This window comes from Soonwooa sp., from assembly GCF_032062245.1.
Classification (GTDB): domain Bacteria; phylum Bacteroidota; class Bacteroidia; order Flavobacteriales; family Weeksellaceae; genus Soonwooa.
The window spans coordinates 1-57,671 of record NZ_DAMBQF010000012.1 but is presented as its reverse complement, the minus strand read 5'-3'; the positions used below and the strand labels follow the sequence as shown (position 1 = coordinate 57,671).

The 57,671-nt window shown below is 35.8% G+C and carries 57 protein-coding genes and 1 riboswitch (1 of these 58 running past the window's edge); of the genes, 19 read left to right on the top strand and 38 right to left on the bottom strand.

Annotated elements, in window-relative coordinates; translation table 11 throughout:
• The 9 genes in view from pdeM to RT037_RS07990 are tightly spaced (at most 60 nt apart) and all read right to left on the bottom strand, a layout consistent with a single transcriptional unit that may run on beyond the window.
• A protein-coding gene (gene pdeM, locus RT037_RS08030) for a ligase-associated DNA damage response endonuclease PdeM (RefSeq protein ID WP_312323228.1) crosses the window boundary here: on the bottom strand, positions 1 to 516 show its 5' portion. Its footprint begins 132 nt before the window's first position; only the first 516 of its 648 coding nucleotides appear in the window; it begins with the start codon at positions 514 to 516; the stop codon falls past the left edge of the window.
• Entirely contained in the window at positions 513 to 2,975 is a 2,463-nt protein-coding gene (locus RT037_RS08025; RefSeq protein WP_313029774.1) for a ligase-associated DNA damage response DEXH box helicase, read from the bottom strand. Before RT037_RS08025 ends, pdeM begins: the two co-directional genes overlap by 4 nt.
• Positions 2,972 to 4,552, bottom strand: coding sequence for an ATP-dependent DNA ligase (locus RT037_RS08020; protein ID WP_313029773.1), 1,581 nt, complete (start codon positions 4,550 to 4,552; stop codon positions 2,972 to 2,974). The genes RT037_RS08025 and RT037_RS08020 overlap by 4 nt, the downstream gene beginning before the upstream one ends.
• Positions 4,553 to 4,569: 17 nt before the next feature.
• Complete coding sequence (locus RT037_RS08015; RefSeq protein WP_313029772.1) at positions 4,570 to 5,580, bottom strand: ligase-associated DNA damage response exonuclease; 1,011 nt, start codon at positions 5,578 to 5,580, stop codon at positions 4,570 to 4,572.
• 1 nt (position 5,581) lies between these two features.
• Positions 5,582 to 6,583, bottom strand: a complete 1,002-nt coding sequence (locus tag RT037_RS08010) for an SDR family NAD(P)-dependent oxidoreductase (RefSeq protein WP_313029771.1) — start codon at positions 6,581 to 6,583, stop codon at positions 5,582 to 5,584.
• A gap of 4 nt (positions 6,584 to 6,587) precedes the next feature.
• Complete coding sequence (locus tag RT037_RS08005; RefSeq protein ID WP_313029770.1) at positions 6,588 to 7,577, bottom strand: catalase; 990 nt, start codon at positions 7,575 to 7,577, stop codon at positions 6,588 to 6,590.
• Positions 7,577 to 8,092 (bottom strand): pyridoxamine 5'-phosphate oxidase family protein, encoded by a 516-nt coding sequence (locus RT037_RS08000; RefSeq protein WP_312323537.1) that lies wholly within the window; start codon positions 8,090 to 8,092, stop codon positions 7,577 to 7,579. The genes RT037_RS08005 and RT037_RS08000 overlap by 1 nt, the downstream gene beginning before the upstream one ends.
• Before the next feature lie 60 nt (positions 8,093 to 8,152).
• Positions 8,153 to 8,347, bottom strand: a complete 195-nt coding sequence (locus RT037_RS07995) for a hypothetical protein (protein WP_313029769.1) — start codon at positions 8,345 to 8,347, stop codon at positions 8,153 to 8,155.
• Between the two features lie 39 nt (positions 8,348 to 8,386).
• Entirely contained in the window at positions 8,387 to 10,510 is a 2,124-nt protein-coding gene (locus RT037_RS07990) for a catalase (RefSeq protein ID WP_313029768.1), read from the bottom strand.
• Positions 10,511 to 10,822: 312 nt separating this feature from the next.
• Here RT037_RS07990 and RT037_RS07985 point away from each other — a divergent pair, with 312 nt between their 5' ends.
• On the top strand, positions 10,823 to 12,079 hold the full coding sequence (locus RT037_RS07985; RefSeq protein ID WP_313029767.1) for a putative DNA modification/repair radical SAM protein: 1,257 nt from the start codon (positions 10,823 to 10,825) through the stop codon (positions 12,077 to 12,079).
• 58 nt (positions 12,080 to 12,137) lie between these two features.
• On the opposite strand, the gene RT037_RS07980 is transcribed toward RT037_RS07985, so the two are convergent.
• A complete protein-coding gene (locus RT037_RS07980) occupies positions 12,138 to 12,314 on the bottom strand; it encodes a phosphatidate cytidylyltransferase (protein WP_313029766.1) in 177 nt (58 codons plus the stop codon).
• A 126-nt stretch (positions 12,315 to 12,440) separates the two neighbouring features.
• Here RT037_RS07980 and RT037_RS07975 point away from each other — a divergent pair, with 126 nt between their 5' ends.
• Together RT037_RS07975 and RT037_RS07970 are read left to right on the top strand one after the other, a co-directional pair.
• Positions 12,441 to 12,989: a lipocalin family protein gene (locus tag RT037_RS07975; protein ID WP_313029765.1), complete on the top strand. Its 549-nt coding sequence runs from the start codon at positions 12,441 to 12,443 to the stop codon at positions 12,987 to 12,989.
• Complete coding sequence (locus RT037_RS07970) at positions 12,971 to 13,756, top strand: TIGR03915 family putative DNA repair protein (RefSeq protein WP_312323847.1); 786 nt, start codon at positions 12,971 to 12,973, stop codon at positions 13,754 to 13,756. The genes RT037_RS07975 and RT037_RS07970 overlap by 19 nt, the downstream gene beginning before the upstream one ends.
• 50 nt (positions 13,757 to 13,806) lie before the next feature.
• Here RT037_RS07970 and mnmE read toward each other — a convergent pair whose 3' ends face one another.
• On the bottom strand, positions 13,807 to 15,237 hold the full coding sequence (gene mnmE, locus RT037_RS07965) for a tRNA uridine-5-carboxymethylaminomethyl(34) synthesis GTPase MnmE (protein ID WP_313029764.1): 1,431 nt from the start codon (positions 15,235 to 15,237) through the stop codon (positions 13,807 to 13,809).
• Between the two features lie 292 nt (positions 15,238 to 15,529).
• On the opposite strand from mnmE, the gene RT037_RS07960 reads away from it, so the two are divergent.
• Together RT037_RS07960 and RT037_RS07955 are read left to right on the top strand one after the other, a co-directional pair.
• Positions 15,530 to 16,384, top strand: coding sequence for a GLPGLI family protein (locus tag RT037_RS07960; protein WP_313029763.1), 855 nt, complete (start codon positions 15,530 to 15,532; stop codon positions 16,382 to 16,384).
• A 259-nt stretch (positions 16,385 to 16,643) separates the two neighbouring features.
• Complete coding sequence (locus RT037_RS07955) at positions 16,644 to 17,864, top strand: S-adenosylmethionine:tRNA ribosyltransferase-isomerase (protein WP_313029762.1); 1,221 nt, start codon at positions 16,644 to 16,646, stop codon at positions 17,862 to 17,864.
• Positions 17,865 to 17,958: 94 nt separating this feature from the next.
• Here RT037_RS07955 and RT037_RS07950 read toward each other — a convergent pair whose 3' ends face one another.
• The 4 genes from RT037_RS07950 to proS all read right to left on the bottom strand — a co-directional run bounded on the left by RT037_RS07950 (position 17,959) and on the right by proS (position 24,137).
• Positions 17,959 to 19,728: an aminopeptidase P family protein gene (locus RT037_RS07950; RefSeq protein WP_313029761.1), complete on the bottom strand. Its 1,770-nt coding sequence runs from the start codon at positions 19,726 to 19,728 to the stop codon at positions 17,959 to 17,961.
• A 105-nt stretch (positions 19,729 to 19,833) separates the two neighbouring features.
• Positions 19,834 to 21,168 carry an Nramp family divalent metal transporter gene (locus tag RT037_RS07945; protein WP_313029760.1) on the bottom strand — a complete coding sequence of 445 codons (1,335 nt, stop codon included), beginning with the start codon at positions 21,166 to 21,168 and terminating at the stop codon, positions 19,834 to 19,836.
• A gap of 105 nt (positions 21,169 to 21,273) precedes the next feature.
• Positions 21,274 to 22,581, bottom strand: coding sequence for an OmpA family protein (locus RT037_RS07940; RefSeq protein ID WP_313029759.1), 1,308 nt, complete (start codon positions 22,579 to 22,581; stop codon positions 21,274 to 21,276).
• Between the two features lie 80 nt (positions 22,582 to 22,661).
• The gene (gene proS, locus RT037_RS07935) at positions 22,662 to 24,137 is read right to left on the bottom strand and encodes a proline--tRNA ligase (protein ID WP_313029758.1); all 1,476 of its coding nucleotides are present in this window, start codon (positions 24,135 to 24,137) and stop codon (positions 22,662 to 22,664) included.
• 146 nt (positions 24,138 to 24,283) lie between these two features.
• Between proS and RT037_RS07930 the strand changes: the two genes are divergently transcribed.
• Both RT037_RS07930 and RT037_RS07925 read left to right on the top strand, forming a co-directional pair.
• The gene (locus RT037_RS07930) at positions 24,284 to 25,312 is read left to right on the top strand and encodes a prolyl-tRNA synthetase (RefSeq protein WP_313029757.1); all 1,029 of its coding nucleotides are present in this window, start codon (positions 24,284 to 24,286) and stop codon (positions 25,310 to 25,312) included.
• Between the two features lie 59 nt (positions 25,313 to 25,371).
• Positions 25,372 to 26,802, top strand: coding sequence for a hemin receptor (locus RT037_RS07925; RefSeq protein ID WP_313029756.1), 1,431 nt, complete (start codon positions 25,372 to 25,374; stop codon positions 26,800 to 26,802).
• Positions 26,803 to 26,859: 57 nt separating this feature from the next.
• Here the strand turns inward: RT037_RS07925 and RT037_RS07920 are convergent, their stop codons facing one another.
• The 15 genes from RT037_RS07920 to RT037_RS07850 form a co-directional block, all read right to left on the bottom strand.
• A complete protein-coding gene (locus RT037_RS07920; RefSeq protein ID WP_313029754.1) occupies positions 26,860 to 26,982 on the bottom strand; it encodes a hypothetical protein in 123 nt (40 codons plus the stop codon).
• Between the two features lie 55 nt (positions 26,983 to 27,037).
• A complete protein-coding gene (locus RT037_RS07915; RefSeq protein WP_313029751.1) occupies positions 27,038 to 27,373 on the bottom strand; it encodes a HopJ type III effector protein in 336 nt (111 codons plus the stop codon).
• Between the two features lie 95 nt (positions 27,374 to 27,468).
• Positions 27,469 to 28,860, bottom strand: a complete 1,392-nt coding sequence (locus tag RT037_RS07910; RefSeq protein WP_313029747.1) for a nucleoside permease — start codon at positions 28,858 to 28,860, stop codon at positions 27,469 to 27,471.
• Positions 28,861 to 28,884: 24 nt separating this feature from the next.
• Positions 28,885 to 29,496: a bifunctional nuclease family protein gene (locus RT037_RS07905; protein WP_313029745.1), complete on the bottom strand. Its 612-nt coding sequence runs from the start codon at positions 29,494 to 29,496 to the stop codon at positions 28,885 to 28,887.
• Between the two features lie 273 nt (positions 29,497 to 29,769).
• Complete coding sequence (locus RT037_RS07900; protein ID WP_312321715.1) at positions 29,770 to 30,717, bottom strand: electron transfer flavoprotein subunit alpha/FixB family protein; 948 nt, start codon at positions 30,715 to 30,717, stop codon at positions 29,770 to 29,772.
• A 93-nt stretch (positions 30,718 to 30,810) separates the two neighbouring features.
• Positions 30,811 to 31,557 carry an electron transfer flavoprotein subunit beta/FixA family protein gene (locus tag RT037_RS07895; RefSeq protein ID WP_313029743.1) on the bottom strand — a complete coding sequence of 249 codons (747 nt, stop codon included), beginning with the start codon at positions 31,555 to 31,557 and terminating at the stop codon, positions 30,811 to 30,813.
• A gap of 225 nt (positions 31,558 to 31,782) precedes the next feature.
• Positions 31,783 to 32,490, bottom strand: a complete 708-nt coding sequence (locus tag RT037_RS07890; protein WP_313029739.1) for an SDR family oxidoreductase — start codon at positions 32,488 to 32,490, stop codon at positions 31,783 to 31,785.
• Between the two features lie 64 nt (positions 32,491 to 32,554).
• Positions 32,555 to 33,937: a dipeptidase gene (locus RT037_RS07885; protein ID WP_313029736.1), complete on the bottom strand. Its 1,383-nt coding sequence runs from the start codon at positions 33,935 to 33,937 to the stop codon at positions 32,555 to 32,557.
• 78 nt (positions 33,938 to 34,015) lie between these two features.
• Entirely contained in the window at positions 34,016 to 34,252 is a 237-nt protein-coding gene (locus tag RT037_RS07880) for a hypothetical protein (protein WP_313029734.1), read from the bottom strand.
• Between the two features lie 89 nt (positions 34,253 to 34,341).
• Complete coding sequence (locus tag RT037_RS07875; RefSeq protein WP_313029733.1) at positions 34,342 to 35,493, bottom strand: class I SAM-dependent methyltransferase; 1,152 nt, start codon at positions 35,491 to 35,493, stop codon at positions 34,342 to 34,344.
• A gap of 126 nt (positions 35,494 to 35,619) precedes the next feature.
• Complete coding sequence (locus RT037_RS07870) at positions 35,620 to 36,777, bottom strand: methylmalonyl-CoA mutase family protein (RefSeq protein WP_313029731.1); 1,158 nt, start codon at positions 36,775 to 36,777, stop codon at positions 35,620 to 35,622.
• A 2-nt stretch (positions 36,778 to 36,779) separates the two neighbouring features.
• Positions 36,780 to 37,130, bottom strand: coding sequence for a septum formation initiator family protein (locus tag RT037_RS07865; protein WP_313029730.1), 351 nt, complete (start codon positions 37,128 to 37,130; stop codon positions 36,780 to 36,782).
• Positions 37,130 to 37,741, bottom strand: coding sequence for a uridine kinase (gene udk, locus RT037_RS07860; RefSeq protein ID WP_313029725.1), 612 nt, complete (start codon positions 37,739 to 37,741; stop codon positions 37,130 to 37,132). Before udk ends, RT037_RS07865 begins: the two co-directional genes overlap by 1 nt.
• Before the next feature lie 135 nt (positions 37,742 to 37,876).
• A complete protein-coding gene (locus RT037_RS07855) occupies positions 37,877 to 38,437 on the bottom strand; it encodes an ElyC/SanA/YdcF family protein (RefSeq protein WP_185116707.1) in 561 nt (186 codons plus the stop codon).
• A 139-nt stretch (positions 38,438 to 38,576) separates the two neighbouring features.
• On the bottom strand, positions 38,577 to 39,710 hold the full coding sequence (locus RT037_RS07850) for a 2Fe-2S iron-sulfur cluster-binding protein (RefSeq protein WP_313029720.1): 1,134 nt from the start codon (positions 39,708 to 39,710) through the stop codon (positions 38,577 to 38,579).
• Between the two features lie 80 nt (positions 39,711 to 39,790).
• Between RT037_RS07850 and RT037_RS07845 the strand changes: the two genes are divergently transcribed.
• The 11 genes from RT037_RS07845 (at position 39,791) to RT037_RS07795 (ending at position 50,362) form a co-directional block, all read left to right on the top strand.
• Positions 39,791 to 40,426, top strand: a complete 636-nt coding sequence (locus RT037_RS07845; RefSeq protein ID WP_313029716.1) for a TlpA disulfide reductase family protein — start codon at positions 39,791 to 39,793, stop codon at positions 40,424 to 40,426.
• A 70-nt stretch (positions 40,427 to 40,496) separates the two neighbouring features.
• A complete protein-coding gene (locus RT037_RS07840; RefSeq protein WP_313029713.1) occupies positions 40,497 to 41,474 on the top strand; it encodes an iron ABC transporter permease in 978 nt (325 codons plus the stop codon).
• 2 nt (positions 41,475 to 41,476) lie between these two features.
• Complete coding sequence (locus RT037_RS07835) at positions 41,477 to 42,418, top strand: ABC transporter ATP-binding protein (RefSeq protein WP_313029710.1); 942 nt, start codon at positions 41,477 to 41,479, stop codon at positions 42,416 to 42,418.
• A 139-nt stretch (positions 42,419 to 42,557) separates the two neighbouring features.
• Positions 42,558 to 43,010, top strand: coding sequence for a MarR family winged helix-turn-helix transcriptional regulator (locus RT037_RS07830; protein ID WP_312321701.1), 453 nt, complete (start codon positions 42,558 to 42,560; stop codon positions 43,008 to 43,010).
• Between the two features lie 55 nt (positions 43,011 to 43,065).
• The gene (locus tag RT037_RS07825) at positions 43,066 to 45,471 is read left to right on the top strand and encodes a 3-hydroxyacyl-CoA dehydrogenase/enoyl-CoA hydratase family protein (RefSeq protein ID WP_313029706.1); all 2,406 of its coding nucleotides are present in this window, start codon (positions 43,066 to 43,068) and stop codon (positions 45,469 to 45,471) included.
• A gap of 26 nt (positions 45,472 to 45,497) precedes the next feature.
• A complete protein-coding gene (locus tag RT037_RS07820; protein ID WP_312321698.1) occupies positions 45,498 to 46,679 on the top strand; it encodes an acetyl-CoA C-acyltransferase in 1,182 nt (393 codons plus the stop codon).
• 42 nt (positions 46,680 to 46,721) lie between these two features.
• Positions 46,722 to 47,081 carry a four helix bundle protein gene (locus tag RT037_RS07815; RefSeq protein ID WP_313029704.1) on the top strand — a complete coding sequence of 120 codons (360 nt, stop codon included), beginning with the start codon at positions 46,722 to 46,724 and terminating at the stop codon, positions 47,079 to 47,081.
• A 59-nt stretch (positions 47,082 to 47,140) separates the two neighbouring features.
• Positions 47,141 to 48,916: an acyl-CoA dehydrogenase family protein gene (locus tag RT037_RS07810; protein WP_312321696.1), complete on the top strand. Its 1,776-nt coding sequence runs from the start codon at positions 47,141 to 47,143 to the stop codon at positions 48,914 to 48,916.
• 180 nt (positions 48,917 to 49,096) lie between these two features.
• Positions 49,097 to 49,567: a potassium channel family protein gene (locus tag RT037_RS07805; protein WP_313029700.1), complete on the top strand. Its 471-nt coding sequence runs from the start codon at positions 49,097 to 49,099 to the stop codon at positions 49,565 to 49,567.
• Positions 49,551 to 49,790 (top strand): hypothetical protein, encoded by a 240-nt coding sequence (locus RT037_RS07800; RefSeq protein WP_313029698.1) that lies wholly within the window; start codon positions 49,551 to 49,553, stop codon positions 49,788 to 49,790. The genes RT037_RS07805 and RT037_RS07800 overlap by 17 nt, the downstream gene beginning before the upstream one ends.
• 83 nt (positions 49,791 to 49,873) lie before the next feature.
• On the top strand, positions 49,874 to 50,362 hold the full coding sequence (locus RT037_RS07795; protein ID WP_313029779.1) for a TonB-dependent receptor domain-containing protein: 489 nt from the start codon (positions 49,874 to 49,876) through the stop codon (positions 50,360 to 50,362).
• A gap of 77 nt (positions 50,363 to 50,439) precedes the next feature.
• On the opposite strand, the gene RT037_RS07790 is transcribed toward RT037_RS07795, so the two are convergent.
• From RT037_RS07790 to thiS, 8 genes are read right to left on the bottom strand one after another with little or no spacing between them, the layout of a single operon-like run.
• Entirely contained in the window at positions 50,440 to 51,141 is a 702-nt protein-coding gene (locus RT037_RS07790; protein ID WP_313029697.1) for a HesA/MoeB/ThiF family protein, read from the bottom strand.
• Positions 51,142 to 52,251 (bottom strand): 2-iminoacetate synthase ThiH, encoded by a 1,110-nt coding sequence (gene thiH / locus RT037_RS07785; protein WP_313029695.1) that lies wholly within the window; start codon positions 52,249 to 52,251, stop codon positions 51,142 to 51,144.
• A 9-nt stretch (positions 52,252 to 52,260) separates the two neighbouring features.
• The gene (locus RT037_RS07780) at positions 52,261 to 53,034 is read right to left on the bottom strand and encodes a thiazole synthase (protein ID WP_313029692.1); all 774 of its coding nucleotides are present in this window, start codon (positions 53,032 to 53,034) and stop codon (positions 52,261 to 52,263) included.
• The gene (locus tag RT037_RS07775; RefSeq protein ID WP_313029690.1) at positions 53,031 to 53,636 is read right to left on the bottom strand and encodes a thiamine phosphate synthase; all 606 of its coding nucleotides are present in this window, start codon (positions 53,634 to 53,636) and stop codon (positions 53,031 to 53,033) included. Before RT037_RS07775 ends, RT037_RS07780 begins: the two co-directional genes overlap by 4 nt.
• A 4-nt stretch (positions 53,637 to 53,640) precedes the next feature.
• Positions 53,641 to 54,387 (bottom strand): hydroxymethylpyrimidine/phosphomethylpyrimidine kinase, encoded by a 747-nt coding sequence (locus RT037_RS07770; RefSeq protein ID WP_313029689.1) that lies wholly within the window; start codon positions 54,385 to 54,387, stop codon positions 53,641 to 53,643.
• Entirely contained in the window at positions 54,360 to 54,947 is a 588-nt protein-coding gene (locus RT037_RS07765; RefSeq protein WP_312323683.1) for a thiamine phosphate synthase, read from the bottom strand. The genes RT037_RS07770 and RT037_RS07765 overlap by 28 nt, the downstream gene beginning before the upstream one ends.
• On the bottom strand, positions 54,944 to 56,758 hold the full coding sequence (gene thiC / locus RT037_RS07760; protein WP_313029686.1) for a phosphomethylpyrimidine synthase ThiC: 1,815 nt from the start codon (positions 56,756 to 56,758) through the stop codon (positions 54,944 to 54,946). Before thiC ends, RT037_RS07765 begins: the two co-directional genes overlap by 4 nt.
• Before the next feature lie 26 nt (positions 56,759 to 56,784).
• Positions 56,785 to 56,991 carry a sulfur carrier protein ThiS gene (thiS, locus tag RT037_RS07755; protein ID WP_312323680.1) on the bottom strand — a complete coding sequence of 69 codons (207 nt, stop codon included), beginning with the start codon at positions 56,989 to 56,991 and terminating at the stop codon, positions 56,785 to 56,787.
• A gap of 63 nt (positions 56,992 to 57,054) precedes the next feature.
• Positions 57,055 to 57,151, bottom strand: a riboswitch (TPP riboswitch).
• Between the two features lie 311 nt (positions 57,152 to 57,462).
• Here thiS and RT037_RS07750 point away from each other — a divergent pair.
• Entirely contained in the window at positions 57,463 to 57,621 is a 159-nt protein-coding gene (locus RT037_RS07750) for a hypothetical protein (RefSeq protein ID WP_312323679.1), read from the top strand.
• Positions 57,622 to 57,671 lie beyond the last annotated feature (50 nt).

Below are 57,671 nucleotides of genomic sequence, written 5' to 3'. Positions count from 1 at the left end.
AAATTTAACATATCTTCCTACGGGTGTTTTCATTTGAATTCCAGGGTGAATGTGGCCAGAGATAGTAAATTTTTCTTTCGATTCAACTTCTTCATGGGAGAAAATAAAATGAGCTTCGGCATGAAATTCACAAATTTCCGTAACGCCTATTTCATACAATTTATCTTTTGATATTCGGTCGTGATTGCCTTTTACCAAAATAATTTTTAAATCTGGAAACTGGGATTTCCATTCAGAAAATAAATTGAATTCCGAGTTTTTTCCAGCATGAATAAAATCACCGACAATGATCAGTTTCTGAGGTTGAAAATGAAGTGTTAAATCCGACAAACGTTGCAAGTCCTTCTCAATGATTTCGGAGGGTAAAGCGATGCCATTTTTTCTGAAATGAGCCGTTTTTCCTAAATGCAAATCCGATAAAACCAAAGATTTTGCTTCTTTCCAAAACAGCGCACGCTGATTGGTCAAAACAAAAGTGTGTTGCCGTAAGACAATCGTTTTCTCTGCTAAGATCATTTTCGTTTGGTTTTTTTCTTCATATTGGCTTCCTGCATTTTTCTAATTCTTGTGCCCAAATCCTCGCTGGAAAGCGATTGTCGCAAACTGTCCACTTTTATCGGGAAACTTAAGGGCGTAAAGCGATCCGAATTTACGTAAATGATTTTACTTTTAGCAATGCGGTCAAAAGCAGCAGTTAGTCTTTGTTCTTCCAATTGCTGGTTAAAAACTTCGGTGTAGGCTTGTCTCAATAGTAAATTTTGAGGATCATAATCTTCCAAAACCGAAAAAATAATGCCCGATGAAGCCTGCAAAGATTTATTGTTAACTTGTCTTCCAGGCATAGTTTGCACCACCATTCCCGAAATCACGGCAATATCTCTAAATTTTCTGCGAGCCATTTCCGTCGCATTCACGCTGGCAACAACATCTTGCATCAAGTTATCTTTCGATAAAATGTGGTGTAATTCTTCTTCTGTCAATTTAATTTCTTTATCCGAAAAAAGTTCGAAACCATAATCGTTCATCGCCATCGAAAAACTGATAGGATATAATTTTGAAATTCGAAATGCCAGTAATGCCGCCATCACTTCATGCACCAAACGCCCTTCGAAAGGGTAAAAAAACAAATGATAACCTTCTCGTGTTTTGATGCGTTCCACCAAAAATTCATCTTCTTTAGGGATGTGTGAATTTTCATTTTGATTTGCTAAAAGTGGATGTAAAAATTTCAGTTCTTTTTCACGAGAATTTGGAGATAATGATTCTGCCAATTTTTTCCTCAAAAAGAAACTTAAATTGGAGGACAAAGGCAATCTTCCGCCAAGCCAACTGGGGGTAATAGCTTTTCCACTGGAGGATTTTACGTAGACCGTCATATCTTTTAGCATCGTATATTCTAACACGCGTCCTGCTAAAACAAATTTGTCACCTTTATGCAATTTGGAGATAAAATATTCTTCAATCATGCCGATGTAGCCGCCCGACAAAAATTTTACCCTCAACATAGAATCGCTAACTATTGCTCCAATGTTCATACGGTGAAGCATGCCTATTTTACGTTTTTCAACAACTAATTTTCCGTCTTCTTGCTTCACCACTTTGTGAAATTCTTCGTAATTTTTCCCAGTTTTTCCGCCCTGTGTGATGAAGTAAATGCACCATTGCCATTCCTCGTCTGTAATTTCAGAATAAGCATAGGTATTTTTAATAACAGGATAAATTTCGTCTGGATAAAAACCGCCGCCCAAAGCCAAAGTTACCAGAAATTGCACCAAAACATCGTACGCCAATACGAAAGGTTCTCTGCTTTCTATCACCTTATTTTTCACGGCTTCTTTTAAAGCCGAAGCTTCTATCAGTTCCAAGGAATGCGTGGGTACAAAATAGATTTTGGAAGTTTCAAACGGTGAATGTCCGCTTCGTCCTGCTCTTTGCATAAAACGTGCAACGCCTTTGCTGGAACCAATTTGGATGACGGTGTCTACAGGTTTAAAATCGACACCCAAATCCAATGATGAGGTAGAAACCACTGCTTTTAACAAACCAGAACTTAAGTTTTCTTCTACCCACTGACGTAAATTCGCATCGATAGAACTGTGATGCAACGCAATTTGTCCCGCAAAATCAGGATAGGCTTCCAGCAATAACTGGTACCACATTTCGCTTTGACTTCGCGTATTGGTAAAAATTAATGTTGACTTACTTTTTAAAATGATAGGAACGACTTCCTGAACTAATTTTCCGCCCAAATGTCCTGCCCAAGGCAAAATCTCTACTTCTGGAGGATACACTGAAAGAATTTCTATTTTTTTCTGTTCTTTGGCGACAACTTTTGTTCTTTTTTTAGCATCCGGAATTAAAACCTCCAAAGCTTGATCCAAATTTCCGATGGTGGCTGTAATTCCCCAAATTTTTACTTTTGGTTGTTGATATTTCAGAACCGCCAAAGCCAACTCTGTCATCACGCCACGTTTGGTGCTCAACAATTCATGCCATTCGTCTACAACAACAGATTGCAGATTTTTGAAAAATCTTTCGTGGTTTTTCTGAGCCAAAAGCAGATGCAAACTTTCGGGAGTTACCAAAAGTACATCGGGCATATTTTTGGTTTGTCGAGTTTTGTGTTTTGCATCCGTATCGCCGTTGCGAACTTCTACCACCCAATCCAAGCCAATCTCATCAACTGCTTGTTGCATGGCTCTCGCCAAATCTTTTGCAAGGGAACGCAAAGGCGTAATCCAAAGTAATTTTAAACCATTTTTGTATTTCTCGGGATGATTAAAAAAATCAATAATTACAGCTAAAAATAGAGAATAGGTTTTCCCAAAACCCGTTGGTGCAATCACCATTCCAGAATAACCGTTGGAAAAACGTTGCCAAACTTCATTCTGAAAAGAAAAAGCTTTCATACCTTTATCGTTCATCCATTTTTGAACGATTTGGTAACCTTCGGAGTTTTCGAATGTATCGGTCAAACAATTAATTTTTTAATATCTTCAATATCGTCTATTTCATCCACTTTTTTGTCTTTTCGCCAGCGCAAAATTCTTGGAAAACGCAATGCTACACCAGATTTGTGTCTGCTGCTAAAACCAATTCCTTCAAAAGCCAGTTCAAAAACCAATTCAGGTTTTACCGTTCTTACGGGACCGAATTTTTCAACTACATTTTTAGATATAAATTTGCTTACTTCTTGGATTTCTTTATCTGTTAAACCAGAATAGGCTTTGGCGATAGTTACTAATTTACCTTCTTTTTTTACTGCAAAAGTATAATCTGTATAATATCCACTTCGTCGTCCACTACCTTTTTGAGCATAAATCAATACCGCATCCAGCGTTAATGGATCAATTTTCCATTTCCACCAATCGCCTTTTTTGCGACCAGTGTGGTACGGAGAATGGTAATTTTTCAGCATCAAACCTTCGCTGTTGATTTCGCGCGCGTTTTCACGAATGTCAGGAAGTTGATTCCAGTTTTCAAAAACAATTTCTTCGGAAATTTTAATCTTTTCTGAAGGATTCATTTCCAATACTTTTTGAAGTTGAAAACGCCTCTCTTTCATTGAGTGATCTCGAAAATCTTCATTTTCAAATTCTAATAAATCATAAGTAAAAACCACGATTGGAATTTCGTCCAGCATTTTTTTGCTTAAATTTTTGCGATTCAATCTTTTTTGAAGTTCATTGAAATTTAGAACTCGATGGTCTTTAAACGCTAAAATTTCGCCATCAATCACAAAATTCCCTTTCCATTGAAGTAATTCGTCTCTAATTTCAGGAAAATGATCGGTGACCAATTCCTCGCCACGAGACCAAATAAAAACTTCGCCATCTCGTTTAATAAATTGTCCACGAATGCCGTCCCACTTGTATTCTACCAACCAATCTTCGGTAGCGCCCAAATCTTGAAGTTCTTTTTCTAAGGCATACGCCAAACAAAACGGATAAGGTTTGGACAAATTAGTGTCTGTATATTCACCCTTTATCAGACTTTCAAAATCAACTTCTTCGGGTTTCCAATGTCCCATAATGCTGTGTGCAACGGCACTGGGATCCATCTTGTAAAATTTCGCTAAGGTATTAATCAATGCTTTCGAAGAAACCCCAATGCGAAAACTTCCGCCCAATAATTTATTGAAAATAAAACGCTCCACATTATCCAAACTATCCCAAGCGTTAAGCACAAATTCTTTCTTTTCTTCGTCGGTTTTGTCTTTTAAATCAATAATTTTTTGCATCCAATCGGATAAAGAAATTTCGATACTTTTTTTAGGAGGTGGAAGTATTAAAGAAATGGTTTCTCCCAAATCGCCAACGCTAGAATAGCTTTCTACGAAGAGCCATTCGGGAATCTGAGCTACTTCCATTGCCCAAATTTTCATAAAACTAGAATTGATATTTCGTTTAGGTTTTTTGCCTGTAAATAAGGCTAAAAACCACATTTTATCTCTTGAAGACGCCACTTTTAGAAACTCGATAATCGCTTCTTGTTTCAAAGAAGTTTTGTTGGTGCTGTCGAGTGCATTGATTAATGTGGCGAAATCTTTCATTTACTATTTAAAAACAATTACAGTGCTTCATCGATTTCCGTTTTTTCTTCATCATCGCCGTATTCGGTTTTTACCTCTTCGGAGTAGATACCTATTTCATTTAAATATTTAGAAAAAACAGCGGTCTGACCGTGAGTTACGTACACTTTTTGGGCTTCAGTCGCTTTTATTGCTGTTAATAAGCCTTGCCAATCTGCATGATCGCTAATCGCAAAACCTGCATCTGCACTGCGCCATCTTCGAGCACCACGAATTTGCATCCAACCCGAACAAATAGCGTACGCCATATTCGGTATTTTCTTCATCGCTGGATTGTCGACCAATGCGGGCGGTAACAGAATAATTTTTCCATCCAAATGCTTTTTATCGTCACTCAAATCAATGGTGTTGTAATCTGGAAGTTTTACTCCCACACTTTCATACGCTTCATTTAGTTTCGCGATAGAATAATGAACATTCAGCTCACCCAAACCTTCCAAAGCTTTCATAATTCGCTGCGATTTTCCCAATGAATAACCGATGAATACGGAGGTTTTACCATTTTTACGATTTTGCTCTACCCAATTTTTCATTTGATTTTCTTGCTCTTCAACAGAAAGCCAATTGTAAATGGGAAGTCCGAAAGTACTTTCAGTAACAAATTCATTGCATTTTACCGCTTCAAAAGGCGTGGAAAGTCCATCATTTTGAATTTTATAATCGCCAGAAATTACGGAGACATAGCCTTTGTATTCCATCCTAATTTGTGCAGAACCAATAATATGTCCTGCCGGATGCAGAGAAACTTTTACGCCGTTAATGTTTATCACTTCACCATAGGCTACACTTTTACATTCTATATTTCGACCAATTCGTGAATACAAAATAGGTTTTGTAAAATGATGACACAGATATTTTTTCATGCCACTTCGTGCATGATCAGCGTGACCATGCGTGATGACTGCTAAATCCACAGGTCGCCAAGGATCGATATAAAATTTCCCTGGAACACAATAGATGCCTTTGGATGTGAATTTTAGCAGTTTCAACCTAATCGAGTTTTTTTGAATTGTTTTTCAAATGTTTGGCAACAAAATATCCCGCTGCAATTGCTAAACCTGTTCCAATAATTTTTTTGGTGGTCTTGGACGGCATTGGTAGCGCTGTTTCTCCGTAAACTCGGTGCGGATTATTGGATGGCTCTAAGATGTTACCTTCCTCATCTTTGCCTTTTTTAACCTTCATCATTAATCTCATTACACCAGTTGCCAAATTGGTAAATGTTTCTGGAAAAGCGCCATGAGCAAGCTTTAGCATAAATGAAGTAGCATCTGGGAAGGTGTCGTTTTTAGGTTTTTCTACTAATTTGTAAATTACTTTTGCGGTATCTCGAGGATCAGCAGCAAATGGAGGAATTTTAAAATCTAAACCCGAAAATTTTGCAGAATGCATATTCCCAGTGGATTGTTGCACTTGCGGATAAATATTACAAATATGAATTTCTGGATACACGCTGTATTCGCTCTGCAAACCACTCATCATGCCTTTAATTCCTGTTTTTGTCGCTGAATATACCGAGCTAAACGGCGCAGGCATATAACCACCAATGGAAACATTATTAATTAAAACGCCTTGCTTTTGTTCTTTAAAAACGGGCAAAACATAATAAGCGCCATGCATATAGCCCATTAAATTGGTTTTGATAACTTGCTCATTAATGTCCATTGGGATTTCCTCGAATTTTCCGCTTGCCATAACACCTGCATTGTTCACCCAAACATCGATTCTACCAAATTCTTTCAATGCAAATTCTACCAAATCTTTCACCTCATTGGCATTCGAAACATCAGTAGTTTTGTATACGGCTTTTCCACCTAAAGCATTACATTCGGCAACCGCTTTCTCCAAACCTTCTTTTCCTCTTGCTGCTAATACAACTTGGTAGCCATTTTCTGCAAACAATTGCGCCGTTGCCAATCCAACACCACTTGAGGCACCTGTAATAACCGCTGTTTTTGTAACTAAACTTGTAATTGTGTCTATAGAATCCATAATGTTATATTTTTTCGTTGTTATGATTGCGAGTTTCGATGGAACGCTCGTAAACTTTTTTTCTAATTTGCTGAATTTTCCCAACGGGTTGCAACTCTTTTTTACTATCAAAAGGATTGAATGAGAGCTGTTCTAATTCCAAATTTGTTTCCTCTAAAACTTTTTCAAATTCAATAATACCAAAGTCTAAAAAATCGGTTTTTCGCCAATCTTTGGTTAAATTATTAATCGGTTGATATTTCTCGTCGTAAGCAATTTGATATAAAATTTTATACTTCAAATCATTTTTTGAAATGTAAGATTTCACATCTTCCAAAATTGAAATTCCTGTTGAAAATTCTGGGTCGAATTGTAGCGGAATGGCTTTTATTTTAATGATTTTGTTACCTAAACGATATGCACCAACAGAATAATAACTTCTTGCTAGAATGAAATACTTGAAACTTTCAATCCAATTTCTAATGGCAGAAACGAAAGACCAATTCATTGTTTCGAAGGCCATTGGTGCACCAGAAATTAAAATTTTAAATGCCTGAAATGGTTTTGTAACAATGGAACCCGCAAAAAATCGGTTAATTGCCATAAAAACTTTCAAAAAACCACTGACAGATTTTGTCATAAATAACGGAAAATTCACCAGTGGATAATTTGCAATCGTGGAAGAGCCATCATCAATTTTTAAAGCAAAACCAAACAAAGGAAGTTGTCGATCGGACTTTGAAATTTTCAAATTGGCGTGTGATAATCGCACCAGAGCATTGTACTCATTTTCAGGAAAAAATTCTTTTAGATTTTCATCTTTTGAGGGAATAAATCGTCCTTTCAAATAAGAATACGATTTTGCGTGTGCATCTCTGGTAGAATATTTTACCTTGCTTATTTTTCCAGATTTATTTACAAATTTCGAAACTGTGGTCAAAGTTTGTTCCAACAAATCATTTTCACGAGGTGTTAATGAATCAAATTTTGGATGATATGCTATTGGAAACTTCATTAAATCTTAAGCTCGCCTTCTATCCCTCCGTCTTCAATTGGACTTCCCGTAACGGCAGCAAAAAGCATTTTCGACATGGCAATAAATTTATTGTCTTTGGTTTCGTAATAATAGCCATCATTAGGCGAAACTTTTATTACACTGATATTGGGGTCATCTTTACCATCGAACCAAGCATTAGCAAAATTGGACCAATATTTTTCGATTAAGCTTTTGTCTTGCGAAGCACTGGCTTTTCCTTTAATAAAGATGTATTCGTATTTAGAATTATTCATAAAATACAATTCTACATTAGGATTGGCTTCAATTTCATCATTTTTTAGTGAGCGAACGTCGCTCAAAAACCATAAATTGCCTGCCTCATCAACTTCTTGTAGAGCCATGGGTCTGCTGGTGGTATTGCCGCCAATATTGGTGGTAAAAAAGCAAGTTCCAGCGGTCTCGGCGATCGATTTTATTTTCTCAATTGCTTGATTTCCGTTTAAATTTTCGTGAGGTGATTGTGCATTTCCCATAATTTTGTGACTTTATATTTTATTAATTGGTATTTCGGAAGTGTGCGGAAAACAATTTCTTTATTCATTAATATGATACGTAAAATTGGTGCACACAATAACATCGTTACTATCAAAATGTTTTACAATTCCGTCCTTTTCCATGGCCACTACCCAACAGGAGTTTTGATGCATGCCATAATCAATAATAAATACCGTATGACCACGCCCCAGAGGCGTATCTACAAGGATGGTTGGACTTAATTGTAAAATCATTTTGTATTTTTTTTGTTTTAAATGAGTGATAAGAATAGACTATGAAGGCACTTTTCTTTGTGCTTCACGGTCCCAAATGCGATGAAGTTTCATAGCGTTAATGAAAGATTCTGACCAATTGGCGTCCTTACTTTCCAAAATAACACCTTTATCAACTTCCACAAAAGACCTATCCAATAAGCTTTCCGCATCTTTCGCAAAAGCCAATACCTTACAATGTCTATACGCATCGTTGATAAATTCGTAATAATCTGCATTCTTTTTCAGAGCTTCTACCGATTTGCCTGACGGCGTAAAAACAGCGTCATAACAAACGGATGGATCGGTAAGATAAGTATGTTCGATATTTTGGGTCTCGCCTTCCTGGTAAGTGAGCGGACCCACTTTGGACGAAATTAAAACGGCTTCGGCACCTTCCTTTTCTAAAGCTTTTTTAAGTTCATCAACACTCGCTTTGGAAACCCCATTATCCACCAAAAAGGCAACCTTTCTGGTTTTAATCGTTCCTTCTCCTGCTTTTACCTTCATGCTAAGCGCTTCGGAAGAGCTGATCTCATTTTTCTTTACTTTTAATGGATAGTTTGGATGATTTTGTCTGGCAAATTTCAAAGTTAATTCATCCAATTCTTTTGGAGGGGTGATATTGAGATTGTCACCCACTTTTTTCGCTAAATCTTTATCAATTTGATTTAAAATAGCAACCTGACGTTCTCTGATTTTAGGGTCGTTAACTTTGCTGAGTTCAAAACTTAATGCATTTATAATATGCTGTTTTTCTGGCTCGCTTTGAGAATTGAAAAATAATGTAGCTTGGCTAAAATGGTCAGCAAACGAATCGGAACGCGCTCGCACTTTTTTACCATCCACTTTTTGCTCATGCGACTGGAAACCTTCTTCACCCTTCAACATGGCATGATAAGGACATCCCGATCCTTTACTGTTAGGGAAATAGCTAACGCCACCTTTCAAAATATCAATTCGACCTGTTCCGTCTTTTTGGTTGTTATGTTTTTGATTAACAGACCTGTTAATTGGTATTTCGTGAAAATTGGCACCGCCCAATCGATAATTTTGAGTATCCATATATGAGAAAACTCTACCTTGTAGCAATGGATCGTCAGTTAAATCAATACCTGGGATAATTCTTCCAGGGTCGAAAGCGACTTGTTCAGTTTCAGCGAAGAAATTTTCAGGATTGCGGTTCAGAGTCATCGTTCCTATGATTTTTACTGGAACCAATTCTTCTGGAACCAATTTGGTGGCATCTAAAATATCAAAAGAATATTTGAACTCATCTTCTTCTGGAATCAACTGTACACCCAAGTCCCATTGTGGATAGTTGCCCGCTTCAATAGCTTCGTACAAATCTTGACGGTGAAAATCTGAATTAAATCCAGACAACTTTTGAGCTTCATTCCAAGCCACGGAATGTACTCCTAATTTTGGTTTCCAATGGAATTTTACAAAGGTGGCTTTACCATCTTTATTCACTAATTTGAAGGTATGCACCCCAAAACCTTCCATCATACGCAAACTTCGTGGAATGGCTCTATCAGACATCGCCCACATGATCATGTGTGCAGATTCAGGCATTAAGGAAATGAAATCCCAAAACGTATCGTGCGCCGAAGCGGCTTGCGGATACTCTTTATCAGGTTCAGGCTTTACAGAATGAATTAAATCTGGAAAATTCATCGCATCCTGAATAAAAAAAACAGGAATATTATTGCCTACCAAATCATAATTCCCGTCTTCTGTATAAAATTTAACCGAAAAACCACGCACATCTCTCGCCAAATCAGTCGAACCTTTAAAGCCCGCAACTGTAGAAAAACGTGCAAACAGTGGCGTTTTGGTTCCTTTCTGCAAAAATTTCGCACATGTATATTCAGAAATATCTTCATGGATTTCTAAAATGCCGTGCGCACCGCTACCTCGGGCATGTACTACACGCTCCGGAATTCTTTCGCGGTCAAAATGTGCTAACTTGTCAAAATAAATGTGATCTTGCTGAAGAGACGGGCCGCGATCTCCAACTTTCAAAGTGTTATTGTTATCATAAATCGGGACACCATCATTGGTTGTCAATTTTTGATTAGAATTATCAACTGTAGATTGATTCATCTGTTCGATTTTCGCATCGGATTGTTTGTTTTTTTTCATAAAATATTTTTTTTGGATTAAGTGCAATTTTTTTTTCTCTTTTTAAAGTTAAATTTTAAAAAAGGAAAGCCTACATCGAACTCTTTAAAATAAAAATGATGCAGAAAAACGTAAATATTTTAACAAAAGTAATGCCATAAAAATCAGTGTTTTTTTGAATAAAAATATTTTTTGGCAAAATTATTTCGATAAAATGTAAGATTTATTTACAAATTTTTACATTACCATGTGATAATTTTGATACAAATTGTATCAAAAAATGCTTTTCAGCATGATATATATTTTGTATTTTTAAAAATTAGAATTGAGGGAATGGATAGAATTCAGGAAAAATTAATTATCTTGGCTGATGCTGCGAAATATGATGTAAGTTGCAGTTCTAGCGGTAGTAAAAGGAAAAATGCGGGCGGTATTGGCGATGCGTCATCTTCAGGAATTTGCCACACGTATACCGAGGACGGGAGATGCGTTTCTTTGCTCAAAATCTTACTCACCAACCATTGTATTTACGATTGCTCCTTTTGTGTGAGCCGAAAAAGTAACGATGTAGAAAGGGCAGCTTTTACGGTGGATGAAGTGGTAGAATTAACCATGAATTTTTATCGCAGAAATTATATTGAAGGTCTCTTTTTAAGTTCTGGAATTTTCAAAAATGCTGATTTTACGATGGAACGCCTGATGCGTATTGTTAAAAAACTTCGTACAGAAGAACGCTACAACGGTTACATTCACCTGAAAACCATCCCTGGAGCTAGTGAAGAATTGATTAAAGAAGCGGGTTTGTATGTGGATAGAATGAGTATTAATCTGGAAATGCCCACTGAAAAAGGACTGAAAATGGTAGCTCCTGAAAAAGATCATGATAGCGTAAGGAAACCTTTGGCTTTTGTTCAAAATCAAATTCAGGAATTGAAATCGGAGTCCAAGCTGATCAAATCCAAACCCTTATTTGTTCCAGCAGGTCAAAGCACTCAAATGGTGATTGGCGCAACTCCCGAAAACGACTTAGAAATTATGAGCGTCGCCAACGAGTTTTATCAAAATTATAATTTGAAAAGAGTGTATTACAGTGGCTATATTCCTATTAATAACGAAAATGCTTTGCTTCCTCAAATTGGCTCGCAACCTCCATTAATTAGAGAAAATAGATTGTATCAAACAGATTGGTTATTGCGTTTTTATGATTTTAAATTAGATGAAATTCTGAATCCGTCATTCACCAATTTGGACATGGATATTGATCCGAAATTGGGTTGGGCACTTCGGAATCCGCATTTTTTTCCAGTGGATATTAACAAAGCAAGTTATCAGGAAATAATAAGAATTCCAGGAATGGGGCGACAATCGGCAATGAAAATTGTAAAGAGTAGAAAATTTGGAAAATTGCACGAATATCAAGTCAAGAAAATGGGAATTAGTTTTAATAGAGCCAAATATTTTATGATTTGCGCCGATACCAAAATGCAGCTTGGCGAATTGGCACCTTTAAAAGTAAAATCTTTGATTACAGCGACTTCCAAAAGCAAATATAAATCATCAGTTCCTAGCAATCAGCTCAGTTTATTTTAAAAATCCAAAAAGGATGAACGGTAATGTCATCCTTTTCTTACATTGTTGCGAAAAATAACTATTTCTTATTTCCACCCATAAATTTTGAAATTAACCAAATGATGAGCGCGACGCCGCCAAAAATCAAGATAAATGCCCACCACATTCCTGCTTTAAATATGGTATTTACAGCTTCACAACTCGTTAATAAAGACATACATAAAATAGCAAAAAATCCTAGTGTAAATTTTTTCATAGTAAATTGATTTATAATTATGATGTATTCAAAAAGTCTGCCATTAATCAGACGATACTAAAATTTTTAATGTTTTAAGTGAGTAAATTTTGGCGGGAAAATTGTTGTGCTTTAACAAAAATTAAAATGAAAAATAAAAGTTTAAAAAAAGTAATGTTCGCCTTTGCTGGCGTTGGTGTTATTGCTGGATTATTGGCTTGCTCGGGAAAAAAAGCAATGAGCAATAATGTGCAAGTGGTTCAAAATTTTGATGCCGACAAATATTTGGGAACTTGGTATGAGGTGGCACGTTTTGATTTTAAATTTGAAAAAGATTTAAAAAACGTAACTGCCAATTATTCTAAAAGAGAAGACGGAAAAATTAAAGTTTTGAATAAAGGTTTTAACACCGTAAAAAATGAATGGGAAGAAGCCACAGGAAAGGCCAAATTTGTAGGTTCTGAAAATGAAGCAGCATTGAAAGTCTCATTTTTTGGTCCATTTTATTCGGAGTACAACGTAGTACAATTGGATCCTGAGTATAAAACGGCGCTAATCTTCGGTGAAAGTACAGATTACATTTGGATTTTATCTCGTTCCAAAACTATTTCTGAAGATACCAAGAAGAAGTATTTAGATTTTGCCACAAAACATGGATATGACCTTTTTAAATTAGTGTGGACAATACAGGATTAAGCGTGAAACAATACGTTTTTGATGGAAGCTACGTTGGCTTTTTAACTTCGATATTTGAAAGTTTTGAAAGAAAACATTTTGAAATAGAATTGTCGACAAAAGAAAATTTTGTCGCTAGTTTTTTTGATGAATCTTTTGAGATTATTTCGGATCCTGAAAAAGCAAAAAGAGTAATGCTAGGGCTTAAGAAGAAATTACCTGCTGTGGAAGTCATTAATATTTACAAAGTTTTTCTTTCAGAAAATATTTCGGCATTGCAATCCTTAGTGTACCTCATTCAAAATATATTTAAAAATCGGACAGATATTTTAGAAAATTTCGGAGATGCAAAAGTTTTAGAATACCATAAAACACTAAAAAAAGTGGACAGAGAAAGGCATCGTATGAAAGCTTTTGTTCGATTTCAGAAGAGTGAAGACGGAATGTTTTATTGTATGGTAGAGCCAGATTTTAATGTATTACCCCTAATTTCAGATTTTTTTAGAAAGCGATATGCAGATCAAAAATGGCTTATTTATGACGTAAAACGAAAATATGGATTGCACTATAATCTGTCAACGATCGACGAAGTTTATCTTAGCACAAAGCAAAAAAACGACCTAAGCACGGCTGATTCAATAATAAATTTAAATGAAACTGAAGAACATTTTCAGACTTTATGGAAGCAGTATTTTAAAAGCACCAACATAGAAGCCCGAAAAAATATAAAACTGCATCTTCAACATGTCCCAAGACGCTATTGGAAGTATTTGGTGGAGAAACAGTAAATAGAGATTTTTATTTTAGCATTATCCACTTTTATTTATCATTTGCTTTATTATTTGCCGATGCAAAATTTAGAGAAGATATTCCCTAAAACCTCGTCGTTCGTGAACTCACCCGATATTTCACCAAGATGTCCCAGAGCATTGCGAAGTTCATATGCCAAAAGTTCCGTAGTAATCTTATGCGAAACAGCTTCTTCAACTTGCGTTACCGAATACAATGATTTCTGTAACGCCTCATAGTGACGCTGATTAGTAATTACCACACCACCTTCTTGCGCTTTTAAGTTTTCAACGTAGGAAGAAAGTTCATTCTTTAACTCCTGAATATTACGATTCTCGATAGCTGAAATCTTAATAAAATCAAACGGCGTATCCAAAGCATCACGGAACTGATGTTCAATCATATTAAAAGCAGTTGTAACGACTTCATCTATTTTTGTTAAACAGATAATCAATTCCAAATCCTCTCGAACCAACGACTGAACCATGCGAATATCCTCTGAAAAATCTTCAGAATTAGCGGCAGCTAGATACACCAATATCTCGGCTTGACTAACCTTTTCACGGGCTTTTTGCACACCTATCGCTTCAATCTCGTCTTCCGTATCACGCAATCCCGCGGTGTCTATCAATCGAAAAGCATGACCTTTTATATGAAGAATTTCTTCTATGGTATCACGCGTCGTTCCCGCAATATTACTTACTATCGCACGCTCTTCTTTCAGTAAGGTATTTAATAAAGTCGATTTCCCGGCGTTGGGTTTCCCAATAATTGCCACAGCAGTACCGTTCTTAATGGCATTTCCGTATTGGAAACTGTCTATTAATGATTTCAATTTAGCTTGTATTCGTTTAATCAAGCCTACTAAAGCCTTTCTATCAGCGAATTCCACATCTTCCTCAGCAAAATCCAATTCCAATTCAATAAGTGAAGTAAAATTTAATAAGTCGCCTCGCAGCACCGAAATCTCTTGGGAAATCCCACCTTTCAATTGGTTTAATGCTACTTTTCGAGAGGCTTCATTTTCAGAAGCAATCAGGTCAGCAATGGATTCGGCTTGGGAAAGGTCGATTCTACCATTCATGAAGGCACGCATGGTAAATTCCCCGGCTTTCGCCATTCGAGCACCGTTCTTAATTAAAACTTCCAGAATCTTCGCACCAATATGCGGCGAACCATGAAACGAAATCTCCACAGAGTTTTCCGTCGTAAACGTCTTCGGCGCATGGAATACCGAAACCATCACCTCATCAATAATTTCTTTGTTGTTGGCGTCTTCGTCTCTTGTCTTTTCTCTTTCCTCTTCCTTCCCATCTACGATAAACCCATAATGCACCGTATGCGACTTCACTTTTTCAAGGTTTTTACCTTCAAAAACTTTATTCACAATTTCAAAAGATTTTTCGCCCGAAACTCTGATAATTCCAATGGCGCCAACGCCGTTTGCTGTGGCTAATGCGCAGATAGTGTCATGATTCATACTGCAAATTTACGCCTTTTTCACTCAAAATTATAGCACTCGCGAATCGGCTTTCCGTTATATCTCTTTTCATCACACTTCGGTCAATGATTTTTTAATATGTTTGCTTATGCTGAATTATCTCCAGAAGAATAATTTAAAAAAAAGTCTTAGCTGATAATGCATAATTTTTTACCAATGATATTATATTTTTATGTCATCGTAACAACAAGCCGACATGAGAATTAATAAATAAGAAAAATACTTGTTGAAAAAAATGTATTTTCGCTTCAACAAAAATCTAATAAATTAAATGAGAATATTAACCTCTATTTTCTTATTACTATCCATATTTGTAAGTTCTCAAAATCAAAGATTTGTTTACGAATACAGCTTCAGAATGGATTCTTTAAATCGCGATAACGTAGAAAAAGAATTAATGAATCTTGATATTGGCAAAGATGGATCTTACTTTTATAGTGCATTACTTATTGCACGCGATTCACTTTTTAAAGCAGAATTTGAAAAAGCTAATGCAACTAAATCTATGGTTTTGGACATGCGAAAAATAAAACAGTCAAAAGTTCATTTCCGAATTTCAAAAGTCTATCCAAGTTTCGAGACAGTCTATCATACCATGCTTAATGCAACAAATTTGGCGATTAAAGTAGTGGACAAAATAAAATGGACGGTTTTATCCGAGACAAAAACAATTGAGAAATTCAAAGCTCAAAAAGCGACGACAACTTTCGGAGGTCGTAACTGGATTGCTTGGTTCACTAATGATATCCAAATCCAAGATGGACCTTATAAATTTTGTGGTTTACCCGGATTAATCTTAACAATCGAAGATGACAAAGGAGATCATCAATTCAGATTTGTTGGTAATCAAAAAATTGAGCACGAGCAAAGTCTTATGGATTCAAAAATGAAAGACATCTTTGTTACCAAAGAAAAATTTAATTTTCTTTGGAACGAATACAAAAAAGATCCCGCAAAGAACATCAAATTAATACACAGCTCGTCCCAAATGTCGGAGACTTTATTTTACAATGCAAACGATGGAAGTCCTATGTCAAAACAGGATTTAATAAAAGGAAAAGAAGAACATGCTGCCGAAAGTTTTAAGAAAAATAATAATTTTATCGAAGTTGCGCTTTATAAATAATTATTCATTCTTTTTACAAGTATAATCTTAAGGAATTTTGAAAATAGCTTGACTTAGAAGCCGAGAACCTGCTGTCGCTAGTCGCTGTTATGTGCCCTCACCTATCCCGTCGCTTACATAACGAGCTCCAACATGCCGCTCCATCAGGGCTAAGACTACTAACTGGAAAAATAATCATCCAATATCTTTACAAACACTAAAACCAACAACTAAAACCTATCGCCTTGTGTATTTTTAAAACTTTTCACAAATTTGCATAATGCATCCACGAGAACTGAAAATCGAAAATTTTACTTACGATTTACCCAACGAAAATATCGCTTACAATCCCGCAAATCCTAGAGATTCGTCCAAGCTTTTAGTTTACAAAAACAACGACATCTCAACCGATATTTATCAACATATATCAGATTATTTGTCAAATGATGCAGTTTTGGTTTTTAACGATACCAAAGTTATAAAGTCTAGATTGTTTTTCACGAACGAAACTGGCGCAACCATCGAGGTTTTTTGCCTAGAACCCTATGGCGAAAACGTCAATTACGAAGATTATTTTCAGAAACAGGGAAGCGTGCTTTGGACTTGCCTTATTGGGAAAGTTGCAAAATGGAGAACACCAAAGCTTACTAAAATTTTAGAAATTGATAATAAAAATGTAGAACTTACTGCTGAGATTATTGAAAAACTTCCCGATTCTTATGTGGTAAAATTATCGTGGTCACCAGAAGAAATTCCGTTTGCGGATGTGGTTAATGCTGCAGGTGTTACTCCGCTTCCACCCTATATTAAACGAGTTGCGGACAAAACCGATGAAGAAACTTACCAAACTGTTTACTCCGAACATGACGGATCTGTTGCGGCACCAACAGCGGGCTTGCATTTCACAAAAAGGATTTTGGATGATCTTCATAGTAAAGGCATCGAAACACTTTTCACAACTTTGCATATCGGCGCAGGAACCTTCAAACCTGTGAAATCTGAAACAATGGACGAACACATCATGCATTCTGAATGTATGAATATTAGCATTGATTTTTTAGAACATCTTTTAGAAAATATTAATCGTCCCATTATTCCTGTTGGTACAACATCCATGCGAACTGTCGAAAGCATTTTTTGGATGGGAAATAAAGTGGCCAACAATCCGAATATTCTTTTTGAAAATCTAAAAGTTACACAATGGGAACCATACGAAACCGAAACTATTAATTCTGCTGAGGTTGCTATTTCAGCATTAATTAATTGGGTTAAAGAAGATGAGCAAAGCCATATTTCTGTAGAGACAGAAATTATTATTGCACCAAGCTACACTTTCCGAATTGCAAAAGGTCTTATCACCAACTTTCATCAACCGCAGTCTACATTGTTATTGCTAGTTTCGGCATTAATTGGTGAAAAATGGCATGAACTTTATGATTATGCGTTGAAGAATAATTTTAGATTTTTAAGTTACGGTGACGGTAGTCTATTGCTACCATAATTTATTTTAAAAATGAAGCTCATTTAATCCCATAAAAAAATCCTCGCAGGCTAACTGACGAGGATTATTATTTTTATTTAATAATATTTAATATTTACAAAGGACTAACCAAATCTAAGAACCATTCTTTGATTTCACCATCTAGATGTGGACCAATTTTTTCTTCACACTGTTTGTGATAAGCATTTAACCAATCGATTTCAGCTTGCGAAAGCATATCTTTCACAATGGTATCTTTGAAGAATGGGCAGAACGTCAAAGTTTCAAAATCATAGAAAGTTCCGAAATCTGTTGTTTCAACTTCTTTAACCACAAGAAGATTCTCGTGACGAATTCCGTATTTGTTTTCCAAATAGAAACCTGGCTCGTTAGAAACCACCATTCCTGGAAGTAATTCTTGCGGATTTAGATCTTTACGTATATTTTGTGGTCCTTCGTGTACGTTCATAAAACTGCCAACACCGTGACCAGTGCCGTGCGCATAATCTTTGCCAGCCATCCACAACGGAAGTCTCGCAATTGCGTCCAATTGTACACCACGAGTTCCTTTCGGGAATTTAACCATCGATAATCGGATCATACCTTGTAACACCAAAGTCGAATCTATTTTGAACTGCTCCGAAACTTCGCCAATCGCTAAAGTCCTTGTAATATCGGTTGTCCCTTCCAGATATTGACCTCCAGAATCTACAAGGATAATTCCTTTATTAGTAACATCAGAACTTCCCTCTTTCTTGGCAGAATAATGTGGTAACGCGGCGTTGCCTTCGTATCCAACGATACTTCCAAAACTTTCGCCAACAAAATTATCAAGACTTGCACGGAATTCTCTTAATTTAAGTCCAATCGAATATTCTGTCATCGATTCTTTACCAACATTGTGTGTCAACCAATATAGGAATTTCACCATCCCAACACCATCGCGCTCCATCACCGTTCTGAGACCAGCCAACTCTGCTTCGTTCTTTTGAGCTTTCATAAGATTACCCGGAACCGCAGCTTTTAACAATGTATTATCATTAACCAAAGTATGAATAATGGCTTGATTGGTATTTGGTGAAACCAAAACTTTTTGATTCTTTATCGATTTTAAAAATGAATAAAAATCGGCATAAGGCATCATTTTAACATTAGATGCATCCATTAGATTTTTAGCTTCTTTATTAAGTTTATCTAGATCCACAAACAAAATTGCTTCGTCACGAGATAAATAAATGTAGCCTAAAAATACTGGGTTAGATTGCACGTCGCTTCCTCGTAGATTAAGCGTCCAAGCGACATCGTCCAAACTTGAAATAATATGCGCAGTTGCTCCCATTTCGTCCATTTTTTGACGGATATCCGAAAGCTTATCAGTTACCGATTTGCCAGCGCGTTCAACAGGATGCACAAAAACTTCATTTTTAGAAGGCGTTCCTCTATCTGTCCAGATGTCATTTAATAAAGCTAAATCTACTAAACTAATATCAGCTTTCTTCAATTGATTTTCGACCAATTCCCAGTTAGCGTTAGACGTTGCAATTGCGTTAACGGCAACCTTTCCAGCTTTTGGAATTTCAGAAATAATCCAATCTACAAATTGTGGCGTTCCTTCCACTCCTTCTTTCATCAAATCAATTGTCGAATCTTTTAGTTCTGCGTTAGCCTGAACAAAATAACGACCATCAGTCCAAACGCCAGCTCTGTCTTTAGTAACGACCGCAAAACCCGCCGAACCAGTAAAACCGGTTAACCAGGTTCTCTCCTTCCATTCGTTAGGAAGATATTCGCTCATGTGAGGATCTGCGGAAAAAATAATGTACGCATCTATATTTTGCGCTTGCATTGCTTCGCGAAGCTTTGCTAATTTATCTTGTGTTGTCATAATAAGGTTCGGAAATTTCAGGAGATAAAATTAGTCAATATTAAGGACTAGACCAATTTTGAAATCTTATAAAAATCCTAAATTTTAATGCAAACTTCTTAAATCTTATATACCAGTAAACGTCAAATAAAGTAAATATGAATTTAATCCAAGGATAATTCCGCTGATGATAATTACTAAAGTTTTTAACCAAGGTTTGTTAGCAAAACGTCCCATTTTTAATTTAGAATTTGTGAACATTACTAACGGAATAACAGCAAAACTCAGTTGCATTGACAAAATAATTTGGCTGAAAACCAACAGTTGCGACGTTCCTCTTTCACCATAAAGAATGGCTACAATTAAGGCTGGAATAACAGCAATAAGTCGCGTTATTAAACGACGAACCCAAGGTTTTAATCTAATATTTAGAAAACCTTCCATAACGATTTGACCTGCTAAAGTCCCTGTCAAAGTTGAATTTTGCCCAGAAGCCAATAAAGCAACTCCAAAGAAAATACTCGCGAAAGTTGTACCTAAAAGCGGTGTCAAAAGTTGATATGCATCATGAATATCTGCAACACCATGATGTCCACTTGTGTGGAAAGTCGCCGCTGACAAAATCAAAATGGAAGCATTTATAAAAAACGCCAACATCAGAGAAAAGCTACTATCAATGGTCGCAAATTTAATCGCTTCTTTTTTGCCTTCTGTAGTTCTTGGATAATTTCTAGTTTGGACAATACTGCTGTGTAGATAAAGGTTGTGCGGCATAACAGTCGCACCAAGAATTCCGATGGCAATATACAACATGTGCGGATTGGTCACCACTTCTTTTTGTGGAACTAAACCATGTAGAATTGGGAAAATCTCAGGTTTACTAACGATTAATTCGTAAATAAAACAACCTAAAATAATGAAGATTAAACCTCCAACAATACTTTCTATAATCCGAAAACCTTTGGCTTGTAAAAATAAAATGATGAAAACATCAACAACCGTGATGACGACGCCCCAAGTCAACGGAATACCAAAGAGCAAATTAAGCGCAATCGCCGTACCGATGACTTCTGCCAGATCACAAGCCGCAATGGCAATTTCGCAGAGAATCCAAAGTGCAAAATTAACTGGCGGACTAAAATGATCGCGACAAGCTTGCGCCAAATCTCTTTCTGCAACGATTCCTAACTTTAAAGAAAGGTGTTGTAATACGATCGCAAAAAGGTTTGAAATCAAAATAACTGATAACAATGTATAACCGAAACTTGCGCCACCTTCGATATCAGTAGCCCAATTTCCGGGATCCATATAACCAACAGCAATCATTAGCCCTGGTCCTGTAAAAGCCAAAAGCTTTTTCCAAAAACCTGCATCCTGCGGAACTTTTATTGATGAATATACTTCTTGAAGAGAATGTTGGTGCTTCTCTCTTCGCCAAGCTTCTTTAGATTTTTTGAACATTAAAAATATTTTGTTAGAATAATCTAACAAAATTACATAATTAATTTATTTTCACAAAAAAAGCTACCAATTTTGGTAGCTTTTTTCTTATAAAGTTTTAATAATTTACTTCACAAAACGAATTGCAGTTTTTCTATCCGCCTCTCTTTCTTTGTCTGAAGCATCAGCTGAAACTTTTGCAAACTCTGAACCATAACCCTCTGCTTCTTTAACTTGAGCAGAACCTAAAGCAGTTTTAACAGCTGTAGCTCTTTCTTTAGATAATTTTAGGTTAGTTGCAGCATCTCCTTTTTTGTCTGTGTAAGCACCAATTTTGATGTTAGCCGCTGGGAATTCAGCAAGAATAGCTTTCAAATTATCTAACTGAACTTGAGATTCTGGTGTTAATTTAGTTGAATTAAATTCGAAATTTAAATTATCAAAATTAAACCATTTGTCTTTAAGTTGCGCTTCTGTTGAGTTTTTGTACTCGTCAGATTTTAAGAATGTAACGATTTGATCTTCGATACCTCCTTTGTAAGCATTAATAGTTTTACCACTTGGTAAAGTTACTACCATACTTTCTCTATTCACGGTTGTACCATTAGCAGTAGAATCAACTGTTGTACTCGATGCAACAGTGTCTGTTATGATTGCAGTACTATCCGTTGTACCAGCAGGTACAGTATCCGCTTTTTTGCCACATTGTTTCCATAAGAACCAACCAGCTAATAAAAGAAGTAATAATGGAAGTAACCATTTCAGGATAGAACCTCCTCCTCCATTGTCATTTGGTGGTGGTGTGTGTACATTTCCGCTTCTGGTAACATGAGCGCCAGAGTCAACATACTCTGTCTCTTTATTAACAACTGGCTTCGGAACTTCCACTGTTGGAGTCGGAGTCGGAGTTGCAGCTGCTGCAGCGCCACCAAGACCTAAACCTGCAAGACTAAGACCCGCTGGTAATAAGCCCGAAACAATGCCTTTTTGGTCATTTAATAAATTAGTGAATTGGTTTTGATCTAGATTGTTATCAGTAATATACTTACCTAAAAATCCAAAACTACTCCCTCCTACTAGATCTAATAATTGATGACCAGAAGCTGGACTTACACCAGCAAAATTAGATACCGTGTTAACCAAAGTATCTGCTTTTCCTCCAAAAATTAAAGAAATTATTGACTTGATAGTTCCAGCAACGCGGTCGGAACCACTCGTCATCTGAGAAACAAAATCGGAAGACGCAAGACTTTTCAGAGTAGAGAAAAGTGTTGAGTCTTCCGAATTATTTGCCATTCCACCAATGATAGCTGGTAAGAATGCACTGATTGCATTTGACACATTTGAGTTACTTTCTCCTAAATGTGTGGATACTTGTGATACAATTTCTGGACTAAGTTGTCCTTTGATCAGGTCGATTAAGTTAATTGCCATAAGTGTTTATTTTTTTTGATAATACTAAGACAATCAAAAACTACACCATGTGTTAACTTTTTAGCAAATAAAACTAAATTTTAATATGCTTTCGCAAATAAAACACGTTGTTTTGATGGTTTTCCTGTAATAAGAGATATGCCTTCTTCCATATCATTTTCTAAAGGAATACATCTAATAGTGGCTTTTGTTTCATTTTTGATTTGCTCTTCTTCTTCATCTGTACCGTCCCAGTGTGCTGAAATAAATCCGCCTTTTTCTTCTAAAACTTTTTTGAACTCCTCATAAGTGTCAACCTTAGTTACGTGAGTATCTCTGTAAGTTTTAGCTTTATTAAACACATCTTGCTGAATTGTTTTTAATAATTCCTCGATATATGTATCTACATTATCAATTGGTTGTACTTCTTTAGTCAAATTATCTCTTCTCGCAATTTCGACAGTTCCGTTTTCTAAATCTTTAGGACCAATTGCCATTCTTACTGGCACACCTTTTAGTTCGTATTCAGCAAACTTCCAACCTGGTTTGTTCTGTGTATCGTTATCAAATTTAACAGAAATACCTTTCGCTTTTAATTTTGCTTGAATATCCAAAGCTACTTTGCTGATTTCTTCTAATTGTTCTTCTCCTTTAAAAATAGGAACAATAACCACCTGAATTGGAGCCAAACTTGGTGGCAATACCAAACCATGATCATCCGAATGTGTCATAATTAATGCACCCATTAATCTGGTCGAAGTTCCCCAAGAAGTTGCCCAAGCATATTCTATTTTACCTTCTTTATTAGTGAATTTAACATCGAAAGCTTTTGCAAAATTTTGTCCTAAAAAGTGAGACGTTCCGGCTTGTAAAGCTTTACCATCTTGCATAAGTGCTTCGATACAATAAGTTTCGTCTGCACCAGCAAATCTCTCAGATGGTGTTTTAATACCTCTAACAACAGGAATTGCCATAAAGTTCTCTGCAAAATCTGCATAGACATCTAACATTTGTTCTGACTCGTCAATGGCTTCCTGACGCGTTGCATGCGCTGTGTGCCCTTCTTGCCAAAGGAATTCGGCAGTTCTAAGGAATAGACGTGTTCTCATCTCCCAACGTACCACATTTGCCCATTGGTTAATCAGGATTGGTAAATCTCTATAAGATTGAATCCAATTTTTATAAGTACTCCAAATAATAGCCTCAGAAGTTGGACGAACAATAAGTTCTTCTTCTAATTTTGCATTAGGATCAACAATTAATTTCCCTGGATTATCGGGATCATTTTTTAGACGGTAATGCGTAACAACCGCGCATTCTTTAGCAAAACCTTCCGCATTCTTCTCTTCTGCTTCGAACAAGCTTTTCGGGACAAACAAGGGGAAATAAGCATTAACGTGTCCTGTTTCTTTGAATTTGCGATCCATCTCATCACGCATTTTTTCCCAAATTGCATAACCGTAAGGTTTAATTACCATACAACCACGCACACCAGAGTTTTCTGCTAAGTCAGCTTTTACAACCAATTCGTTGTACCATTTGCTGTAATCTTCTGCCCTTGTTGTTAACTTTGCCATAAATTTTTTGATATTTCTTTTTAACTTTTCTTTATAAAGCCAATCTAAAATAAAAGCAGTAATTTTACCTGCCTATTTATCGTACTTTGTGGTACAAATTTGGTATAAAGAAATGCAAATATAATAAACTTAATACTCTGTTGAAAATGAAAACTTTTAACAATTATAACATTTTTAATCTTGTTAAGTCAAAAGCCTTAATAATGATTTCCAGCAGCTTCTTATTAACGTCTTGTATTGTCTATACAGGAGGTTATTCTGAGACTGATGGTGTATACTATGATCCTAGTAGAGATAGCCTTCCAGAAGGCTATTCGGGGAATTATGGCAATCAGGTCGACCAATATTACGACTATGGTGATGTCGGTATTGTTGAGCAATCTGTGAAAAACCAACAACTTAGTAATAATCGTTACGGAAGTTATGAATCTGATTGGGGAAATTATACAGGAACAGAGACTTATTACACCAATAATAATTGGGGTTGGGGAGCTGGATATTATGGATATGGTATGCCATATTATGGTTCTCGTTGGGGCTATGGTTGGAATATCGGAATGAATTGGGGTTGGGGAAGCCCCTGGTATTACAACAGTTTCTATGATCCTTTCTGGGGTTATGGTTATGGTGGTGGATATTGGGGAAGCTACTATTCACCTTATTACTCACCGTACTATTATGGTTATGGCGGCGGGTACTATCCTTACTATGGCAACAACTCATACTATATTCCGCAAGGAACGAGAAATACAAACGGGAACAGACTTTCTGGCATGCTGCGAGAAAATAGTGTAAGAAATATGACTAATAATGCTGGCATAAGAAATTCTAATGGTAGCACTCGTAATCAAGGTATGATTAATAATGGAAATAATGCTAATGTAAGAAATCCTAACAATATGGGAGGTTACAGAAATCCGCAAAGTTTCCCAAATCAACATAACGACGGATCTACCCGCCAAAATGGTGGTATGAGAAACGATAGTAGTATTCGTAGTAATAACGGTGGTTTCAGAAATTCAACACCAATGCAAAATTCTGGCGGATATCGTAGTAGCGGATCTAGTGGTGGAGCATTCAACTCTACTGGTGGTACTAGATCTGGCGGAACTATGGGCGGTAGCGCTGGTGGTGGTATGCGTTCTGGAGGAGGAATGAGATCTGGTGGACGTTAATTCCATTTAAAAAAATTAATTATAAACTTATAAAACAGTCTTTATTAAAGAACTTTAATATGTTAAAAAGAACATTACTGATACTTACTTTACCAGCAGCTTTTTATCTACAAGCTCAGGACATATCAGAAATTAAGAATACAACCGACGTCTATAACAACAATAGCATTAATGGAACCGCAAAATATGTAGGCATGGCGGGATCAATGGGAGCTTTAGGAGGTGACATTTCTAGTGTTAATGTTAACCCTGCAGGTTTAGGAGTTAACATTGTCAGTGACCTTAGTCTTAGTTTATCAACCTATTCTAACAAGAATACAAGTACATTAGGTAGCGCTTCTGCTTCTAATAAAGTTAATAAAACAGATTTAGGTAACGCCTCTGCAATAATTGCGTTTGACTTAAGTAATCTTAATTCTAAATGGAAATTCGTAAACATAGGTCTTAGCTATAATTCAACTTTCTTAAATGACCAAGTTGGAACACCAGGAAATAGCAATATCAAAATCCAGAAAGATTTAATAGATGCAAATAATAATCCACTAGTCGGTACTTTAAGCTACCAAGGGCATGTCTATAGCAGAGATGGCCGTTCAGATAAAACTGATTTTACGATTGGAGCCAATTACGATAACAGAATCTATTTAGGAGCTGGTATTAAGATGAGCAGCATTAGTTATACGCAAAACGATTATGCATTTTTTAATTTAGATGCAAATAATGTTACTGGTTCGTATGAAAAGCAATACACACCTTATTTAGAAGATTCGAGAGGATTCTCAGCTAACTTTGGTATTATTGGTAAAATCAACAATCAATTCCGTCTAGGAGCAGCTATTGAAACACCAACATGGTGGAAGGTAGACCGAGTATACAGAGATTATGCCATTGCGGATAATGGTTATACAGATACTGCCGAATTCTCGGAATCTAGAAATCTAAGAACGCCTTTCAATGCAACGCTGAGTGCAGCTTTTGTTCCTAATAAGAATTTCGCTCTTAACATCGATTATATCCAAGGATTAAGTAAGCCTAAATATACAACGGCTTCAGCAGTAAATTCAGATCTTAATGCTTTCTATAATGAGAATTATAAAAACTCATCACAAGTAAGACTTGGGGCTGAATATCGTTATGAAGGTCTTCGTGTGAGAGCTGGTTATGCATTTGCAAATAATCCATTTAACAACATTATGTTGTCTAGCTATAATAATGATGGATCAATACAAGATGTTAATTACTCCCATCTAATGCTATCTAAAAGAAATACTTTGGGCGTAGGTCTTGGTTATGACTTTAAGGCCTTCTACATCGATGCAGCTTATCAAAATGTGTCATCAGAATATGAGAATCCATTCTTGTATGGTTCTGCAAATAAAGGCACTGGTTATTACAGTAACAATTTTGATGTTAACTCCTCGGCTTATGCCGTGTCGAAAGTTAAAAATCAAATGAACAATTTAGTATTTACGCTTGGTTGGAAATTTTAATCCGAACGAAAACATAATAAAAAGAGCTATTCGAAATTCGAATAGCTTTTTTAATTTTTAAGACTGTTGCAACGCTTTATCGGTTGGCTGCGTTTTCTTTTGTACCACTTTCTTAACCACATAATCGATAACAATCGGCGCTAAGATTGTCAACAGTGTTTTTAATAATCTCGATCTCATAATTTGAATATTTAAACTACTACAAACAAGATTTAAGCCATAATCAAAAGCTAGATTATTTTTCTACTAAAGCTTCACCATCGAATTTTACATCGTCCCAACCATACTTCATAAAGTTTCGGATATTTTGATGATTGTCTCCTTCAGGATCTTGTAATACCTCTTTTTTGTAATAATCTCCGAACAAATCTAAAGTCTGCTCTTTGCTGAGGTTATTTATTTTAGCAAAATAAAAAATTTTGCAAGAGCCATTGTTTTGATTAGCAACGTTAATTTGATCACCATTCGTAAATTTGGTTGGAAAAAAGTCATAATGCTTGTCAATATCAGCGATAACATCATTAAAATCAAAATTCGTTTCTCCGTTTTTTATCTGTTCTAAAATTGTCATTGTTTTAAATTTAAAAATCTTTAGTTTCAAAAATACAATAAAAAAACTCCGAAATCGATAGAGTTCGGAGTTTTGTAATATTTTAGTTAAATCAATTAATGACCAGAATTATCAACTGCTTTTGCCATGGTCTCCGCATTGTGTTTATGTCTAAATAAAACAGCAAATGCTATCGCAACAATTAGCGCATAGATTGCGAAACTTAGCCAGATTTCGTGCCAGTTTTTCATCATAACAGCTTTTGACAGTACACCATCTGGTCCAACACTAGCGTTGAAAGAGTTTTTCAAGATTCCTAAAAACGTTGGATTATCTGGTGTTGTCTCTAGATAAGTTGCCAATTCGGTCGCAGTTGAAAATTTGTGCGTAAAGAATTTATCAATCATCCAGCCTGCAACATTACTTCCGATAACCGCTCCGAAACCGTTAGTCATCATCATAAATAGACCTTGCGCAGAGGAACGAATGTTCTTTTCAGTAGTTGTTTCTACAAATAAAGAACCTGATATATTAAAGAAATCGAATGCCATACCGTAAACGATACACGACATAATAATCATCCAAAGACCACCTTGTGGATCACCAAAAGCAAACAATCCGAAACGAAGAACCCATGCCAACATACTGATAAGCATGACGTTTTTAATCCCATATTTAATTAAGAAAAAAGGAATTGCTAGAATAAACAAAGTTTCAGAAACTTGAGAAATCGCCATAATAATGGTCGAACGTTGTACTACAAAAGAGTCAGCATATTTAGGAAAATTCGCAAATTCGCTTAAGAATACATCACCATAAGCATTTGTCAACTGTAAAGCAGCACCCAACAACATCGAAAAAATGAAGAATAAAGCCATTTTATAATTTCCGAAAAGCTTGAAGGCATTAAGTCCTAACTGCTCAGCTAAAGGTGCATTTTTATCAATAAGATTTTGTGGAGGACATTTTGGAAGCGTTATCGCGTAGATTCCTAAAAGGATTGCAACAGCTCCAGCAATGTAGAATTGTCCTTCCGTTGCTTTATTACCAGTAAGATTGGTGATAATCATTGCTACAATAAATCCAACTGTACCCCAAACTCTGATTGGTGGAAAATCCTTAACCACATCAAGATTATTGTTTTTTAGGACATTGTAAGATATCGAGTTACATAATGAAATTGTTGGCATATAAAAACACATTGCCAGCAACATAATGTAAAAAAACGAATTTGGACTTTCTGCATGTGGTAACAAAAATAATGTTGCGCCATACAGCACGTGTAAAATTGCATAAATTCTTTCGGCATTTATCCAACGGTCAGCAATAATACCTGTAATAGTAGGCATAAAGATCGCAGCAATCCCCATTGTACCAAATACAGCACCGAATTGCGTCCCATCCCAATGCTTTGTCCCAAACCAGAAGTTAGCCATTGTAATGAGCCAAGCTCCCCAAACGAAAAACTGAAGGAAACTCAGTATCGTTAAACGTAATTTTATGTTCATAATTATGAAATGTAAATAGAAATATTATTCAATCTTTCGGTTGCGCTTTTTGATCTCTTCTTGTATTTGTAAAGCGGTATCAAAATCTTCTTCTTTAACTGCGTCTTCTAAAAGTTGCGCTAATTCTTGCGATGACAAATTGCCAAGACTGGCTCCTTCTAATTCTTCGGTATTTTGATTATCTGCAACATCCGCAGACATCTCTTCAGGTTCGTTGATTTCTAAAAGAATTCCGGCTTCGCTAAGGACTTGTTCCGTCGTAAAAATAGGTGCATCAAATCGAACTGCCATTGCAACAGCATCCGACGTGCGTGCATCCAAAATTAATTCTTCATCCGAAATGTTATTAGTAAAAACAAGGTTTGAAAAGAAAACGCCGTCCAAAATTTGATAAATAACAACAGAACTCAATCGGTATTGCGTTGCCTTTACGAAGCTTGAAAAAAGATCGTGCGTCAATGGTCTCGGTGGTTGTATATCTTTTTCTAGACCGAGTGATATGGATTGTGCTTCAAAATTGCCTATAACAACAGGTAGTTTGACACCTGTCTCTTCGTGTTCTAATAATAATGCATAGGCTCCAGATTGTGTCTGGCTATAGGAAATTCCTCTTATGATAAGTCTTTTATAATCCATCTAGCAAATATAAAGTTTTTTAGGAATTTGGAGGTCAGTTTTTAAACCAAGTATAATTAATTGATTTGTAAAAGACTATAAGCAAAATATCCTAAATTTTAGATTTTGAAAAATTGCTAATTATCCCTTCTCCGCGCCCCGACTTGAGTGGAACTCCTTTTTTTGCTTGGCATAAAGCGTCGGCAATAAAGAGTGGGAACGGAAGGCGGAAATGGCGCCCAAATAAAAAAGCCCGAGAAGATTCTCAGGCTTTATATCTAGTCTAAAAATCGGTTAAGATTTGAAGGCTTTAAGTTTTTCTACCAAGGCAGGAACGATCTGGAACGCGTCACCAACTACTCCATAATCTGCAGATTTAAAGAACGGTGCTTCTGGATCGTTGTTGATAACTACAATAGTTTTTGATGAGTTTACACCCGCCAAATGCTGGATAGCTCCTGAAATACCTACTGCGATGTATAAGTTAGGCGAAATTGCCTTACCTGTTTGACCAACGTGCTCAGCGTGTGGTCTCCAACCGATATCAGCAACTGGCTTAGACGATGCTGTTGCAGCGCCAAGTACGTTTGCTAGATCTTCGATCATTCCCCAGTTTTCTGGACCTTTAAGACCACGACCTGCAGAAACAACGATTTCGGCTTCTTTAAGGTCTAACTTACCTGATGATTGCTCGTGGCTAACCACTTTTGTATCTTCGTTAACGATGCTAAGATCTTTAACTTCTTCGGAACCTGAAACTGCATTTTCTTTAGCACCGAAAGCATTTTGAGATACTGTCGCGATAACGTTAGCGGCATCAGCTTTTGCATGCATAAATCCTTTACCTGAGAAAGCTTTTCTTTTCACTTGGAATGGTGAAAGGCTTTCTGGCGCAGCGATAACGTTAGTTAACAATGATGCATTTTTTTGGATTGCTAACATTGGTGCGATAGACGATGCATCTGTTGTGTGAGGGAAAACAACGATGTTGCCATCAGCGATTTGTCCTACTGCATCTGCATAAGCTTTTGCGCTGAAATTTTTAAGTCCTTCGTCTTTAACATTAATTACTTTTGATGCTCCATACTTATACAATAAATCTGAAGAATCTGTTGGGTTGATAGAGATAGCTGTTACAGTATCACCAGCTTGGTCTGCAATAGCTTTGGCGTAAGCAACTGCTTCGAAAGCTGCTTTTTTGTAAACACCATTTATATTTTCTGCATATACGAATATTGCCATTTTCTTGAATTTAAAAATTAAAAGATTTAATGATTAGAAGATAATATCCGAGTAATCTTGTATCTCAAAAATTCTATCTTCTAGTCTCTAATATTAGATAACTTTAGCTTCTTCGTGAAGTAATCTTACCAATTCGTCTAAGTTGTCAGGAGAAACCAATTTAACAGCTGCTCTTGGCGGAACTGCATCAAAAGAAATAGCATCAACTTTAACTTCTTTATTGCTAGGTTCTACAACTTGTAAAGGCTTTGTTCTTGCAGACATAATCCCTCTCATATTAGGGATGATAAGATCTTTTTCTTCAACAATACCTTTTTGACCAGCGATAACTGCAGGTAGTTTAACAGAAATAGTTTCTTTACCACCTTCAATCTCTCTAACTGCTGTAGCTTCTGCGCCGTTGATATCTAGACCAACACAAGCGTTAACGAAAGGTTGGTTAAGCAATGCTGCAACCATACCTGGTACTGCTCCACCGTTATAATCGATAGATTCTTTACCAGCTAATACAACATCGTATGCACCGTCTTGAGCGATTTTGGCAATCTCTTTAGCCACCGAATAACTATCTTTAGCTTCTGAGTTAACTCTAACTGCATCGTTAGCACCAATTGCTAATGCTTTACGGATAACAGCTTCTGTCCCAGCATCACCAACGTTAACCACAGTAACTGTAGCACCTTGGCTTTCTTGTAATTTTATAGCTTTTGTTAAAGCAAATTCGTCCAAAGGATTAATTACCCATTGGATTCCGTTTTTGTCGAAAGCAGATTTGTCTGCTGTAAAGTTAATTTTACTTGTCGTATCAGGCACACTGCTGATGCAAACTAATATTTTCATTTGGATAATTTTTTTGAAATTAAGCTTTGTAAATATACTAAATAATACTATGCACGCATAATATTTTGTTATTTTATGAATAAGAATCCGTCAACATTTGATTAAAAGGAATATGACAAGAATCTTCAAAAAGTTTTGAATTAAATTTTAAAACAAATCCAAAGTTTTGACAAGAATCATAATTCCCAAAAATCATTTATAAATCCGCAATCCTATTTTGTTTAATTATTTTTTGACTTGAGAAGCTCTTAATTCAATTTTTGATGGTAAAACACGAGGATCCATTTTCATCATATTTAAAACCAAATCACCAACATCTCTCGGTTGTATCTTCCACGACTCTTCTTCTGACGGTTCCGAATTGTTAAAATAGGTATTAATCGAGCCCGGCAAAATCACAGAACATTTAATATTGTACTTTCTAAGATCCAACATGGCTGCTTGTGTAAATCCTACAACACCAAACTTGGAAGCATTATAACCACTTCCCTTTTCAAAAAAGTATTCGCCAGCCAAACTCGCAATCGAAATAAAATAACCTTCGGTTTTCTTTAAAGCGTCGATGCTCGATTTTAAAGTATAAAAAACGCCCGTCAAATTGGTATCAATCATATCCTGCCAATCATCGATACTCAAATCTTCGATTGGTGCAAAATGTCCCAAACCTGCATTAGCAATTACCAAATCTAATCTTCCAAATTTCTCAACAACTTTCGAAATCGCTTTTTGCTCATCGTCAAAATTTTTAACATCCGAAATAATTCCTAAAACATTGTCGCCAGAAGCATCCAATTGTTTTGAAGCTTTTTCTACATCTTCAGCTTTTCGCCCTGAGAAAGCGATTTTGAAACCATTCTCCAGCAGAACTTCTGCAATTCCAAAACCAACGCCTTTTGTTCCACCTGTTATATAAGCTACTTTATTTTGTGACATATTGATAATTTAGTTCTACAAAAATAAAAAAAGACAATCCTTTCGAATAGTCTTTTAATATATTTTAACCTTTTGTATAATATTCAAAAAAATATGGGATACTCTCAATTCCTTTGTAATAGTTATACAATCCATAATGTTCGTTAGGAGAATGTATCGCATCAGAGTCTAGACCAAAGCCCATTAATACTGATTTTGCACCCAATACTTTTTCAAATAAAGACGTAATCGGAATACTTCCGCCACTTCTATAAGGAAGGACTTCTCTACCGAAAGCTTGTTCCATTGCTTTTTTAGCAGCTTGGAATTCTTTAGTATCGCTTTCTAAAACATAAGGCATTCCACCATGGTGAGGCGTCACTTTAACCTTAACACTTTTAGGAGCAATCTTCTCGAAATATTTTGTGAATTTCTCTGTAATTTCTTCAGGTGTTTGATTCGGAACCAAACGCATTGAGATTTTAGCAAAAGCTTTAGAAGCGATAACGGTTTTTGCACCTTCGCCAGTATAACCTCCCCAAATACCATTAACATCCAATGTTGGACGGATAGATGCTCTTTCTAAAGTTGTGTAGCCTTCTTCGCCTTGGATGTCATTTAATCCAATAGACTTTTTGTAAGCTTCTGGGTCATCTTTTAGTTTGTTCATTGCTTTACGATCTTCGTCAGAAACAACCAAAACATTATCGTAGAAACCATCAATTGTAATATGGCCTTTGTCATCGATAAGGTCACCAATCATTTTAGCTAAAACATTAATTGGATTAGGAACTGCGCCTCCATAAAGTCCAGAATGTAAATCTCTGTTAGGACCTTCCACTTCTACTTCTACATAGCTAAGACCCCTAAGTCCTGTCGTAACCGTTGGCTGCTCAACCGAATAAATATGCGTATCCGAAATCAAGATAACATCACATTTTAGTTTTTCTTTATTTTCTTCTAAGAAATCAGCTAAACTTGCAGAACCAACTTCTTCTTCTCCTTCAATAATAAATTTAACATTACAAGGCAAAGAATTCGTTTTCATCATGGCTTCGAAAGCTTTAACATGCATGAAGAATTGACCTTTATCATCCGCAGAACCACGTGCGAAAATTGCACCGTCTGGATGTAATTCTGTTTTCTTAACGACTGGCTCAAAAGGATCACTTGTCCACAATTCTAACGGATCAGCTGGTTGAACATCATAATGTCCGTACACCAAAACCGTTGGTAAAGCGGGATCAATCATCTTTTCGCCATAAGCTACAGGATAGCCTTTAGTTTTTAAAACTTCTACATTGTCAGCACCCGCTTTTTTTAAGTGATCCGCTACCGTGTCAGCACATTTCAGAACTTCGTCTTTGTAAGCTGGATCAGCACTAATTGACGCAATTCTTAACACATCAAACAACTCGTCTAAAAAACGTTGTTTGTTTTCCTGAATATAATTTTGAGTTTCGTTCATATCTAAAACTATTTGGAATTAATTGATATAAAAAATGTCTCACGCGAGTAAGACATTATATATTGTGAGAATCTATTATTACTTAACTTTAACAGTATCAACTTTTGCAGCTTCTGTTGGCGTCGCAACCGCAGTCTGTACTGGAGCAGCTTTTGTCGTGTCAACTTTAGTTTCGTAAGTTCCGTGTGGTGCGTTAGGATCGTCATATCTAACAACATCGTCAGTTTTTTTAAGACGACCTTTGTTACCTCCTTCTGGTAAACTACAAGATACTACAAATAAAGCTGAAGCCAATAATAAAAGAGATTTTTTCATTCTTAAAATTTTAAAGTTCAAAATTACTAAAACTCGTTCGTACAACAAAATAATTATCAGAAATTTATTCCGAATCTTATTAATTATGTTTAATGTAAACTACGGAGGACCAATTTGGCTTTTTGACTTTGTGTAAAAACTAAATAATCTTGTCCACCGTCTTTTATTTTATACTTCTTTTTAATCTCGTCTGGCGTCAATGGATGATTTTTAGAAATAATATTAAACTTCTCGTTTTTAATTAATTTTTTAGGATCGATATTTTCTACTTTTAAAATTCTTCCTGAGAAATCATTTAACAATTGCGAAGATGTGTAAAGATGCGTGTTTGGATGTAATTTTTTAAGATTAAATAATTTCGAAATACTATTAAATGCACCCGATTTTAGAACTGCATTATTTGGAATATAAAGATAATCTTCTACTTCGCCAAAGTCAGCTTTTATTGATTTCTCATCTTCAAAATGAAATTCGAATGTAGAATCTTGACTTTCCAAATTAATACAAGAAATCAATGGATTACCCGAAACAACATTCTTTTCTAAAGTTAAAACCAGCTCTTTAACGTCATTTCGCCAAGCAATAATTTCAATTTTCAAAAGATATTTAACCTCCGACACCAAATAGCTAATATCGATTAACGGCGAAAGTTTAATGATAACTTTATCGCCAATTTCTAATAATTGATCTTGAATTTCTAAAATATTGGGTGATAAATCTTCCAATAAAAATTTCTTCTTTAGATTTTGGTCACGACGCGCGGGATCGAGATAAATGACATCAAAATGCCTTTTGTTTTGACTTAAAAAATCTTCTAAATCAAGACTGTGGAAATTAGCTTTTCTGCCAAGGATTTTCCAATTTTGTTCAACAATTTTGATAAGCTGTGGATTCTGCTCAACCAAATCAATTTCATCAAAATTCTTGGAAAGAAAATAAGCGTCAATTCCAAAACCACAAGTCAAATCGAGGAAGTTTTTACCTTTTAAAAATTCAGATTTATAAGCCGCCGTAACTTCTGACGAAGCTTGTTCTAGATTGAGATTTGGAGGAAAAATAATGTTGTCTTTTTTCAAAAACGGAAACTTCTTTTCGGCAACTTTTCGACCTTTAATTTGTTGCACAATTTCTTGCATAGAAACGCCCTCAAAAGGTGATTTCTTCAATAACAAAGAATGCAAATCTGCGTCGAGATTTGCATTAATATAATTTTGAATTTCTTTCTTAAGAAGTTTTTCCATTTTTAAAATATCTGAAAATACGTCAGTTCGAATTTTTTATAGAAGTTTTATTTTGTCAATCCATTTTCGCTACAATTTTTCTCATTTAGATTTCGAAAAACTATTCAAATTGACGATTAAAAAAAACTATTCAAACATTTCTGCCCATCGTACAGCTTTTATTTCGTTGTCATTGTAAAGATCCGAAACTTGCTTTCTAACCTCCAACTTTGGATAAAGATTAACACCGATTAACTTGATTTTGCCTTCTTCTACCCAAGTTTGCTCTTTCGTCGCTTGCTCGAAAATCATCTCTTGGATTGCTCCATTTTTGATGTTCTCCGCAAATCCACCTTTGTTTTCAAAATCTAAAAACAAAGTCCAAGCTTGCTCAGACAACTGGCGTGTCACATCTTCGATTACATAACTTCCAGACGTCGCATCTTCAAAAACGTTGATAATACTTTCGTACGCCAAAACAATCATCTGCTTAAAAGACAACTCTTCAGAAAGTTTGGTTTGATTTTTAATTTTGAAATCGTTGGCAAAAACCGCATCAGCACCGCCAATCATCGCAGCAGACAACTCTAGCGTCGATCGAATCAAATTATTCTCTTCGTCGTTATTGGCTTTATTTCTAAAACTTGTCTCCGCAAAAATGTATGGAAATAAATTCAATCCATATTCTTTAGAAAGTTGATTGAACAAATATTTAAACGCTCTAATTTTAGCAATTTCTAAAAAATATTGATGTCCAATTGCGAATCTGAAACTTAGTTTTTCTAAAATTTCAGATCCAAATTTCTCCACCAAATCTTTAGATTTTGCTAAAGCAATCGCCAATTGCTGTACTATAGAAGCTCCAGCATTTTGATAAACTGAAACATCGACACCGATATTTCTTTTGAAATTATTTTTAACTAAAGACTGCACCAAAGCTTCATCAATACTAGCATCTTTAGAAAAAACATCAACCAAACTAACATATTGATTGGTCTCAGCTGTTGTAAGATTTACTAAATCTGGATTAGAAAAAAACAAAGTTTTCTCCGAAACTTTAACATCTTTATCTATCAAAAAAGCGTAGGCATCTTCCTCCAAAAAGTCTTTGTATTTAGCAACAAGATGTGTACTTTCTTCGATACGCGGGAGCTTTTCAGCTTTTGGTGTACTGTTATCGTAATAACCTTTTACAACAATATTTTCAAGATTTTCTTTGATTAAAACGCTATCAATATCATCAGTTTTCAATTGTTTTTTCACCAATTGTTCCCAATCTTGAAGACTAACTTTCGGAAATTCCATTTTTACTTTTTATCAATTTTTGTACTATCGGCAACGAGAATAAAGATTTCTTCATTTGGCTTTTTCATGAAGTAATTTTCACGAGCATATTTTTCTTTCTCGTCTTTATTATTCATCAGCTTTTTGTAGAAAGCATCGTTTTTCTCGTATTCGGATTTGTAATAAGCCAACTGATGCTCATACTTTGTAATGTCACCATTTAGTTCATTAACAACTAGAAAAGAGGTGTTGTCAAAGAATATCATCCATGCAAAAAACGCCACCAAAGTAATGGTATATTTATTAAGAATGTAGCTGGTTACAAATTTATAACCGCTAGATTTCTTCTTGATATCTTTGATCAGCTCTTTCATTATTTTTTCAATGAATTGTTAATAACTGTGGTCAGAAAATCAATAGCAACGGTATTGTTTTTCATGTTCGGTACGATAAGATCGGCTTCGTTTTTTGATGGTTCGATAAACTCTTGGTGCATCGGTTTAAGCGTCGTTTGGTAGCGATGAAGCACTTCTTGCAAATCTCTTCCACGTTCTTGTGTATCGCGACGAATTCTTCGGATTAATCTTTCGTCAGAATCTGTGTGTACGAAGACTTTAAGATCATATTCTTTAAGCAATTCTTTATTTGTTAAAACTAGAATTCCTTCGACTATTAATACATTTTTCGGCTCCACCAAAACATGATCACCAGTTCTCGAATGCGTCACAAACGAATAAACAGGTTGCTCAATCGATTGATTATTTTTAAGCGCTTTAACGTGTTGCGTCAACAATTCAAAATCGATAGATTTTGGGTGGTCATAATTGAGCGCTTCACGCTCCACCAAAGTTAAATTTGGATTATCATGGTAATAATTGTCCTGAGAAAGAACGTTAACGCCTTCAACATTAAGCTGTTGGAGAATTTTGTTAACAACAGTCGTTTTTCCTGATCCCGTTCCTCCGGCAATCCCAATTACAAGCATACTTTGATTTTTTACAAATTTAATTTAAAAATAACATTCGGTACAAAAGAATTGATAAGAAATAATGAGATTTGGATATTGTTTTTAATGATTTTAGTTTTTAAAGTTTAAAACAAATCTTATTAAAAAAAAGAATTAATTTTCTTTAGGCGAAATTCCCAAAACATAATAGAACACCGCCAAAACTCTTGCGAAAAATTCGCGGGTATGGTTGCGATAATAACTTTCGTTTTTAGTAACATCTTGTGCATCGAATCCCAAAGCGTTCATATTGTTATTACGAGCAAAAAATAGCGCTCTCAGATTATGAAAACCTTGCGAAACAATGATGACATTGCTCTGTTTATAGACATCTTTGCAACGCAAAATACTTTTGTGTGTGTTAAAGCCTTTCGGATCTTCGATGATAATCTCTGGCGGAACACCTTCTGTATAAACCAAAAACTTCTTCATCGCAGCTGGCTCATCATAATTTTTTGACTTTTCGCCACTCACGATTATTTTTTTAATTTTCCCGTGGTGATATAAAGTCCCAACAGCAGCCATTCTAGACGTAAAATAAGGATTTGCAAAACCAGATTTCATCTTTGGAGAAGTTCCCAAAACCAAGGCGCATTCGCGTGGTGGAACTTTGCTGATTTTGGTGTAAGTCCTCCCACTCGTCAAGGCAAAAACCCAGAAGTTAGCAAGCAGCATCAACAAAAAAATCAATTCAAGGCTGATAAAGATGGTCTTGAAAAAAGATTTTATAAACTTCAACATACAAACAGGTTCGCTTAACTTATTTTTGAGAGAGTGAATTTAACTATAATTTTTGAAAAAGACGAAAAAATAATTAATCGATTACATCAAAATCTAAAAATAATTCTTGACTCATTGCGATAGCAGAACATGGCAAAATCTTCGACTGTTTCATTTCTTTTTCGGTTAAATATTCGTTTTCTTCCATTTCTACTTCACCTTTTTTAAGTTTACAAATACAGCTTCCGCACACACCAGATTTGCATGAATATGGCACATTAATCCCCATTCCTAAAAGTTGTTGCAGGATTTTTCCTTTGTTGTTTTTAAGAACGATATCATCGGTCGTTAGATGATTGTATTTAATTTTAAGTTTAATATTTTCGATTAACGGAAAAGATTTTTCCTGCGGATAAATATCATCATTAAAAGACTCAAACAATTCAAAATGAATATCGCGCTTCGGAATACCGTTGTTGTAACATGCATTAGCAACGGATTTTATCATATCTCCCGGACCACAAATTACAACTTTATCCGTCGCATCCCAAATCGTAGACTCTTCATCTTCCTCATCCAAATGCAAAATCTGATTAATGATCAAATTAACACGTTTCTCATCCAAACGTCCTTCGAAAAGCAGATTATTAATCTTTTGTCGTGAGAAAAAATAATACACAAAAAATCGATCAGAATGTTCTTGTTGAAGTGCATTTAACTCAGATTCAAAAATGACGTCATCTTTAGTTTTGTTACCATAAAACAAGAAAATTCGAGTTCTCGGTTCTTGAAAAAGTAGATTTTTAATTTGACTAAAAATCGGGGTAATCCCAATTCCCGCAGCAAAAGCAAGAATACTGCGCTTCTCATGAGGTTTTATCACCAAACTAAAACGTCCTTGTGGCGCACTGACAGAGACTTCGTCACCAATATTATAATTATCGTAAAGCGCTTTAGCAGAACTTTCGGGAGAATTAATTTTAATAGCAATTTCAAAATTAGATTCGTTAGGAGAAGTCGTTATCGAATAATCATTAATTTTTTCTTGTTCATTTTTAATAAACTTAACACTAACATATTGTCCTGATTGATAACTAAATACAGACTTTAATTCAACTGGAATTTCAAAACCCAATAAGAAACTATCTTTGGTCAAGTCTATTTTTTTAACTAATTTTAACCGATAAAACTGAGGCTGATTACCAACTGATAAAACTTGTTCTGTCATAGCTTCAAAATTAATCAAAAATTATCAAAGTATAATTTCAAATAAATCAATTACAATGTTAAAAATTCAACTTAAAATAAATGAAAAAATTAGTCTTAAGCCTTGTTTTGGGAGTTTCTTTAATCGCATGTAAAAACGATAAAGAACTAAAATTTGAAGATAAAAATAAAGACGCTGACTCTACGCAAATCGCAACTAATGTTGAAGAAGATTTGCTAAAATCGCATAAAGAATTGTTAGAGGTTAAAGCAGAACAAATGCCTAACCTATTGACTGCAAAAACGAATGACACGCTTTATGTAACCAACTTTTTTGCGACTTGGTGCCAACCTTGCATGGTCGAGATTCCTCATTTTAAAGAAAAAATGGAATCGTTAAAAGGTCAACCTGTAAAATTCACGTTTGTAAGTCTTGACAACAAATCAGATTGGAAAACGGCTGTTAACGATTTCGCTGATGAATACGGACTTCGCAACAATATTGTACTTCTTGATGGGACGACTTTGACTCCAGAATTCTTTAGTCAAAATTTTGACACTTGGAATGGTGAAGCTATTCCGTTCACATTAATGCGTCGCGGAAATATGGTTGACGAATATATGGGATCGATGAAAAAAGAGGAAATTAATAGCAAAATTGACAAAATGATGGCGGCTAATTTGGCGCCGAGCATCGACCAACAGAAAGAAAAAAGTAAGATTACGGGCAAAAAATAATCGAAAAGACATCCAATCGGATGTCTTTTTCTTTATGAATAATTTGTACTTTTGGCGCACAAATAAGACTATGGCTAAAAGCTTCGGAATCCTTGGTATCGTCTTAGGCATCGGTATTCTCATCGCTGTTGCTATCAACCTGAACATAGGTTTTATCCAACTACAACTTCAAGATTTTTATAATGAAAATTCTGTAAATGCCGCCATTGCAGACATTAGAGTTAATCGTGTTCTGGCGATGTTTTTGGCAGGAATTTCGATTCCCAGTAGTGGATTTTTATTACAAGAATATTTCAAAAATCCCTTAGCCGGACCAGACGTTTTGGGAATAACCTCAATCTCGAGTTTGGCGGTTGCTTGTTTTATTTTCTTTTCGCAATCGTGGATTCTGCCCGAGTTTTTACAAAATGGTTTTATTAGTTTTTCAGCTATTGGTGGGAGTTTAGCATTAATGATTGTTTTGATTTTGTTTTCAAAACGCTTTCAAAATTCGTCATTCATTATTATTTTCGGATTCTTAATTTCAGCTTTAGCTGGCGCTGTTGTTAGTATTTTGCAATTTTATGTTGAAAGTCAAAGCCTGAAAAATTATATTTTATGGTCATTTGGAGCGAATAATAATGTAAGTCGAGATCAACTTTTGATTTTATTTTTGTTTGTAATCGCAGGACTTTTTTTTAGTTTTAAATCAATAAAACCTTTGATGGGAAGCGCTTTCGGAACTTCTTATGCGCGAAGTATCGGTGTTAATCTTGATACTTTAAAATATTTCGTGATCATCGCAACATCTCTCCTATCAGCTTCTGTTACAGCGTTTTTAGGCCCTATATTATTCGTCGGAATTGTCGTACCACATTTTTGTCGATTGTTATTTAATCCTTCAAAACTTTGGCATCAATGGATTCTTAACATGATTTTAGGAATTTTCATTATGCTAAGTTTTTCGATTTTATCGGAATTAACACAGTTTCCGATTAATATTATCACGTCAGTTATTGGTATTCCTGTTATACTTTTGATGCTTTTAAAACAATCTACAAATATATAATTATGAATGCATTTTTAGAATTGAAAAACTTAAGCATTGGCTACAAAAAAACTTTGGTTTCTGAGATTAATACCGAAGCTAGTTTGGGCGAAGTAATCTTATTAATAGGAAATAATGGTGTTGGTAAAACAACTTTGATTAAAACTCTTTTAAAACAAAATCAAATTTTAAAAGGAGAGGTTTTAATTAGTCATAAATCGTTAAAAACTATTTCTCAGAGAGATATTGCCGAGGATATTGCCATTGTTTTTTCTAAAGCAGAAATCCCTACCAATTATACTGTTGAAGAACTTGTCAATTTTGGAAAATATATTCATTATCCTTATTATTTTAAAATTGATGAAAAAGATAAAACTGAGATTTCTGAAATTATTTCTAAACTAAACTTAGAACAATATCGTCACACACAACTCCAACATTTATCTGATGGAAATCTTCAAAAAGCATTTATTGGTCGAGCTTTAGCACAGAATTCTCCAATCATTATTTTGGACGAACCAACGACGCATTTGGATGAAGACAACAAACTAATTATTTTAAAATTACTTCGATCTCTTGCTAAAACTCAAAACAAATTAATTTTATTTTCGTCACATGATTGGCGTCTCGCTCGTGAATTTGCTGATAAAATTTGGTGGATTCGTGACCAAAAATTAAACTCAGGAATTACAGAAGAAATCCTATTAGAACACAAAAACTTCCTCGATCCTCATATTTTTGACATCAATTCTAAATTTGTTTCACCTAAAATTTTCGCACCCCAACTCGAAAAAGAATTGTTATTTTCATTTCTTCAAAAGAATTTCAATGAAGATTTATCCTTGTTTTCAATAACATACAATAACAATTTGTGGACAATTAGCGAAAATTCTTCAACAAGCCATCACAAAAACCTCTCTGAAATTAAAAATTCGCTACAAACTCGCTTAAAATCTAGATTTTAAATAATTTTATCTTGAATTTATTGCGAATAGCATAGCAATTAACCGTCTGATTTTCAATATTTAACATTTATTTAACTTAGACATACTATGCATGCATAATATATTTTCCTACTTTTGAGTAATCACTTTAAAGGTTATTATGGAAAAGAAAAATTCAGATAAAGTTGAAAGTGTAGATTTATTACTTAAATCTGCGTGGTTAGCCGTATCCAAAATGTATTCCGACAAAGCGTCATTATACAATTCAACAGCGGTACAGGCATTAACATTGCTAAAAATTGACCCCAAAGAAGGCACTCGAAGCACGAATCTTGGCCCCAAAATGGCGATTGAACCAACTTCTTTAACGAGAATCATCAAACTTTTAGAAGACAATGGCTATATCTATAAGGAAAAAACAACGACCGACAAACGCGAAGTTATTATTAAACTAACCGATAAAGGTATCGAATCGCGAAATCTATCTAAAAAAGTTGTCCTTGATTTTAATACCAAAGTTGTCGAAACTATTCCTCAAGAAAAGTTTGAAGTTTTTAAGGAAGTGATGAATCAAATTCTAAAAATCGCAAACAATCTTAACAATAAAAAATAGTTCCCACTTTGGGAATTAAACTATAATTTAATAATTAAAAAAATTACATATTCAAATGAAAAGACGAATCAAACACGTTACAGTATTAGGTTCCGGAATCATGGGAAGCGGTATTGCTGCGCACTTTGCAAACATTGGCGTGGAAGTATTGCTTTTGGACATCGTTCCGTTTGAACTGAACGAAGCTGAAGAGAAAAAAGGTTTGACTAAAGAAGACAAAGCCGTTCGTAACAGAATTGCAACCGAAAATTTAGGAAAACTTCAAAAAGCAAGCCCTGCACTACTCTATTCGCCAAGTTTTGCGAGCAGAATTAAAGTAGGAAACTTTGACGACGATATGAAGAAAATCGCGAATACCGATTGGATTATCGAAGTGGTTGTGGAAAGATTGGATATCAAAAAATCCGTATATGAAAAAATCGAGCAATTCCGTCAGCCTGGGACTTTGGTTTCGTCCAACACTTCGGGAATTCCGATTCATCTTTTAACAGAAGGTAGAAGTGACGATTTTAAAGATTATTTCGCAGGAACGCACTTCTTCAACCCTGTTCGTTATTTGCCATTACTAGAAATTATTCCAACGCCGCACACGCTTCCTGAGGTTGTAGATTTCTACATGACGTATGGAGCGAAATTCCTTGGAAAAACAACTGTGTTAGCAAAAGATACACCAGCGTTTATCGCTAACAGAATTGGTGTTTTCGGAATTATGAACATCTTTAATACGATTCAGAAATTAGGTTTAAACATTTCTGATGTTGATAAATTAACTGGTCCAGTTATCGGTCGTCCAAAATCGGCAACTTTCCGTACGGCGGATGTTGTAGGCTTGGATACATTGGTACACGTGGCTAACGGCGTTCGCGAAAGCGGTGTTGAACAAGATGTGTTCAAAGATCAGTTCGCAATGCCAAGTTACATCGATTTCTTAACGACGAATAATTTCTTAGGTTCAAAATCAGGTCAAGGTTTCTTCAAAAAAGTAAAAAATGCTGAAGGAAATTCAGAAATCTTAAGATTGAATCTTGATACTTTAGAATACGAAGCTCAAGGAAAAGTAAATTTCCCAACTTTAGAATTAACGAAAACTATTGAAAAACCTTTGGATCGTTTCAAAGTGTTAATCGGTGGTAAAGATAAAGCGGGTGAATTCTACAGATTGACTTTAGGATCGATGTTTGCGTACGTTTCGCACAAAGTTCCAGAGATTTCTGATGACATCTACAAAATAGACGATGCAATGAAAGCTGGTTTCGGTTGGGAAAATGGACCTTTCGAAATTTGGGATGCCGTTGGCATTCAAAAAGGTGTCGAATTGGCTAAAGAAGCAGGTTACGAGGTTTCGGATTGGGCAAAAGAATTGGCTTCTAAAAATGAAACGTTCTATAAAGTTAATGATGAAGGTCAAAGTATTTTCTACGATAAAAATACAGGAAACTACGATCAAATCCCTGGCCAAGAAGCCTTTATTATCCTTGATAATATCAGAAAAAATAAAACACTTTGGAGCAATTCTGGAGCTTCGATTGAAGATTTAGGTGACGGAATTATCAACTTTGAAATTCATTCTAAAATGAATTCTCTTGGAGGTGAAGTTCTTGATGGACTAAACCGAGCAATCGACCTTGCAGAAAAGGAATACGACGGATTGGTTATCGGAAATCAAGGTGCGAATTTCTCTGTTGGTGCAAACTTAGCGATGATTATGATGATGGCAGTTGACCAAGATTGGGATGATCTCAATATGGCAATTGCGTACTTCCAGAACTCGATGATGAGAGTTCGTTACTCTTCAATTCCAGTTGTGGTTGCGCCTCACACAATGACTTTGGGTGGTGGTTGCGAAATGACGCTTCACGCTGACCGAGTTGTTGCCGCTGCAGAAACCTATATCGGATTGGTGGAACTTGGAGTTGGTGTAATTCCTGGTGGTGGCGGAACAAAAGAATTAACATTAAGAACTTGTAAAGATTTTGTAAAAGACGATGTGAAAACCAACAGACTTCGCGATGCTTTTATGAATATTGCGATGGCTAAAGTAGCAACTTCGGCTTACGAAGCTTACGACATGGGAATTTTGGAGCACGGAAAAGACATCGTTGTGGTTGATAAAAAACGCCAGATTGCGGAAGCTAAAAAAGTAGCAAAACTAATGGCTGAGCAAGGTTACACGCAACCGATCGAAGAAACGGTTACTGTTCTTGGAAAAGATGCTTTAGGAATGTTCTACGTTGGTACCGATCAAATGCTTGCCGGAAATTTCATTTCAGAATACGACAAGAAAATTGCAGACAAGCTAGCAAACGTAATGGTAGGTGGGAATCTTTCTGAGCCGACTGCCGTTTCCGAGAGATACTTATTGAACCTTGAAAGAGAAACTTTCCTTTCCCTTTGCGGCGAAAGAAAAACCCTTGAGAGAATTCAGCACATGTTACAAACTGGGAAACCTTTGAGAAATTAGGATTTGTAAAATTTAAATTGAAAAAAATGTCAAAGACAGCATATATAATTAGGGGGTATAGAACTGCCGTAGGAAAGGCTCCAAAAGGATCTTTACGCTTTACAAGACCCGACGAAATGGCGGCTACAGTTATTGAAAAACTAATGGCTGAATTTCCGCAATTAGATAAAAATAGAATCGACGATCTTATCGTTGGAAACGCAATGCCAGAAGCTGAACAAGGCTTGAACGTTGCGCGTTTAATCTCTTTAATGGGATTAAATACAGACAAAGTTCCGGGCGTTACCATTAACAGATATTGCGCATCAGGTTCGGAAGCGATTGCGATTGCAACTGCAAAAATCCAATCAGGAATGGCTGATTGTATCATCGCAGGTGGTACAGAATCGATGAGTTATATTCCGATGGGCGGTTACAAACCTGTTCCAGATCCGATTTTAGCAAAATCAAACCCTGATTATTATTGGGGAATGGGCTATACTGCGGAAGCTGTGGCAAAGGAATTTAATGTTTCGAGAGCAGCTCAGGATGAATTTGCTTTTAATTCACATCAAAAAGCTTTGAAAGCTATTACTGAAGGAAGATTCAAAGACCAAATCGTTCCTGTTCCTGTTGAATATACTTTCGTAGATGAAAATCAAAAATTACAATCGAAGAAATTTGATTTCGCGATGGATGAAGGTCCAAGAGCAGACACTTCTTTGGAAGGTTTGGCAAAATTGAGACCAGTTTTCGCACAAGGCGGAAGCGTAACAGCAGGAAATTCATCTCAAATGTCAGACGGAGCGGCTTTCGTAATCGTAATGTCCGAAGAAATGGTAAAAGAACTTGGTTTGGAGCCAGAAGCAAGATTAGTTTCTTACGCGGCAGCAGGTTTAGAGCCAAGAATCATGGGAATGGGACCAGTTTACGCAGTTCCAAAAGCCTTAAAACAAGCTGGACTTCAATTAAATGACATCGACTTAATCGAGCTTAACGAAGCTTTCGCTTCTCAGTCGGTTGCGGTAATCAATGAATTGGGAATTAACCCAGAAATTACTAACGTAAATGGAGGTGCAATCGCACTTGGTCACCCACTTGGATGTACAGGAGCAAAATTGGCAGTTCAACTTTTCGACGAAATGAAAAAACGTGGCAACAAATACGGAATGGTAACCATGTGCGTTGGAACTGGACAAGGCGCAGCAGCTATTTACGAGTTGTTGTAGAAGAAAGAACAAAGAACAAAGAGGAAAGATTAAAGAAGCCTTATGAAGCATAATTTCAAAAATTTAAATATTTGGAAATTGTCAATTGAATTGGCGAATGAAATTTATGCGGCTTCTGATCTTTTTCCAAAAAATGAAGAATTTGGATTGAAATCGCAAATCCGAAGATGCGCTGTTTCTGTTCCTTCCAATATTGCGGAGGGATCGAGTCGGAGTTCTGATAAAGATTTTAATCGATTTTTAGAAATTAGTCTTGGTTCTCTTTTCGAACTTCAAACCCAGCTTATCATCGCAAATGCGAGAAATTACATTAACAACGAAAATTTTAATCTAATCGAAATAAGAATAATTGAGTTACAAAAGATGACTTCGGGCTTTCAAAATAATTTGGTCCCGAGATAATTCTTTTCTCTTTTATCTTTTTTCTTTCATCAAATTTTTTAATAAAACAAAAACTAAATATGGCAAATTTAACTGGCGGCGAATTTCTAATCAAGGAAATCCCAGCAAATGAAATCTTCTCTTTGGAGGAACTGAATGAAGAACAAAAAATGCTTCGCGACTCTGCAAAAGAGTTTATCGACAGAGAAGTAGTTCCGAATAGAGAAAAATTCGAACATAAAGATTATGCATTCACGGAAGAATGTATGAAAAAACTAGGCGAAATGGGAATGTTGGGAATCACAGTTCCTGAGCAATACGGCGGTATGGGAATGGGCTTCATCAACACGATGTTGGCTTGCGACTACCTTTCTGGTGCTACGGGATCGTTGGCTACGGCTTTCGGTGCGCACACGGGAATTGGGACACTTCCTACCCTTTTGTACGGTTCCGAGGAATTAAAAGCGAAATATCTTCCAGATTTAGCAGCAGGAACAAAATTCGGGGCGTACTGTTTGACAGAGCCGGATGCAGGTTCGGATGCGAATTCAGGAAAAACTAAAGCTGTTCTTTCAGCTGACGGAAAACATTATATCATCAACGGACAGAAAATGTGGATTTCTAACGCAGGTTTTGCTGATACTTTCACACTTTTCGCGAAAATTGATGATGATAAAAACATCACTGGTTTCGTAATCAATCGTTCGGAATTAGAAGATCCAAACTCTCTAACTTTAGGTGAAGAAGAGCACAAATTGGGAATCCGTGCGTCTTCTACAAGACAAGTTTTCTTCAACGACATGAAAGTTCCTGTGGAAAATATGTTGGGTGAAAGAAATAACGGTTTCAAAATCGCTTTAAATGCATTGAACGTTGGTCGTATCAAGTTAGCAGCGGCTTGTTTGGATGCTCAAAGAAGAATTTTAAATCATTCAATTCAATATTCAAACGAGAGAAAGCAATTTGGCGTTTCGATTTCAACTTTTGGAGCAATCAGAAAGAAATTGGCTGAAATGGCAACGGGAACATTCGTTTCAGAAGCTGGTGCTTACCGTGCTGCAAAAGATGTTCAGGATAAAATTGACGAACTGGTTGCTGGTGGAATGAATCACCAAGAAGCAGAATTGAAAGGTGTTGAAGAATTTGCAGTTGAATGTTCAATTCTAAAAGTTTTTGTTTCGGATTTAGCTCAACATACAGCTGATGAAGGTATCCAAATCTACGGTGGAATGGGCTTCTCGGAAGATACACCAATGGAAGCAGCTTGGAGAGATTCAAGAATTTCAAGAATTTATGAAGGAACCAACGAAATCAACAGACTTCTTGCGGTGGGAATGCTAATTAAGCGTGCTATGAAAGGACAATTAGATCTTTTAACTCCTGCAATGGCGATTTCTAAAGAGTTGATGGGAATTCCATCTTTCGAAGTTCCAGATTATTCGGCTTACATGAGCGAAGAAAAAGCAATCATCGCTAACTTGAAAAAAGTATTCTTGATGGTTTCTGGTGCAGCGCTTCAAAAATACATGATGGATATCGAAAAGCAACAACATTTATTGCTAAATGCTTCTGAGATTTTGAACCAAATTTACATGGCAGAATCTGCAATCCTTAGAGCTGAAAAACATTTCTCAGCAGATTCAGTGGAAGCAGCAATGGCTCAATTGAACCTTTACAAAGCGGTTGAAAAAATCATAACAGCGGCTAAAGAAGGTATCGTTTCTTTCGCAGAAGGCGACGAGCAAAGAATGATGTTGTCAGGTCTTAGAAGATTCACGAAATACACCAACACTCCGAATGTTGTAGCGCTTACAGAGAAAATTGCTGCACATTACGTAGAGAAAGGACATTATTAGACAATAGATTTTGAGAGTGGAGATTTGAGATATAAACTCAGAAAACCTTAAACTTGAAACAACAAAAAACCTCGCGATGGCGAGGTTTTTTGCTTTATATATTCCAGAAAATTATTTCCAAATACAATATATTTAAAAGTTGAATCATACAAAAAGAACAATTCTCCTTAACTTCGCACCATGTTACAAATTGTATTAGTCGGGATTTTGGTAGTTGCCTGTAATGTGTTTATACAGGCGTTGTCAACTCTTTATTTCCTTAAAATATTTATTCCACAGTTCAAACGTTGGCGCAAGAAAAATGAATTACTAACCACATTTATAATGCTGGTATTTCTCATCATGTTTTTCACGCTTTTGCATGGTGGGCAATGTACTTTGTGGGCAGCAGTCTATTATTTCAACCCACATATTTCAAGCTTGTCAAGCTTTTCCGAATCTATTTATTTTTCTTTAATTACCTTTACGACCATTGGTTATGGCGATGTTGTCATCGATTCCGAATGGCGGATTCTTGCAGGATTTGAAGCCATTAACGGCAGTATGCTCGTTGGCTGGTCAACAGCCATGGTTTTTGCATTTTTGCAAGTGATTTATAAAAACAGCAGTATTACAAAATTAAATTCTAGAATAAATGAAAACAAGTTTTAAAGTAAAAACATATAACTTTAGCCTAATACGTCGCTTTAGCCTTGTTGCATTGCTTATATCTTGTGGCTTAATGCTTTTTTTACCATGGATTTCAAAATATTTGAATGGTTTAGTCCTTGGAATTATCGTTATAGGAATTCCGTATTCTTTTTTCACTAAAAAAATGAAAGACAATGAAGAAATTTTAGAATTTAATAATGATGTTATTATTTCGAAGGAATAATCAATATAAGTTTCGAATATAATTTAGACGACGAAAGCTGAAAAATCTTTGGGTTATAATTTAGAATTCAATTATAAAAAGGAATTCGAAAACGGAAACTCAATTTTATTAATCAAGCACTTTTCCTCACCAATATCAATCATCCTGTGATTGCAACTTTGGACGCGAATCAAAATATCTATTTTGCAAATCAAGATCAACCCGTGGTTTCAAAAGGTTTTGATATTTATTTGAAAGGAAGCATCAACGATTGGGAGCTTTATTTGGGTTATACTTTTACGATTGCGAAATATAAATTTCAAGAAGGAAATCAAATCATTCCATTAACGCCAAAAAATCGTGCTGCAATGACGGTGGTTAAAGATTTCAACGGTAGTTGGAAATTCGGAGTAGAAGCGTCTTACAATGGAACTCAGTACCGAATGGATTACAGCAAAACGCTAGATTATCTGTTTGTGGCAGCCATGATTTCCAAAGATTTGGGCGAGCATTTTACGGTGGCTTTAAATTGCGAAAATCTGTTCGATTACAGACAAAGTCGCAAAGAAATTTATATTCTGGAAGTACTTTAAATCCAAGTTTCCATCCACTTTGGGGACCAAGTGATGGTCGAGTTTTCAATCTTTCGGTGATGTGGAAATTGTAGTTTTTAAAAATCAACCTGCGTAAAATTCCACTTTAAAGTATCAATTATTAAAAGTTGATTGGTTTTTACTGGAAGGTCACAAATAATTTTGAGTGTGTTTATCGCCATAAAACTGCCAACAATGCCGGGAAGAGCGCCTAAAACGCCGTTTTTATCACAATCTAAAGCATTTTCAGGACAATCTGGGAAAATATCTCGCAAGTTTTTACTTCCTTGATAATTAAACACCGCAACTTGACCTTCGAAACCTAAAATACTGCCATAAACCAAGGTTTTATTTAATTGAATACAAGTATCATTAAGTAAATATCTTGTCGCAAAATTATCGGAAGCATCAACAATGACATCAAATTCTTTTAAAATGGAATTCGCATTTTCCAACGTGATTTTTGATTTAAAACCAATAAATTCAACATTAGAATTGATGTTTTGAACAAAATTTTGTGCGCTATCCACTTTTGATGTTCCAACAGAATTTTCTGTGTGAATGATCTGCCGATTAAGATTATGAATTTCAACTTCATCAAAATCTGCAACGCCAATTTTCCCAACACCAGCTGCTGCTAAATATTGAATAACAGGACTTCCTAAACCGCCCGCTCCTACCACAAGAACTTTGGCTGACAAAATTTTGTTTTGACCTTCAATGCCAATTTCATCCATGAAAATTTGGCGACTGTAACGTGTAAATTCTTCGTTTTTCATTTAAGAATAAGTATTATCCCAATCCTTCATCACAGGATCGTAACCCGCATTTTTAATGATATTTTTAATTTCATCCATGCTGCGTTCATCCGAAGTTTCAAACTGCTCCAAAGAATTTTCATCTACAGAATAACCACCAGGATTGGTTTTAGAAGCCGCACTCATCGTCGTTGCGCCCAGTTGTACAATATGATCTCTAAAATTTTCATTTTCGCGAGTCGAGATCGAAATTTCCAAATTGGGATTCCAAATTCTGTAAGCAAAAATTAATTGTAAAAGATCACGATCCTTCATTTCAAAATTAGGTTTAACGATTCCTTCCGCAGGTCTTAATCTAGGGAAAGACACCGAAAACTTCGATTGCCAATAGGTTTTCTGCAAATAATCGATGTGCAAAGCGTTGAAAAAACTATCGATTCGCCAATCTTCTAAACCAAGCAGAACACCTAATCCCATTTTATGAAAAGCCGCATTACCAACACGATCTGGCGTATTGAGACGGTAATCAAAATTCGATTTTCGACCTTTGGGATGGTAAGTTTTGTAAACATCTTGGTGATAAGTCTCTTGATACACCAAAACCGAATGAACGCCCGCGTCATGCAAAGCTTGATATTCGTGAGTTTCCAAAGGTTGAACCTCAATAGAAATATTCGAAAATTGCGGTTTTAAAAGCGAAACTGCATTCAAAAAATACGGAAGTCCGACTTTATGTTGCGCTTCACCGCTTACCAAAAGCACGTGATCAACTCCCATTTTTTTAAGGATTGAGGCTTCTTTTAGCAATTCTTGATCAGTTAAAGTTTTGCGTTTTATTTTATTATCCAAACTAAATCCGCAATACGTGCAAATATTCTGACACTCGTTGCTAAGGTACAACGGCGCATACATTTGTATGGTTTTCCCGAATCTTTTCTGTGTTAATTGCTGAGATTTTTGACCCATTTCTTCTAAAAAAAATTTAGCTGACGGCGACAACAAAACCAAAAAATCTTCAACGTGTAATTTTTGTTTATTCAAAACGTGCCTTACATCATTTTCTGTGTACGAATACACCTTGGCATTAATTTCTTCCCAAGAATATTTCTCAAAAACTTCTATAAAACTCATGGTATTTCTTTAATCATCCAACAAAAAAGCAGTTAACGGACTAGAAGCTTCGGCTCGGTTTCTAATTGTTCCCAAACCACTTTCAAAAGCTCGTCGTCCCGCTATAACAGCCTCTTTAAAAGCAATCGCCATTTCTACAGGATTCTTAGCAACAGCAATCGCCGTATTCACCAAAACCGCATCAGCTCCCAATTCCATGGCTTTTGCTGCGTCAGAAGGTGCACCAATTCCCGCATCTACAACCACAGGAACTTTACTCTGCTCGATAATAATTTCTAAAAAATCGATGGTTCTAAGACCTTTATTCGTTCCAATCGGTGCACCCAAAGGCATTACAACGGACGTTCCTGCGTTCTCCAACAATTTACACAACACTGGATCAGCGTGAATGTAAGGCATAACCACGAAACCTAATTTTGCCAATTCTTCCGTAGCTTTCAGCGTTTCGATCGGATCTGGCAGTAAATATCTTGGATCAGGATGAATCTCTAATTTCACAAAGTTGGTTTCTAAAGCTTCGCGAGCCAATTCCGCCGCCAAAACTGCTTCTTTAGCATTTCTTGCGCCCGAAGTATTGGGCAAAAGATTGGCTTTTGTCTTCTTTAATTCTGCTAATAATTCGTCTGTTGGAGAATCGAAATCGACACGTTTTAAAGCCATGGTCACCAACTCAGATTCGGAAGCTTGGACGGCTTCTTGCATTTGACTTAAACTTCCGAATTTCCCTGTTCCTAAGAACAATCGTGACGAAAATTCTGTGCTACCTATTTGTAATTTTTTCATATAAATTCTGTTTGTAATTCTTGGATTAAAGCAGGTTTATCAGTAATTAATTGTGACAAAGCCACACCATAAATTCCAATATTTTGAAGTGCTTGAATATCATTTTTTGTTATTCCGCCAATCGCATAAATCGGTGGGAAATCAATGCTATTTTGTTGAAGTTGATTGAAGATTTTTTGATAACCTTCAAAGCCTAAAATTGGACTCAATTTTTTCTTTGTTGATGTAAACCGTAAAGGTCCAAGTCCGATGTAATCACAGTTTTCAGCAATTCTTTGTTGAATATCTTCAAGAGTGTTTGCCGTTCCACCAATGATTTTTTCAGAACCTAAAATTTCTCTTGCTTTCAGAACATTCAAATCTTCTAAACCCAAATGAACGCCGTCGGCATCGACTTTTGCAACCAAATCTACATCATCATTAATAATAAAAGTTGCATTAAAATTCTCACAAAGCATTTTGACTTTTTGAGCCAATATTTTTAAATCATTTTTTGAAGCATCTTTCCAACGAAGCTGAATCCATTTTGCGCCATTTTCTAGAGCATTTTCAATATTTTTAAATTGAATTTCCGCAGTGTCGCCCTGAGAAATATATTGCATTTTTTCAAAATTTCGCATGATATCCTAATAAGTTTGGTGAACTGTTTAAGTAATTTTCCATATAGTTTTTTGCGTCTGTACAAGCTTGTTTCATAGTTTTTCCTAAAGCTAAATTAACAACAATTGCGCTTGATAAAACGCAGCCAGAACCGTGTTTCTGAAAGACTTCTTTTGCTTTTGGTTTAATGTTAAAAATTTCATTTTCCGTGAATAAAATATCCAAACCTTCCGCATCTTTTCTATGTCCGCCTTTCAACAAAACATTGCAAGGCATTTTTTGATTTTCATTGAGAATATTCATCGATTTTAAATATTCAAACTCTAAAAAATTGGGCGTTATTAAATCCAAATGTGGCAGAATTTCCTTTACATTTTGAATATCGTTTCCATTAAAAAAAGACCTTTCAGAAGAGCTTTTCAAAACGGTATCCCAAACAATCATTGGCTTAGAATTGCTCATTTTTAAAACTTCAATAATCTTTTTTAAATATTCTGAGTTTGGAGCAATTCCGATTTTCACCGCTTTAACTGGATAAAAATTCAGTAATGTTTTAATGCTTTTTAAAATGTCCTCAATGGCGATCCAATCCACAGAAAAAACATGATTTTCCGTTTGCAACGTATTCGCCGTCATCACCGCTAAACCTTGAACTTGATGTTGTTCAAAAGTCTTTACGTCTGCAAGAATTCCTGCTCCTCCGCAAGGATCAAATCCTGCAATGCTTAACACAAATGGCCTTTCTGAATACATTTTTCAAAAATTTTTAAAGGATTTTCATTTCCCCAAATCGAGCCTAAAAAAGCAACACCTTCTGCCCTATTTTCGTACGCAAAATATTGATTTTCAAGAGTTATTCCACCCAAAGCAATGAGTTTAGTTTTATAATTCGTACGTTGTTTTAAATCAGATAAAATTTGAGAATTTTCACCATAACCAATCTTAGAAATACTTGGGAAAATTGGACTGATAAACGCATATTCCCAAAGATTTTCCAACTGATTAAAATCGTCAATTGAATGCGTAGATGTTGAATAAATTAGATTTTCATTAAAAGAAAAATTATTATTTTTTCTAACATTTTCTTTAACATGAAAACGATACAAACCTAACTGAAATGCCGTTTCAAAATGTTGATGAACCACTAATTTAGTTTTGTATTTATCATCAATTCCGAAAACGTAATTAATTAGATCCAACTCTGAAAACTTGGGTTTCCGAATATGAAATAAATCCAAACCTTGATCAAAAAACTGATTTATCAAATTGGTTTCGTTTTTTACATTTTCTTCTGGACTGATGATGATTTTCACAGATACAATTCTTTACCGTTATCAATGAATTCTAAAGACTTCTTTTGCATTCCTTGAGCAGCAGATTCGCGAATTTCCTGAGTAATTTTCATCGAACAGAATTTCGGACCACACATTGAACAAAAATGCGCCACTTTTGCACCATCTGCGGGTAACGTTTCATCATGAAATTCTCTTGCTGTATCGGGATCCAACGACAAATTGAACTGATCTTCCCAACGGAATTCGAAGCGCGCTTTGCTCAATGCATTATCGCGATATTGCGCTCCTGGATGACCTTTCGCCAAATCTGCAGCATGAGCCGCCAATTTGTAAGTGATAACACCATCTTTTACGTCTTTTTTGTTGGGTAAACCCAAATGTTCTTTTGGTGTAACATAACACAACATTGCGCAACCATACCAACCAATCATCGCCGCACCAATCGCCGATGTAATGTGGTCGTAACCTGGCGCAATATCCGTCGTCAAAGGACCTAAGGTGTAAAAAGGTGCTTCGTCACATTCCTGCAACTGCTTATCCATATTCTCTTTAATCAAATGCATTGGGACGTGGCCTGGACCTTCAATCATCACCTGAACATCGTGTTTCCAAGCAATTTTAGTTAATTCACCAAGCGTTTCGAGTTCGGCAAATTGGGCTGCATCATTGGCATCAGCGATAGAACCCGGACGCAAGCCATCTCCTAACGAAAAAGCCACGTCATATTGCTTCATAATTTCGCAAATCTCCTCAAAATGAGTGTATAAAAAATTCTCTTTATGATGAAACAAACACCATTTTGCCATGATCGAACCGCCTCGCGACACAATACCCGTCACACGTTCCGCCGTCAAATGAATATATCGCAAAAGAACGCCCGCATGAATCGTAAAGTAAGAAACGCCTTGTTCGGCTTGCTCAATTAATGTATCACGAAAAATTTCCCAAGTGAGGTTTTCTGCAACCCCTTTCACTTTCTCCAAAGCCTGATAAATAGGAACAGTTCCGATGGGAACGGGAGAATTTCGGATAATCCATTCGCGGGTTTCGTGGATATTCTTTCCTGTGGACAAATCCATAATTGTATCGGCTCCCCAACGACATGCCCAAACTGCTTTTTCAACTTCTTCTTCGATGCTTGACGTGACAGCGCTGTTCCCAATATTTGCATTAATTTTCACTAAAAAATTTCGTCCAATAATCATTGGTTCGCTTTCGGGATGGTTGATATTATTTGGAATAATAGCTCTTCCCGCTGCAATTTCGTCACGAACAAATTCAGGAGTAATTTTTCCTTTTGGCGTTTTCGCACCGAAACTTTCACCAGCATGTTGATGATTCATTCCAGCAGTTGCGGATTCTAACTGTTCGATTTTTTGATTTTCACGAATGGCAACATATTCCATTTCTGGCGTAATAATGCCTTGTTTCGCATAATGCAATTGCGTAACATTTTTTCCATCTTTCGCTACTTTCGGCAAGTGCGAATAAGCAAAACGCAAGTCGTCTAGATTTTTATTTCGAAGGCGTTGTTTGCCGTATTCAGAAGTAATTCCATCCAAAACATCAACATCATTTCTTTCTAAAATCCAACCTTCACGAATGCGCTCTAAACCTTTGCGAATATCAATTGTAAAATTTTCGTCTGTGTAAGGTCCAGAAGTGTCATAAACCGTTACTGGTGGGTTAAACTCTTCTCCTCCTCTACTCAATTTTGTAGGATGAAGACTGATTTCGCGCATCGCAACTTTAATTGGATGCAAAGTTCCTGGAATGTAAACTTTACGCGAATTGGGAAAAGTTTGTGTAGTAATTTGCTCTTGTTTCATATTTACTTTTTATTGATTAAAAACGTCTAACCGCCTTGTGTAGCGGTAATGAGCACAATAGAATCTTTGTTTTGCAACATCGTTTGAGACCACAAATTTTTCGGAACAACTTTTTGATTGACAGCCACCGCCAAGCCAGAAGTTTTCCCTTGACAATGCTGCATAACCAATGCTTCCAAACTTAAATTATAAACTTCAAAAAAAGTAGATTTGTGATTGATGATAAGTTCCATTCCGTTTCATTTTAAAATTAAAATTGACTTTAGGAATGGATACACGAACGCAGATTGCGCCCAAGATGACCATTTACTTTTCCCTACGCTAGTATGATCTAGATCAGGTTGTGAGGGTAAAATCTCAGCCTACTTTTTGTAGACACCCCTAAAGTTCGGAGCGAAGATATAAAAATTTTTTGTACTTCCAAATTTTACAATTTTTGAAAACCAGAAAAAAATTTTGAAAGTATTCTTGTATTTTATTAGAAAAAGTAGGAAATATTACATTATGAAAAACTCAATAATAATTCAAATTTTTAGTATTTTAATAATTTTGATCTCATGTCAAAAAAAGAAAGAAAAACAAATTATAGTTGATAAAAAATAGGCGACTCAACATTTATTAATTCATCAATAAAAACAGATTCTGTTACTCCAGAACAAAGGATTTCAGATATTAAAAACTGGTACAACGAAGCTCAAAACAGTATGAAAATAGCAAATACTAATTGTAAAAATGCTGAGGAAAAATGGGTTTACAAACTAGATAAAGAATTAAGCATGGACTTTGTAAATAGAGGTTCTCTGTGTAATCTCCCAAATGGAATAAAAGTGTATTCGGGAGAATTTAATGGTTATGAATGGTAAGTGGACTACTTTTTTGACAGTTTGTAAATATAGTTTTTTCGTTTGAAATT

Coding starts and splice junctions, on each gene's coding strand:
- RT037_RS08020 (WP_313029773.1), bottom strand. CDS start 4,552: ATGAAAGATTTCGCCACATTAATCAATGCACTCGACAGCACCAACAAA.
- RT037_RS08010 (WP_313029771.1), bottom strand. CDS start 6,583: ATGGATTCTATAGACACAATTACAAGTTTAGTTACAAAAACAGCGGTT.
- RT037_RS08005 (WP_313029770.1), bottom strand. CDS start 7,577: ATGAAGTTTCCAATAGCATATCATCCAAAATTTGATTCATTAACACCT.
- RT037_RS08000 (WP_312323537.1), bottom strand. CDS start 8,092: ATGGGAAATGCACAATCACCTCACGAAAATTTAAACGGAAATCAAGCA.
- RT037_RS07995 (WP_313029769.1), bottom strand. CDS start 8,347: ATGATTTTACAATTAAGTCCAACCATCCTTGTAGATACGCCTCTGGGG.
- RT037_RS07990 (WP_313029768.1), bottom strand. CDS start 10,510: ATGAAAAAAAACAAACAATCCGATGCGAAAATCGAACAGATGAATCAA.
- RT037_RS07985 (WP_313029767.1), top strand. CDS start 10,823: ATGGATAGAATTCAGGAAAAATTAATTATCTTGGCTGATGCTGCGAAA.
- RT037_RS07980 (WP_313029766.1), bottom strand. CDS start 12,314: ATGAAAAAATTTACACTAGGATTTTTTGCTATTTTATGTATGTCTTTA.
- RT037_RS07975 (WP_313029765.1), top strand. CDS start 12,441: ATGAAAAATAAAAGTTTAAAAAAAGTAATGTTCGCCTTTGCTGGCGTT.
- mnmE (WP_313029764.1), bottom strand. CDS start 15,237: ATGAATCATGACACTATCTGCGCATTAGCCACAGCAAACGGCGTTGGC.
- RT037_RS07960 (WP_313029763.1), top strand. CDS start 15,530: ATGAGAATATTAACCTCTATTTTCTTATTACTATCCATATTTGTAAGT.
- RT037_RS07955 (WP_313029762.1), top strand. CDS start 16,644: ATGCATCCACGAGAACTGAAAATCGAAAATTTTACTTACGATTTACCC.
- RT037_RS07950 (WP_313029761.1), bottom strand. CDS start 19,728: ATGACAACACAAGATAAATTAGCAAAGCTTCGCGAAGCAATGCAAGCG.
- RT037_RS07945 (WP_313029760.1), bottom strand. CDS start 21,168: ATGTTCAAAAAATCTAAAGAAGCTTGGCGAAGAGAGAAGCACCAACAT.
- RT037_RS07940 (WP_313029759.1), bottom strand. CDS start 22,581: ATGGCAATTAACTTAATCGACCTGATCAAAGGACAACTTAGTCCAGAA.
- proS (WP_313029758.1), bottom strand. CDS start 24,137: ATGGCAAAGTTAACAACAAGGGCAGAAGATTACAGCAAATGGTACAAC.
- RT037_RS07930 (WP_313029757.1), top strand. CDS start 24,284: ATGAAAACTTTTAACAATTATAACATTTTTAATCTTGTTAAGTCAAAA.
- RT037_RS07925 (WP_313029756.1), top strand. CDS start 25,372: ATGTTAAAAAGAACATTACTGATACTTACTTTACCAGCAGCTTTTTAT.
- RT037_RS07920 (WP_313029754.1), bottom strand. CDS start 26,982: ATGAGATCGAGATTATTAAAAACACTGTTGACAATCTTAGCGCCGATT.
- RT037_RS07915 (WP_313029751.1), bottom strand. CDS start 27,373: ATGACAATTTTAGAACAGATAAAAAACGGAGAAACGAATTTTGATTTT.
- RT037_RS07910 (WP_313029747.1), bottom strand. CDS start 28,860: ATGAACATAAAATTACGTTTAACGATACTGAGTTTCCTTCAGTTTTTC.
- RT037_RS07905 (WP_313029745.1), bottom strand. CDS start 29,496: ATGGATTATAAAAGACTTATCATAAGAGGAATTTCCTATAGCCAGACA.
- RT037_RS07900 (WP_312321715.1), bottom strand. CDS start 30,717: ATGGCAATATTCGTATATGCAGAAAATATAAATGGTGTTTACAAAAAA.
- RT037_RS07895 (WP_313029743.1), bottom strand. CDS start 31,557: ATGAAAATATTAGTTTGCATCAGCAGTGTGCCTGATACGACAAGTAAA.
- RT037_RS07890 (WP_313029739.1), bottom strand. CDS start 32,490: ATGTCACAAAATAAAGTAGCTTATATAACAGGTGGAACAAAAGGCGTT.
- RT037_RS07885 (WP_313029736.1), bottom strand. CDS start 33,937: ATGAACGAAACTCAAAATTATATTCAGGAAAACAAACAACGTTTTTTA.
- RT037_RS07880 (WP_313029734.1), bottom strand. CDS start 34,252: ATGAAAAAATCTCTTTTATTATTGGCTTCAGCTTTATTTGTAGTATCT.
- RT037_RS07875 (WP_313029733.1), bottom strand. CDS start 35,493: ATGGAAAAACTTCTTAAGAAAGAAATTCAAAATTATATTAATGCAAAT.
- RT037_RS07870 (WP_313029731.1), bottom strand. CDS start 36,777: ATGGAATTTCCGAAAGTTAGTCTTCAAGATTGGGAACAATTGGTGAAA.
- RT037_RS07865 (WP_313029730.1), bottom strand. CDS start 37,130: ATGAAAGAGCTGATCAAAGATATCAAGAAGAAATCTAGCGGTTATAAA.
- udk (WP_313029725.1), bottom strand. CDS start 37,741: ATGCTTGTAATTGGGATTGCCGGAGGAACGGGATCAGGAAAAACGACT.
- RT037_RS07855 (WP_185116707.1), bottom strand. CDS start 38,437: ATGCTGCTTGCTAACTTCTGGGTTTTTGCCTTGACGAGTGGGAGGACT.
- RT037_RS07850 (WP_313029720.1), bottom strand. CDS start 39,710: ATGACAGAACAAGTTTTATCAGTTGGTAATCAGCCTCAGTTTTATCGG.
- RT037_RS07845 (WP_313029716.1), top strand. CDS start 39,791: ATGAAAAAATTAGTCTTAAGCCTTGTTTTGGGAGTTTCTTTAATCGCA.
- RT037_RS07840 (WP_313029713.1), top strand. CDS start 40,497: ATGGCTAAAAGCTTCGGAATCCTTGGTATCGTCTTAGGCATCGGTATT.
- RT037_RS07835 (WP_313029710.1), top strand. CDS start 41,477: ATGAATGCATTTTTAGAATTGAAAAACTTAAGCATTGGCTACAAAAAA.
- RT037_RS07830 (WP_312321701.1), top strand. CDS start 42,558: ATGGAAAAGAAAAATTCAGATAAAGTTGAAAGTGTAGATTTATTACTT.
- RT037_RS07825 (WP_313029706.1), top strand. CDS start 43,066: ATGAAAAGACGAATCAAACACGTTACAGTATTAGGTTCCGGAATCATG.
- RT037_RS07820 (WP_312321698.1), top strand. CDS start 45,498: ATGTCAAAGACAGCATATATAATTAGGGGGTATAGAACTGCCGTAGGA.
- RT037_RS07815 (WP_313029704.1), top strand. CDS start 46,722: ATGAAGCATAATTTCAAAAATTTAAATATTTGGAAATTGTCAATTGAA.
- RT037_RS07810 (WP_312321696.1), top strand. CDS start 47,141: ATGGCAAATTTAACTGGCGGCGAATTTCTAATCAAGGAAATCCCAGCA.
- RT037_RS07805 (WP_313029700.1), top strand. CDS start 49,097: ATGTTACAAATTGTATTAGTCGGGATTTTGGTAGTTGCCTGTAATGTG.
- RT037_RS07800 (WP_313029698.1), top strand. CDS start 49,551: ATGAAAACAAGTTTTAAAGTAAAAACATATAACTTTAGCCTAATACGT.
- RT037_RS07790 (WP_313029697.1), bottom strand. CDS start 51,141: ATGAAAAACGAAGAATTTACACGTTACAGTCGCCAAATTTTCATGGAT.
- thiH (WP_313029695.1), bottom strand. CDS start 52,251: ATGAGTTTTATAGAAGTTTTTGAGAAATATTCTTGGGAAGAAATTAAT.
- RT037_RS07780 (WP_313029692.1), bottom strand. CDS start 53,034: ATGAAAAAATTACAAATAGGTAGCACAGAATTTTCGTCACGATTGTTC.
- RT037_RS07775 (WP_313029690.1), bottom strand. CDS start 53,636: ATGCAATATATTTCTCAGGGCGACACTGCGGAAATTCAATTTAAAAAT.
- RT037_RS07770 (WP_313029689.1), bottom strand. CDS start 54,387: ATGTATTCAGAAAGGCCATTTGTGTTAAGCATTGCAGGATTTGATCCT.
- thiC (WP_313029686.1), bottom strand. CDS start 56,758: ATGAAACAAGAGCAAATTACTACACAAACTTTTCCCAATTCGCGTAAA.
- thiS (WP_312323680.1), bottom strand. CDS start 56,991: ATGGAACTTATCATCAATCACAAATCTACTTTTTTTGAAGTTTATAAT.
- RT037_RS07750 (WP_312323679.1), top strand. CDS start 57,463: ATGAAAATAGCAAATACTAATTGTAAAAATGCTGAGGAAAAATGGGTT.